Source organism: Candidatus Palauibacter soopunensis, from assembly GCF_947581735.1.
In the GTDB taxonomy this organism is placed as follows: domain Bacteria; phylum Gemmatimonadota; class Gemmatimonadetes; order Palauibacterales; family Palauibacteraceae; genus Palauibacter; species Palauibacter soopunensis.
In genome coordinates, this window is record NZ_CANPVT010000008.1 from 1 (window position 1) to 57,671 (window position 57,671).

Below are 57,671 nucleotides of genomic sequence, written 5' to 3' on the forward strand. Positions count from 1 at the left end.
GACTCGACTGGAAGACACGAGCGTTCTGTGGAATACAGCCCCGCGGGAACGTCGGGAGGCGCTTATTCAGAGCAGCCGGCCGCGGGGGACGGTGGCCGTCAGTTGGCGCACCAGCACGGACGTGTCAATCGCGTAGTACCGGGTCATGGGGCTGGGCGCCGAGCGATTCCAGTACTTCAGCCGGGAGCGTGATTCGGCCTCCTTCTTCGATCTTGAGCAGCATCGTGCCCTCCGTTTGAATGGGTTGCCGAGCATGCTCCCATGGCGAGGGGCTGTGCCGCGCGCGTGCTTGACGACCCTCGCCCTCAACAAAGATCATCCACGGGCCCGAGACAACGCAAACTTCAACCCCCTCGAACGCCTCCCATGTTCACACCGGCCCGGAAAAAGCTGCTGTTGGCCGTGCTGGTGCTCTCCTTCGGAGTCCAGACGGGGCTGGTGTATTCGGACGTGCGCAGCGAGCCGCTGTCGGAGGCGGCGCGCGAGGGGCGTGCGCTCTGGCAGGCGCATGCCTGTCAAACCTGTCACCAGTTCTACGGTCAGGGGGGATTCCTCGGGCCGGATCTGACGAACGCCGCGAGCCGGGTTGATTCGACCCGGCTCGTTTCGTTGTTGACGGTGGGGAGCGGGCAGATGCCGCCGCTCGGGTTCAGCGACGGGGAGTCGGCGGCGATGGCGGCCTTCCTGCGGGAGATGGATCGGCCGGAGATCGGCCGCGGCGAGCTGCGGATGGGGACGCCGGGGGAGGGCGCCGGGGCGCAGGCGGCGTTCGAGCGCGCGGTCGAGGCGGCGCTCGGGGCCGGGACGCCCGGTGGCGCGGGATCGGCCGGCGGGCCGGATCAGGATCTGGCCGCAGTCGCCGCCGGGTTCGAGGCCTACCGCATCCGGCCGTGCAGCGCGTGCCACTTCCCGTTCCGCGACTCGCCCGTCGGGGCGCCCGACCTGTCGCTCGTCGCCGGGTCGCTCGCGCCCGACTCGCTCGACCGGGTGCTCGCGGAGGGCCGTCCCCTGCTGGGCATGCCGCCGCCCGTGCCGCCGCTCGACGACGCCGACCGGGCCGCGCTCACCGCGTTCCTCGAGTTCCTGGCGGCCAACCGCGAGCAACTGGAGGCAGCGACGGAGGCGCTCGCGGCGGGCCGACGCCTCGACTGGGGCGCGCTGCCGTGGTGGGAGTACCCGTGAAGCCCTTCGGGGCCGGCCACCCGGCGCACCAGTTCGCCGTGCTGACGTTCCTCCGCGGCGGGCTCATCGCGATCGCGATCACGCTCGTGGGCGGCATCCTCGCGGCGTTCTACTCGGTGCCGTCGCTCGCCCCGTGGTTCCAGCAGATCGGCCTCGACCTGCGCCAACTGCGGCCGATCCACACGGTCTTCGCCTCCGCGTGGGTCTTCCTCGGCGGCGTCGCCGTCGTGTACCGCTTCCTCCAGGACGAGGGTCCGCCCACGATGGGCGACCGCTGGCGCCTCCGCATCCAGGTCCTGACCTGGGCGGCCGCCGGCCTCGGGATCCTCCTCACGCTCGGCCTCGGGATCGGATCGGGCCGCGAATACGTCGGCTTCCACCCCTTCTTCTCCCTCCTCATCCTCGCGGGCTGGATCTGCTACGCGTGGAACTTCTTCCGCCTCGCCGGGAAGCGGTTCTGGGAGCGGCCCGTCTACGTGACGATGTGGGGCGTGGGGATGCTCTTCTTCATCGTCACCTTCGTGGAACAGCACATGTGGCTGATCCCGGGGATCTTCGGGGATCCGGTGCAGGACATGCGGATCCAGTGGAAGGCGACGGGCACCCTCGTCGGCAGCTTCAACCTCTTCGTCTACGGCTCGGTGATCTACCTGGGCGAGCGGATCTCGGGGGATCCCTCCTACGGGCGCTCGACGACCGCCTACATGCTGTTCGCGGTGGGGCTGCTCAACTCGTTCACGAACTTCGCGCACCACACCTATCATCTGCCGGGGCGGGAGTCGGTGAAGTGGATCGCCTTCGTCGTGAGCATGATGGAGATCATCGTGCTCGCGCGGGCCATGTTCGACCTGTGGCGGGCGCTGCGGACGCCGAGCGACACGGCGTTCTGCGCGGCCCGCGGCTCGTTCGCGGCGGCGAAGTGGTGGACGTGCGGGATCCTGTTCGGCGCGATCCTCATCTCGATTCCGCCGCTGAACGCGGTGATTCACGGGACGTACGTCGTCACGGGACACGCGATGGGGGCGATGATCGGCATCGACACGATGATCCTGCTGGGGGCGGCGATCTGGATCCTCAGCGAGCACTTCCAGGCCCGCGAGGGGGAGGACGCCTGGGACACGCTCCACACGCCGGCCATGCGCTGGAGTCTCATCGGGCTGAACGTCTCGGTGGCGGCGCTCGTGCTCTGGCTGCACGTCGTGGGGACGGCCGTCGGCGTGACGCGGGCGGTGCACGCGCCCGGCGAGACCTACGTGCCGCCGGACTGGGTGTCGGCCTGGAGCGGGATCGGGTTCGCGGTCTTCGGCACGCTGTCGCTGGTCTTCTTCGCGTGGCTCCTCTGGCAGCTCATGCCGACCGCCTTCCGGTACTGGCGGGTGTCGGAGGAACGGGCATGACGGCGTCGCGGGCGAGGAGTCAGCCGGGCGTGACGGGCGCGAGCGGGCCGCTATGGGCGCCGGATCCCGACTTCGCCGCGACGACGAACATGGCGCGCTTCACGCGCTACGCGAACGAGACGTGCGGGGCGGCGACCGACTCTCCGGAGGCGCTGTGGCGCTGGTCGATCCGCGAGCCCGAGGCGTTCTGGAACGCGGTGTGGGACTTCTGCGGCGTCATCGGCGAGCGGGGCGAGCGCGTGGTCGTCGACTTCGACCGCCTGCCGGGGGCGCGCTGGTATCCGGACGCGCGGCTGAACTACGCGGAGAACCTGCTGCGGCGCCGGGACGACGGCCCGGCCCTCCTCTTCCGGGCCGAGGACCGCGTCCGCCGCGACCTCTCCTGGGCTGAGCTGTACGACAAGACGTCGCGCCTCGCCCGGGCCCTGGACGCGCTCGGGATCGAGCCGGGCGACCGCGTGGCCGGCTACGTGCCCAACATGCCGGAGTCCATCGTCTACATGCTCGCCTCGGCGAGCCTCGGGGCCACGATCTCCACCGCCTCGCCCGATTTCGGCGTGCAGGGCGTGCTCGACCGCTTCGGGCAGATCGAACCGCGCGTCCTCCTCGCGGCCGACGGCTACTTCTGGCAAGGGAAGCGGTACTCGAGCCTCGACCGCCTGCCGGAGATCGTGCGGCGCCTCCCCTCCGTGGAGCGCGTCATCATCGTCCCCCACACCGAGCCGGATCCCGACGTCTCGGCGATCCCGGGCGGCGTCCTGTTCGACGACTTCATCGACCCGTGGAGCCCGCGGGAGATCGAGTTCCGGCGGCTCCCGTTCGACCATCCCCTCTACATCCTCTTCTCCTCCGGTACGACCGGCGTCCCGAAGTGCATCGTGCACGGGGCGGGCGGCATCCTCCTCACTCACCTGAAGGAGCACCGGCTGCACGCGGACATCCGGCCGGGCGACCGCGCCTTCTACTACACGACCTGCGGGTGGATGATGTGGAACTGGCTTTCGTCGACGCTCGCGAGCGAGGCGACGGCGGTCCTGTACGACGGCTCGCCCTTCCACCCCGGGCCGCACGTCCTGTTCGACTACGCGGACGAAGTGCGCATGACGCAGCTCGGCGTGTCCGCGAAGTTCATCGACGCGCTCGGGAAGGAGGGGCTCCGGCCGCGGGAGACGCACGATCTCTCCTCGGTGCGGACGATGCTCTCCACGGGTTCTCCCCTCGTCCCGGAGGGGTTCGACTACGTGTACCGGGACGTGAAGCCCGACGTCCACCTCGCCTCGATTTCGGGCGGGACGGACCTGTGCGCGGGGTTCGTGGTCGGGCACCCGCTCCTCCCTGTGTGGAGGGGCGAGATCCAGGCGCCGTCGCTGGGCATGGACGTGGATGTGTGGGATGAGGAGGGGCGGTCGATGCCGGCGGGGAAGGGGGAACTCGTCTGCAAGTCGCCCTTCCCGTCGGTGCCGACGGGGTTCTGGGGAGACGACGACGGGAGCCGCTTCCACGCGGCGTACTTCGACATGTATCCCAACGTCTGGCGGCACGGCGACTGGATGGAGTGGACGGAACACGGCGGCGCGGTGATCTACGGCCGCTCCGACGCGACGCTGAACGCGGGCGGCGTGCGGATCGGGACGGCGGAGATCTACCGGCTGGTGGACCGGATGCCGGAGGTGCTGGAATCCATCGTCATCGGGCAGCCGTGGGAGAACGACACGCGCGTCGTCCTCTTCGTGCGGCTCGCGGAGGGCCGGAGCCTGGACGAGGACCTGGAGTCGCGGATCCGGGGGGAGATCCGGGAGAACGCCTCGCCCCGCCACGTCCCGGCGCGGATACTGCAGGTGGCGGACATCCCGCGCACGAAGAGCGCCAAGATCTCGGAACTCGCCGTGCGCGCCGTCGTACTGGGAGAGTCCGTGAAGAACGTCGAGGCCCTCGCCAACCCCGAGGCCCTCGAAGACTACCGCAACCGCCCCGAACTCCGCGCTTAACGGCTGCGGCCACGGGCTGCCGAAGGGCTGCCTGAAGCTTCACCGCCGCACTCGTCCTCGAACACGACCGGCTTGTATCCGTAGCGAGAAGGCTCAGGCAACTCGACCCCGTACTCGGTCCCGAAGTACCTCTCGAAGACTTCCGAAGGTCTCGTCTCGTCGGCGGGGGTTCCACTCCTCGAAGCAGGTTGTCGACACGAAGAAGTTGGTCCTGGCTGATCATGCTTGCAAGCACTTGTGTTCTGCCCCGCTCCGCCGGCGAGTAGGGAATTACCGGCCGTGGCCGATCCGCCGCCGGGGGGGCGGTGCTACATTGCTCACATGACACTGTCGACTGCGGGTTTCTCGGCTTTTTCTGTTCGGGGGAGGGTCTCGGTTCCGCTACTGCTCGGACTCCTTGTCGTGCCGGGGTGCGGCGAGTCGGGGCTGGGGCCGGATGTGCCGGAGAACAACGTGGTTCTGGCGGGGAGCGGCGACTGGGGGGACGATCATTACGTCGCGAACTCGGCCTCGGTGGACGGACACGGGTTGACCGTCGAAGTCTCGTACGCGGGCGGTTTCCGGAGGCACATCTTCACGGTGGTGATCTCGGAATCGTTCATGGAGTCGGACCCGGTGCAGCTTGCCGCGGAACTCGTCCATGAGGCGAACGGCGATCCGTGCGAGCGCTGGGTGACCGACACTCGCGTCTTCGACCTCGACCTGGTCAGAACGCGCTACCAGCAGTTCTACGGACCCGGACCCGGCACGGTCGTGCTGCGAGTCGAGGGTCTACCCGGGGAGAGCCTCGTGTACGAGTTCGCCGGATAGCATGGCCGTCCGATGGCGGTGCGGATGAGACCGGAGCTTCCGGGGCCGCGCTCTGCGCGGGGCGTCGCGCTCGTGGCGGCCGGCGTGCTGGGCGGGTTTCTCGCGGCGGGAGGGTGTGTGGCGCAGGAGACAGCGGATTCGGCGGGGGGTGGGATCACGGCGATCGAGGGTCTCGCGCTGGGGCACTTCACGCTGGAGGAGCGGCCCACGGGCTGTACGGTCGTCCTCGCCGAGGGCGGCGCCGTGGCGGGCGTCGACGTGCGGGGCGGGGCGCCGGGGACGCGGGAGATCGCCCTCCTCGATCCGGTGAACAGCGTGCAGGAAGCCCACGCCATCGTGCTCTCGGGCGGGAGCGCGTTCGGGCTCGACGCGGCGTCGGGCGTGGTCCGCTATCTCGAGGAGCGCGGGATCGGGTATCGGGCGGGGGACCATGTCGTCCCGATCGTCGCGGCGGCGATCCTGTTCGATCTCGGCATCGGCGGCGGGTCCGTTCGGCCGGGGCCGGAATGCGGTTACGAGGCCGCCCGTGCGGCGAGCGCGGATCCCCCGGCCGAGGGCAGCGTCGGCGCGGGGGCCGGGGCGACGGTAGGGAAGCTCCGCGGCCGGGGCCGCGCGATGAAGGGCGGGATCGGCACCGCCTCGATCACCCTCGAGGACGGTCTCACGGTGGCCGCGGTCGTGGCGGTCAATGCGGTCGGAGACGTGATCGATCCGGCCACGGGCGAGGTCGTGGCCGGCGTCCGCACCGAGGACGGGACGGGTTTCGCGGACGCCCGCGCGCTGATCCGGGAGGGCGAGGCGCGGCCGCCGGGCGACGTGCCGGACGACGCTTCCGTCGAGAACACGACTATCGGCGTCGTGGCGACGAACGCGCGCCTCTCGAAAGCCGAGATCACGAAGGTCGCCCAGATGGCGCACGACGGGCTCGCCCGGGCCATCTACCCGGCGCACACTCCGAGCGACGGCGACACCCTGTTCGGCCTTGCCACCGGCACGCACACGGACGACGCAGGCGTGGCGCGGATCGGCGCGCTCGCCGCCGACATGGTCGCCGAAGCGATCCTGCGCGCCGTCCGCACCGCCACCGGCCTCACCGGCCTCCCCTCCGTGTCCGACCTGACGGACACCGGCAACTGATTGAACGCGGCCTGGTGAGCGCGTCGCCGGCGACCCCGTGACTACCGGCCTCTGGGTCCTTCTCGCGTATGCTGCGGGGCTCGTTGCGCTGGGGGCGTGGATCGGGCGCCGAGTCGCCGCGGCGGGGAGCTTCTTCGTGGCGGACCGCAAGCTCGGGCCGGTGCTGCTCTTCGCCACCGTGCTGGCCGCCAACCTCGGGGCGGGCACGACGGTGGGCGCGGCGGGGCTCGGCTACCGGGACGGGCTGAGCGCGTGGTGGTGGGTCGGCTCGGCCGGCATCGGGACGATCCTGCTCGCCCTCTGGGTCGGGCCGCGTATCTGGAAGGTGGCCGCGCGCCACGGGCTTCTCACGATGGGGGACTACCTGGACCTGCGGTACGGCCGCTCCGTGCGGCTGCTGATCGCCGTCCTGCTCTGGTTCGCCACCCTCACCATCGTGTCCGGGCAGCTCATCGCCATGGCCGAGATCGTCTCGGTCGTCGCCGGAACCCCCCGCTGGATCGGCGCGCTCCTGGGCGGGATCGTCGTCATCGTCTACTTCAGCGCCGGCGGCCTCGTGGCGTCGGCCTGGGTGAACCTGGTCCAGCTCGTCGTGCTGCTCGCCGGGTTCGCGGTCGCGATCCCGTGGGCGCTGTCCGACATCGGCGGCTGGGCCGCGATCGAGGCCACCGCCGCGCGCACGTCGCCGGACTACCTGAATCTGTGGCAGGGCGGGGGGTCCGGCTGGGTCTACATCGCCCTCCTGGCGCCCGCCTTCATCATCTCCCCGGGGCTCGTGCAGAAGGTCTACGGCGCGACGGGTCCCCGGGCGATCCGGATCGGACTCCTCGCCGCCGGCGTCGGGCTCGTGCTGTTCGCCTTCGCGCCGACGGTGCTCGGCATGATCGCCCGCGTCTACGACCCCGCGCTCGCGAGCCGCGAGCAGGCGCTGCCCATGCTCCTCGCCACCGCGCTGCCGCCCGCGCTGGGGCTCCTCGGCCTCGCCGCGGTGTTCTCCGCCGAGGTGAGTTCGGCCGACGCCGGGCTGTTCATGCTCTCGACCTCCCTCTCGAAGGACCTCTACAAGGGATTCCTGAGACCCGAGGCGACGAGCCGGCAGGTGCTGCGGGTGGCGCGGGGCGCCGCCATCGCCGGGGGGACGCTGGGCGTGCTGCTCGCACTCTGGCTCGAAAGCGTGATCGCCTCGCTCACGATCTTCTACTCGATCCTGAGCGTGAGCCTGTTCGTGCCCGTGGCCGCCGGCCTGCACTCGCGGCGCGCCGGCGTGCCCGAAGCGCTGGCCGCCATCGGCGCCGGCCTCGCCGCGCTGGGCGCCGTGCACATCTTCGCCCCCGCCGACGCGCCGGCCCTGCTCGACCGCACCCTCATCGGCCTCATCGTCTCCGCCGCCGCCTTCGCCCTCGTCGCCCTGGTCCGCGCGCGCCGAGGTGACGCCCGTCGCACGCTGGATATCGAGCGAGAGCAGGGCTAACCTCCCGGCCACTTGACGACGGAAGGGGCCGACCATGCCGGAAGGGGCCTTCAACAGAGCCGTACGCCCAGCCCTGATCTGCATCGCAGCGGCCGCCAGCGCCGTGGGTTGCGGGGGCGAGGGGCAGCGGACGCTCTCCATCGCCACGGGCAACACGAACGGCCTCTACTATCCGCTCGGGGGCGGCCTCGCCTCCATCTGGTCGCGGCACGTCGACGGCGTGAACATGAAGGCGGAGACGACCGCCGGTTCCGTGACGAACCTCATCCAGGTCGCCAAGGGGGAGAGCGAGGTCGGCTTCACGCAGGCGGACGCCCTCGCCGCGGCGCTGGCCGGTCGCGGGCGCTTCCCGGAGCCCATGCCGCTCGCCTCTCTCGGAAAGCTCTATCCCAACGTCGTGCACCTCGTGACGATCCGGAGCACGGGGATCGAATCCGTGCAGGACCTCCGCGGGCGCCGCGTGTCCGTCGGCCCGCCGGGCTCGGGGAACGCGGTCACCGCCTGGAACGTGCTCGAGGCGATGGGGATTGGGGAGTCCGACTTCACCGTCCGGCAGCTCAACTACGCGCAGATGTCGAACGGGCTCAAGGACGGGACGCTGGACGCCGGATTCATCGCGGGCGGCCTGGGGATGCCCGCCGTGGTCGAGATCGGCGTCTCCCGGGACATGGTCCTCGTCCCCTTCTCGGAGGATGAGATCGCGACGATCATCCGGTCCGAGCCCGCCTACAGCGGCTTCCGCGTGCCGCCCGGGGTCTACCGGGGCGTCGACCAGCCGGTGCTCACGCCGACGCTCTGGAACCTGATCGTCGTCCATCGCGCGATGGAGGCGGGACTCGCCTACGACCTCACGCGCACGATGCTCGAGCGCCGCGAGGATCTCGAGAACATCTCCGGAGTGGCGAGCTTCATCACGCCGCCCTCGGCGCGCGACGTGGGCGACTTCCCGCTCCACGCCGGCGCCCGGCGCTACTTCGACGAAGTTCTGGAACCCGCGGAGCGTTGACGACCGCGCGGCCGCCGTGGCGGCGCATCCTCTTCGCCCTCGCGGTGGGGCTCTCCCTCTTCCAGCTCTGGCAGAGCACGACCGGCACGCTCTCGGCCACGCTCGGACGGCCGATCCACCTCGCCTGGGTCGTCGTCCTCACCTTCCTCGCCAAGCCCTCGTGGACGGGCGAGGGGCCCGCGCCCCGCTGGAGCCTGTGGCTCGACGCCGCCCTGGCGCTCGTCGCCCTCTACTGCGGGTGGGTCATCGTGGGCTTCGACTATCGCGGGGTCGACCACATCCTGTACGGGCTCACGACGCACGACCTGGTCGCGGGCCTGGTGTTCGTCATCCTCCTCTTCGAGGCGACGCGCCGCGCCGTGGGCTGGGTGATGGTCGCCGTGGGTCTCGTCTTCCTCCTCTACGCGGGGTTCGGGGATCTGCTGCCGGACGTCATCGCGAATCGGGGCTTCACCCTCGAGCGCATCCTCCGCTTCCAGATCTTCACGGGGGCGGGCCTGTTCGGGACGCCGCTCGGGATCGCGGCGGGGACCGTGTTCATCTTCGTCCTCTTCGGCGCGTTCCTCGAGGTGACGGGCGCGGGGCGCTTCTTCATCGATCTCGCCTTCGCCGCCGCGGGCCGGTTCCGGGGCGGGCCGGCCAAGGCGAGCGTCATCGCCTCCGCGGCGATGGGGTCGATCTCCGGCTCGGCGATCGCGAACACGGTGACGACGGGCGCGCTCACGATCCCGATGATGAAGAAGCTCGGCTACCGTCCCGAACAGGCGGGCGGGATCGAGGCGGCCGCCTCCACGGGCGGCCAGATCATGCCGCCGATCATGGGTGCCGGCGCTTTCATCATGGCGGACTTCACGAACACGCCGTACCGGGAGATCGTGGCGCTCTCGATCGCGCCCGCGATCCTCTATTTCGGGTGCACGCTCCTCTTCGTCCACCTCATGGCCCTGAAACTGGGGCTGCGGGGGATGAAGAACCCGCCGCCGGTGCGGCGCACGCTGCGCGAGGGCGTCCACTTCCTGCTTCCGCTCGGGCTCGTGGTCGCGCTCCTCCTCCTCAACTACTCGCCGCCGCTCGTGGGGGCGGTGGGGTGCCTCGCGGTCGTCGTCACGGGGATGGCGCGGAAGCGGACGCGGGTCGGCTGGCGCACGATCCTCCAGGGGCTGCGGACGGGCGCCGTGCTGGCGCTGCCGATCTCGCTCGCCTGCGCGACCGCCGGGATCGTCGTGGGCGTGATCGGCCAGACCGGGATCGGCCTCCAGTTCACCGAGTCCGTCGTACAGGCGGCTGGCGGGCTGCTCTGGCTCGCGCTCATCTTCATCGCCATCGCGGCGCTCGTCCTCGGGATGGGACTGCCGGTGACTGCGGCTTACATCGTGATCTCGGTCATGGCCGCGCCGGCGCTCGAGGGGCTGGGGCTCTCCCTCCTCGTCGCGCACATGATCATCTTCTGGCTCTCGCAGACGTCGAATGTGACGCCGCCCATCGCGCTCGCCGCCTTCGCGGGGGCGGGGGTGGCGGGTTCGGCGCCCATGCGGACGGCGACCCAGGCCGTGAAACTCTCCCTCGGCTTCTTCATCGTGCCCGCGATGATGGCCTACTCGGCGCTGATCCTCGTGGAGGGCACCGCCGTGACGGACTTCGTCTTCGCCATCGTCTGCACGGTGGCGCTGGTGTCGGCCGTCGCATATGCGATCGAGGGTTTCGCGGTGGCCGCGTGTAGCGTCGCCGAACGCGCGCTGTTCGCGCTCGCGGGCGCCCTCATCCTGGTCCCGAACGCCGCGGCCAGGATCTCGGGGGTGCTGCTGGCAGCCGCGGTCCTCGCCCTCCACGCCCGGAACGCCCGGCAGGCACGAGGAACTACGTAGCCGCGGGCGTCAGTCGCCTCTCGCCTCCGCGGCGGCGCGGCGCATCGCCTTCTTGCGCTCGATCGGGTCGAGCCTGCGCTTGCGGAGGCGGATCGCGTCGGGCGTGACCTCGATCAACTCGTCGTCGTTGATGAACTCGAGGGCGAGTTCGAGCGTCAGTTCGCGCGGCGGCTCGAGGCGCACGTTCTCGTCCGCGGCGGCGGCGCGCATGTTCGTGAGCTTCTTGCCCTTCGACACGTTGACCTCGAGATCGCCGGAGCGGACGTGCTCGCCCACGATCATCCCGCTGTAGACCTCGACGCCCGGGCCGATCAGCATCTCGGCGCGCTCCTGCAGGTTGAAGAGGGCGAATGAGACCGACGTTCCCGGACGGTCCGCGACGAGCACCCCGCGGCGCCGGTGTTCGAGGTGTCCGGCCCGGGGGCCGTATTCGAGGAAGCGGTGGTGCAACTGGCCCTCGCCGCGTGTGTCGGTGAGGAACTCGGAGCGGTACCCGAACAGCCCGCGCGACGGGAGTTTGAAGTCGAGGCGCACCGGGCCCTGGTCCGTCGGCCGCATCGAAAGGAGTTCGGCCCGCCGGCTCCCCATCTTCTCCATCACCACGCCGACCATCCCGGACGGGACCTCGATCACGGCCTCCTCGTACGGCTCGAGGATCTCGCCGTCGGGTCCCTCGCGCAGAATGACGCGGGGGCGCGAGACGGAGAACTCGTACCCCTCCCGCCGCATCGTCTCCATGAGGATCGTGAGGTGGAGTTCCCCGCGGCCCGAGACGGAGAAGGTGTCGGGCGACTCCGTCGGCTCCACGCGAAGGGCGACGTTCCGCTCCAGTTCCCGGAAGAGGCGCTGGCGCAGTTGCCGGGTGGTGATGTACTTGCCCGTCCGTCCGGCGAAGGGGGCGTCGTTGACCCGGAAGTCCACCGCGAGCGTGGGCCGTTCGACGGCGATCCCCCGGAGGCGCTCCCGGTGGTCGGGGTCCGTGATCGTCTGGCCGATCTCCACGCCTTCGAGTCCCGCCAGCGCCACGATGTCGCCGGCGCTCGCGCGGGGCGTTTCGACCCGCTTCAGCCCGTCGAAGCCGTAGATCTTGAGCACCCGGGCCGGGAGCGCCTCGTCCGCGGGCACGGCCCCGGGCTCTCCGAGCGGAAGGAGCACGACCCCGTCCCCCTCGGCCACCACGCCCCGCTCGATGCGGCCGATCGCGATCCGCCCCACGTAGCTTGAGTGATCCAGCGTGGAGGCCAGCATCTGGAACGGTCCCTCGGGGTCGCCGGCGGGGGAGAAAACCGCCTCGACGATCGTCTCGAACAACGGCTTCAGGTCTCCGCCGCGCGCCTCGCTGTCCGGCGATGCCCAGCCCTCGCGCGCGCTCGCGTAGAGGAACGGGGCGTCGAGCTGGGCTTCGGTGGCGTCCAACTCCAGAAACAGTTCCAGCACATCGTCGTGCACTTCGGCGGCGCGCTGGTCGGGCCGGTCCACCTTGTTGATCACCACCACGGGCGCGAGCCCCAGCGCGAGGGCCTTCCGCGTGACGAAGCGCGTCTGCGGCATCGGCCCCTCGGCCGCGTCCACGAGGAGGAGCACGCCGTCCACCATCCGGAGGATGCGCTCGACCTCACCGCCGAAGTCCGCGTGGCCGGGCGTGTCGACGATGTTGATCCTCGTCTCGCCCCAGCGCACGGCCGTGTTCTTGGACAGGATCGTGATGCCGCGCTCGCGCTCCAGCGGGTTCGAGTCCATGACGCGTTCCTCGACCCGCTCATGCGACTGGAAGGCGCCCGCCTGCCGCAGCATGTGGTCGACGAGCGTCGTCTTCCCGTGATCGACGTGGGCGATGATCGCAATGTTCCGGATCTTCCCGGGCGGGGACGCCACGCAGGCCTCGACTTCCGCGTACTCGCGGTTGGGGGGAAACGGCGGGGAATCGCGGGGACATTCTACCGTCGCCGGCGCCGGACGACAAAACTGTGCGTGGCGGCAAGGGCGACACTAGGTTGCCGCGGCGATTCTGGCAGGGCCGGAGGTGCGAACTGAGGACAAAACGATGGATGGCGGTGGCCGGACTGTCGGTCGTCTTCGTCTGGGTCTCGATCTGGTTCCGATTCCGGGAGGTCGAGCCGCCGCCTCCTCCTCCCGAGCCTGCCGATCTCCGAATGTGGGATTTTCTCGGTTGCCGGCACCTCCAGTTCGATACCTGGCTCGCGGATGAGGGCGGCGAGCCTCCCGAAGCCGACCCGCCCGTGGTGCGGTCGCTCATGCTGTTCGCCGATTCCGTCGACGCGTACGGGAGGGAAATGACCGCCTACAAGGCCGTCCCTCTCCGGGGCGATGGGGATCTCTCCGGCATGGAGACGCGCTGGTTCACGCGCGCTGACACGCTGTGGGTCGTGTGGTCGAGTGCCGAGGTGCGGGGCGCCGTGGCGCTGCGCCGGGCTCGCGGGGAGATGACCGGACGGGCGGTGGCGCGGCTAAGGGGTCCGGCGGCCGCCGCATCCCTGACGGGGAACGCTCCGATTCAGGCCCGGGCAACGTCGTGGGAGGTGAACTGCCATTCCCTGCGCCCCAACCGGATCGGCCCCGTCAACCGCTAGTCCCGCCGAGCGCCGGCCCGCCGGACGGCCAGGTCGTGGCCGGCGGCTGCCTTTAGAGGAACGAGGGATCGAAGCCGTCGGAGGCGTCCTCGTCCTCCTCGCGGACGAGGGTGAGGATCGCGCCCTGCGGTGCGACGAGGTACTGGGTGCCCTCGAAGGTGATCTCCACCGCGGCCTTCCGGAAGAAGAGGGCGTAGTCCCCCGGTCGCGCCTGCATCGGAAGATAGCGGGCTTCGGTGGCGCCGATCTTCCAGGGTTCGTCCCCGAGTTCGGCGGGCGGACCGACCGGCGTGCCGGGGCCGACGGCCACGACCGTCCCCGCCTGCACGGCCTGCTTGTCGATCGCCGTGGGAGGGACGTAGAGGCCGACGTTCGTGCGGTCCTCGCCCTCCAGCGGCTCGATGAGCACGCGGTCGCCGACGACGATGAGTTTCTTTTCGCTCATGCGGCAGGATAGGGAAGCGGGGTGGCCCCGGACAGGTTCATCGGCCGTCGATCCGGGAACGTTCGCTGGTGATGAAGCTGTCGACGCTCTCGGGGACGAGCAGGTTGTCGGCGATGCGGGCGATCTCCTCCGCCTCGCGCCACCGCGCCTCCAGTTCCTTCAGTTCCCCCTCCAGCGCCTCTCGCTCCGCCTGCTCGTGCGTCGCCATCTCGATCGCGAGCCGCATGTCCACCTTGAGACCCGCGAGCGTTCCGGGAAGCGGCTTCATGAGATTCTCGATCTTCTTCGGGGGAAGATCCGCCTTGCCCGAACCGGAGAAGTCGCTCGTGGCGTTGCGAGCCGCCGCGGGGAGAAACGCCTCCGGGTGTCCGGCCTCCTCGATCCTCCCGACCGCGTCACGAACCGCCTTTCGTGCGCCCCCACGCCGGTTGGCGTGGGCCATGAGCTGTCCGGCCAAGCCGATCGCCTCACTGCCATGCACGATCATCGTATGTCGGCGGTTCTTGCGCTTCGGCGTCCGGTCCCACTTGCCCCAACCCGGGATGTGGTCGACGCGGAGGTCCCATCCCGAGGCATCTGCGCTCGGCACAAGACGGGAGGTGTAGAGGTGTTTTCGCTGGACGCGAATACGGTCGCCGTGCTCATCGCGGAGACGGAGAAGGACGCGATCCCGGTACCAGGCCTGAGCCCCCTGGAAGAGTCCCGGGAAGGCGCCGCCCATCGCGAACCCGGCGAACGTGCCGCCGACGACCACCGCGCCCGCCGCCGCCCCGACGGCCCCGGTCACGAGCATGGCCCGCCTGCGGCGCCGGCCGAACTGGTCGCCGTAGCGCCAGGCGGCGAACTCCTGCCGGACGGGATCGCCGACGCGGACGAGTTCGAGGCCCTCCTTGAGCTTCGCGAGGCCGATGTTGTCGGACGCGACCCGCATGCGGGTGGTCTCGAAGGCGCGCTCGCAGGCTTCGATCGCCTCCCAGCGCGTCTCCAACGGAGAGAGGTTCCAGCGCTCGCAGCGCCGGCATACGACCCACAGCCGTCCCTTGGCGCCGTCGAAGGCGAGACGGCGGCCGACCGGGAACTCCTCGATGGCCTCGTTCCGGGCGAGGTCGCCGTGGCAGAAGATGCAGGTCGTGTACATTCAGGCGTTCTTCGTCGCGTTTGCGGGGTCGAAGCCGGGACGCGCGGGGTCGCCGTCGGGAGGCGCGCGCTCCTCCTCGATGAAGTCTTCGACGCTGTCCGGAACGAAGAGGTTGTCGGCGATGCGGGCGATCTCCTCCGCCTCCCGCCACCGCGCCTCGAGTTCCTTCAGCTCCCCCTCGAGCGCCTCGCGCTCGGTCTCCTCGTGCGTCGCCATCTCGATTGCCAGCCGCAGACCCGGGTTCAGGCCGGCGAGGGAGCCCGGCAGGGGCTTCCGGAGCTTTTCGAGCTCTCTGGCCGCCAAGTCCGCCCTGCGGCCGTCCCCCCAGGAGGGAGACTCGCGGGCAACGGAGCCGGAACGCCGGAGAGCGCGTTGGGCCAGTTCCGCGGCCTCGGGAAGAAACGCCTCCGGATGGCCGGCGCGCTCGATGCGGCGCACGGCCCCGCGGATCTCGTCCTTCTTGCCCCCGCGGCGGTTGGCCTGCGCCATCAGTTGTCCGGCGAGCCCGAGCGCCTCGCGTCCGTGGACGATCATCGTCTTCCGCCTGTCCCCTCCGGCATGGCCGGGAACGTAGTCGACGCGAAGCCCCCAGCCGCGTCCGTCGTCGGCCGGCACGAGATGGGATGTGTACAGGTGCTTCCGCTGGACCCGGACCGGAAGCCCACGCGGATCCCGGGTCCGCAGGATCACGCGATTGCGGTACCACCTCTGCGACATCCTGGTCCCGATCCAGAGTCCGCCCAACGAGACGAAGCCGCCCGCCCACAGGGCCCCGACGGCGGCTGCCCCGGCCCCGGTGACGAGCATGGCCCGCTTGCGGCGCCGTCCGAACTGGTCGCCGTAGCGCCACGCGGCGAACTCCTGGCGGACGGGGTCGCCGACGCGGACGAGTTCGAGCCCCTCCTTGAGCTTCGCGAGGCCGATGTTGTCCGAGGCGACCCGCATCCGGGTGCTCTCGAACGCGCGCTCGCAGGCTTCGATCGCCTCCCAGCGCGTTTCGAGCGGGGAGAGGTTCCAGCGCTCGCAGCGCCGGCATACGACCCAGAGCCGCCCCCGGGCGCCGTCGAAAGCCAGGCGGCGGCCGACCGGAAACTCCTCGATCGCCTCGTTCCGTTTGAGGTCCGAGTGGCAGAAGATGCACGTCGTATACATTCGCCTCCAATGTCGTGGACGAGTCTGCCTGGGGATACCCGCGACCGCCGCCGCTTCATCGCCCCCCGTGACACCCGCCGCCATACCCCGCCCGGAGTCTTCTTCGTATACAGATTTGCGATATAAAGATGATCTTTATATCATGTTCCGACGACACCCGGGCGAGCCGGGCGCCGAGATGAACGTCGAACGGCTGAAACGAGGTGCCGCTTGCAGGCCACTCTCTCGAAGCGAATCAACGAGTTGCTCGTGCTCGCGGTCCTGGAGCGAGGGCCCGCGCACGGCTACCAGATCGCGCTCTCCGTGGAGGAACGGACGGGGGGCGCCTTTTCGTTTCAGCACGGGACGCTCTACCCGATCTTGCACCGGCTGGAGACGGACGGGCACGTGCGCGGCGAATGGGGCGGTGAGGGCCGGCGGCGGAAGACGTACGAACTCACCGACGCCGGCCGGGCCGAACTGACGGCGGGGGCGGCGCAACTGGAGCGGCAGTTTCGGGTGCTGCTGGAACTCTTCGGAGGAACCCATGCGGCCTGAACATCCGCTGGCCGGTGTCGAACGGAATCTGGCGGTGCCGCCGCGCCGCCGCCTCGACCTGCTGGAGGAAGTTGACGCCGACACCGAGGCCCTGCAGGCGGAACTGGAACGCCGCGGCTACGGACCGGCGCAGGCACGCCGCGCCGCCCTCCGCCAGACCGTGCCGGGCACGGAAACGCTCGCGCAACTCGAAGCGCAGCACGCGCCGCCCCTGGGCCGCTGGGCCCGGGCCGCAGGGTGGCTCGACCGCGTGGAACGTCTGGGTGTTGCCGTGGCCGCGATCCTGGCGGGCGGCATCGCGCTCCTCGCCATCCGTTGGCCCGGCACACCGGCGGTGACGGCCGAATTGGCCTGGCCCCAGATCATCGTCATCGCGCTCCTCGCCGCCAACGGGGCGCTGGCAGCCAAGCACCTCTGGATCGATGGCGACCTGCGACCGGAACTGCGGCGACAACTCTGGGAGCGCCAGATCGGCCTCATTGTCGCTGCGGTCGCCCTCGGGGCGCTGGGCGCCGCCTGGGAGAGCTACGGCGCGTATGAAGCCATTGAGGCCGAAGGCTTTGCCATGCCCGCCATCTGGGACGCGGTCCGCCGCATCGTCTCCTGCGCCGCCCTCGGGTTCGGAGCCGCCATCTTCGGGCTCTTCGGCTGGCTCGCGATCACCCCGCGCCTGATCAGCGATGAGACGATCGAGCGCCGCATTTCAGCGTTCTTCACCGGTTCACGGCTCACACCAACCTCATCGACCCGGAGGTAAGGATGTCCTTCTTCGACTCACTCGGACTCATCCAGTATCCGATCTGGCTCGTCCTCGTCCTCATGCTCGTGCAGATCGTGCGGGCGATCATCGACCTGGTTCGCCCCGGAGCCTCGGTGCCGAGCCTGCGCATCCATTCCGTCCTCGTCCTCGGCGCCCTCGCCGCCTGCCTCGGCGTCCTCGGGTCGCTGATCGGCGTGTGGATGGCGGCCGGTCTTATCTCGCAGGTCAGCGAGGTGAGCCCGAGCCTCGTATGGAGCGGGATCCAGGTGACAATGGGCTCGTCCGTCGTCGGCTTCGTGATCCTCGGCCTGGCGTCCGTCGCTTGGCTCGCCCTGCAATACGCGAGCGTACGCCGCGATCCGGCCTGAACGCTGATGCGGCTCTCGACGCTCGTCGCTGCCGGTTTCGTCCTCGCGATCGACGCCTGCGCCCCGGGGCTGGAGGAAGGCTTCGGAGGCCTGTCGCGGCGCGACTCGGCGGGGGTGGCGATTTCCGACAACGAGTCCGACGACGCTCCGTTCGCGGGCGGGGCGGTGCACCTCGCGGACCTCATGACGCCGGACAGCGCGCTCACGGCGCTCCCCTGGGGGGTGGTCGCGGATCCGGGGGCCCAGCGGGTCTACGTGGCGGACGCGACGGGTGCCCGCGTCGCCGTGTTCGACGGCGCGGGGGCCTTCGTGGAGGAGTTGGGACGGGCGGGAGAGGGTCCGGGCGAGTTTCGGGGCGTGTCGGCGCTGGCGCTCGCGCCGGAGGGGACGCTCGTCGCGCTGGATGCGAGGCGAGGCGTGCTGAGCCGCTGGTCTCGGGACGGAGAGTTCGAGGGGGAGGAACGGCTCCCCGCGAGCTACTGGGGCCCCGGGTTCGCGGTCGGCGGGGGCGCGGCGGCGGACTGGTTCGCGACCGTGGGGTCGGCCACGGCGGACATGTCGATGGACCAGACGCTGGCGGTTCACACGCCGCGCGGAGCCGAACCGGTCCACGTCGTGAGGCGGGAGCTGTCGCTCATGGAACTGCCGTGCGTGTCCATGCCCGCCCCGAAGGTGTTCGCGCCGGACGCGGTGTGGGCGAGCCGCGGCGACACGCTCTGGTTCGTGAACGGGGACGGGTTCCGGATCGACGGCTACGCGCGGGGAGCGGTCTTCGCCAGCGTGCGGCGTGCGGCGGCCCCGGCGATCCGGGTCACTCGGGCGATGGCGATGGCGTCGCTCTCGTTCGGCCCGGGCCCGTACGGGAGCCTCATGCGGCAGTGCGGGGTGACGGCCGGGGAAGTGGTCGACGCCACCGGGTACGAGGAGGTGCTGTCTCCCATCGTCGGGTTCACGCACGATCCGGCGGGCGGGCTGTGGGTGTCCAGGCGCACGGACGGCCTTATTCCCGAGGTCATCGACGTATTCGGGGCTGAGGGCGGATACCTGGGGACGCTCGACATCCCCGCCATCCCCGTCGGGTTCGCCTCGCCGTCTCGGCTGGTGGCCGTGCGGCCGGTGCTGGACACGGGGGAGATCCGAGTGTCGCTGTATGAAGTCGGGACGGATGCGTCGGTGGCCGGCGGATCGGGCGCCCGCGATGGCCGCGAGCTCGCCGGGGGAAGCCCGCCCCCTCGGATCGGGTCGGTACTGCGCGGCGGGTCCAGACAATCGTCCTCCGCCGCGGCGGAGGCCCCGCCCCGCCGTCCCCCGGAGCCCAACCCGGCGGGCCTGCGCGAGTTCAGGGACTGCGACCTCTGTCCGGTCGTGGTGGAAATGCCACCGGGAGGGTTCGTGATGGGGCGCGCCGAAGGCGAGGACCGGCGCCTGGGGCTCGACAGGGAGCCGGATCGGCCGGAGTTCAGCCGGGAGCGGGAGCGTCCCCGCGTGCGGATCGAGTTCGGACACCGGTTCGCCATCGGCAAGTACGAGGTGACGTTCGACGAGTGGGACCGCTGCGTGGTCGCGGGAGGCTGCGACTACCGGCCCGAGGACAGGGGGTGGGGGCGGGGAGACCGTCCCGTGATCCACGTCTCCTACCGCGACGCCGAGATGTACCTCGCCTGGCTGGCGGAGGAGACCGGCCGCCCGTACCGGCTGCCGAGTAGCGCCGAGTGGGAATACGCCGCCCGCGCCGGCACGACGACCGCCCGCTGGTGGGGAGACGAGGTCGGGAGCGGACACGCGGTGTGCGACGAGTGCGGGCTCGAGTGGGAGGTGGGATCCACCGCGCCCACGGGATCGCTGCCGCCGAATCCGTGGGGGTTGCACGACATGCTCGGCAACGTGTCCGAACTTGCGGCCGACTGCTGGACGTCCACCTACGACGAGGTGCCCACCGACGGCTCACCCGTCCGCGAAACGTCCCGTCACTGGCGCGAAGGCCGTTGCCTGCGCCCCACCTGGCGGGGCGGAGCCTTCAGCTACTTCCGTTGGACCGTGCGCTCGGCGTGGCGCAGCGGCGGCAGCATTCTGGCCACCGCCGAAGAGCGCCACGCCCACCCCCAGGTCGGCGGCGGGACCGGCTTCCGCGTCGCCCTCACCCTCGACGCGACACCGCCGGACGCTGTCCGCTAACCGCTCCCGCCGACTCCTGCACCCGGCCCTGTTGCCCCGGCCCCGCGGCCCGTTCTAGACTGAATCCCCCCGGCCGACGGGCGGCCGGATGAGTCCCGTTCCGGGAGCTCCGTCGGCGCTCCCGCCGGCACAGGATCAGGAGTGGCCGCATGAAGCGCATCTCCATGACCGTGAACGGGGTTCGGCACGAGGCGGACGTCGAACCCCGCACCCTCCTCGTTCATTTCATCCGCGAACAACTCGAACTGACCGGCACCAACGTGGGCTGCGACACGTCTTCGTGCGGCGCCTGCACGATTCTGATGAACGGTCAGTCGGTGAAGTCGTGTACCGTGCTCGCCGTCCAGGCGGACGGCGCGGACGTGACCACCGTCGAGGGGCTCGCGAGCAACGGCGACTGGCACCCCGTCCAGAAGGCGTTCCACGAGAACCACGGCCTGCAGTGCGGGTTCTGCACGCCGGGGATGATGATGGCCGCGGTGGGATACCTGGATGAGAACCCGTCACCGACGGAAGGCGAAGTCCGGCTCGCGCTGGAGGGCAACCTCTGCCGGTGCACCGGCTACCACAACATCGTCAAGGCGGTGCTCGCGGCCGCCGACGACATGGGCTCTTAGGCGAGGAGAGAGAACATGGCGACGGCTGAGAAATACGTTGGCGGCGGGGTCCCCAGGAAAGAGGATCCCAAGCTTCTCACGGGGCAGGGGACGTTCCTGGAAGGCCTCACGCTGCCCGGCATGCTGCATGCGGCGCTCGTGCGCAGCCCGCACGGTTCGGCGCGCATCAACTCGGTGGACGTTTCCGCCGCTGCGGCCGCGGAGGGCGTGGTGGCCGCGTACAGCGGGGCCGACCTGGCCGATGAATGGGCCGCGGGACTCCCCATGGCGTGGCCCGTGACCGACGACATCAAGATCCCCGATCACTGGCCGGTGGCGCAGGACGTGGCGCGCTACGTGGGCGACGCGGTGGCGGTCGTCGTCGCCACGAGCCGCAACGCGGCGCTCGACGCGGCGGAGTTGGTGGAGGTCGACTACGAGGTGCTGGAGGCGGTCGTGGACGTGGAGGCGGCGCTGGCCGACGACGCGCCGCGCGTGCACGAGTCGTTCGACGACAACAAGAGCTACACGTGGGCGCTGACGAACGGTGACGTGGACGGGGCCTTCGCGAAGGCGGACGTCGTGGTCAGCGAGCGCTACACGCAGCCGCGGCTGATCCCGAACGCAATGGAGCCGCGCGCCGTCGTCGCGCAGTCCGTCCCCTCGACGGGCGATTTCACCGTGTGGTCGACGACGCAGATCCCGCATGTGGCGAAAGTCCTGTTCGCGCTCACCCTCGGCATCCCCGAGGGCCAGATCCGGGTCATTGCGCCCTCCGACGTCGGCGGCGGCTTCGGCTCGAAGCTCAACGTCTATGCGGAGGAAGCGCTCTGCATCGCCCTCGCGCGCCGACTGGGGAAGCCGGTCAAGTGGGTCGCGGGCCGGAGCGAGGGGTACCTCGCCACCATCCACGGCCGCGACCAGGTCCAGAAGATCGAGATCGCCGCGACCTCCGACGGCGACATCCTCGGATACCGCGTCAACATCGCGGCGGCCATGGGCGCCTACCTGCAGCTCGTGGCGCCGGGCGTTCCGCTCCTGGGCGCCTTCCTCTACTGCGGCTGCTACGGCGGAGAGGCGTACCACTTCGAGTGCACGGGCGTGTTCACGAACACGACCCCGACGGATGCCTACCGGGGCGCGGGCCGGCCCGAGGCCACCTACGCCATCGAGCGGGCGATCGACTCGCTCGCGCGGGAGGTCGGCGTGGACGCGGCGGAGATCCGGCGCCGAAACTTCCTTCCGGCCGGCGACATGGTGCAGAGCCCGGGCGGGCTCGCCTTCGACTCGGCCGACTACGAGCCCGCGCTCGACCGGGCGCTGGAACTGCTGGACTACGACGGGTTCCGGAGCGACCAGGCGGAGCGCCGGGAAGGAGGGGGCGGCAAGCAGATCGGAGTCGGGTTCTCCTCCTACGTGGAGATCTGCGGGCTCGCGCCCTCGCAGGTGCTCGCCTCGCTGAAATACGGCGCCGGCGGCTGGGACGCGGCCACGGTGCGCATGCTGCCGACCGGCAAGGCGGAAGTCGTGACGGGCAGCTCGCCGCACGGGCAGGGGCACGTGACCTCCTGGTCCCAGATCGCGGCGGACGCGCTCGGGATTCCGTACGAGGACGTCACCGTCCTCCACGGGGACACGCACGTGGCGCCGCACGGGATGAACACCTACGGAAGCCGCAGCCTCGCGGTGGCGGGGGTCGCCGTGCACAACGCGTGCGACCGGGTCGTCGACAAGGCGCGGGGACTCGCGGCGCACCTGCTCGAGGTGGCGCCCGAGGATCTCGAGTACGAGGCGGGAACCTTCTCGGTGAAGGGCGTGCCCGACCGCACGAAGTCGATGCCGGAACTCGCCTTCGCGGCGTGGACGGCCCACAGCCTGCCGGAGGATTCGGAGCCCGGGCTCGAGGCGAGCTGCGTGTACGACCCGCCGAACTTCACCTTCCCCTTCGGCACGCACGTGGCCGTCGTCGAAGTGGATACGGAGACCGGCGCCGTGGATCTCGTCCGCTACATCGCGGTGGACGACTGCGGGCCCGTGATCAACCCCGTCATCGTGGACGGCCAGGTGCACGGCGGCGTGGCGCAGGGGATCGCGGCCGCGCTGTACGAGGAGGCGACGTACGCGGAGGACGGGACGCTCGAGACCTCGTCGATGGTGAACTATCTCGTGCCCTCCGCGGCGGAATTCCCGTCCTTCGAGACGGATCGAACGGTGACGCCGAGCACCTCGAACCCCATGGGAGTGAAGGGGATCGGCGAGGCGGGGACGATCGGGTCGGCGCCGGCGGTGATCAACGCGATCGTGGATGCGCTCTCGCACCTCGGCGTGACGGACGTCCCGATGCCGGCGAGTCCGGAACGGGTCTGGCGAGCGATTCAGGCGGCCCAGGGAGGTGAGGCATGATTCCCGCGTCTTTCGACTACGAGCGCGCTTCGTCCCTCGATGAGGCGCTGAGCCTGCTCGCCGAGGGCGGCGAGGACGCGCGGCCGCTGGCCGGCGGACACTCGCTGCTCCCGCTCATGCGGCTGCGCCTCGCGCGGCCCTCGCTGCTGGTGGATATCGGCGGCCTGGACGAACTGCGCGGCGTGCACGCGGATGGGGACTCGGTCGTCATCGGCGCCCTGACGACGCATCACGAAGTGGCCGGGGCGTCCGAACTCACGGGGGGCAGCGGCCTCCTCGCGAAGGTGGCGGAGGGGATCGGCGATCCCCAGGTGCGGCACCGCGGCACGCTCGGCGGCTCCGTCGCGCACGCGGATCCGGCCTCCGACCTGCCGGCGGCGCTGCTCGCGCTCGATGCCGAGGTCACCCTCGCGGGGCGCGGCGGCACGCGCTCGGTGGCGGCGGCGGACTTCTTCGTCGGCCCCTTCATGTCGGCCGCCGCGGATGGGGAGATCGTGACCGGCGTCCGGGTGCCGACGCGCGAGGGCTGGGGCAGCGCCTACCGGAAATTCCAGCGCCGCGCGCAGGATTGGGCGATCGTCGGCGTGGCCGCGGTCGTGAACTGGACCGAGTCCGGCATCGCGGGCGCCGCGATCGGGCTCACGAACATGGGCGGCACGCCGCTCCGGGCGCCCGGGGTCGAGGCGGCCCTGGCCGGCACGTCCGAGAAGGCGCAGATCCTCGCGGCGGCGTCGAAGGTATCGGAACTCGAGACGCCCCCGGCGGATGAGAACGCGAGTTCGGAATACCGCGTCCACCTCGCGCAGGTGTTGATCGCGCGCGCGGTGGCCGAGGCCGCCGGCTGCCCGGGGATGCAGCCCGGCTAGCCGCCGACGGCCAGCCAGACGCCGGCTTCCGGCTAGTCTCGGCCTCCGGTCGGCCCGGCGGGGCGGGGCGCCACTGCGGCGCCCTCCCAGTCGGGGTCGGCGGCCCCGATCCAGGTGCGGGTGGCGGCGTCGTACTGCAGGCCGTGGATGCGCCCGAACGCGCCCTGCCGCGGCGTGGGCGTGATCTCGAATCCCATCTCCCGGAATTCCTCCACCGAAGTCCCGGACCAGCCGTCCTCGGGGCCCGCTTCCACGGAGAAGCCCGCGAGGCCGTCCGGGCCCATGTCGGGATGCACGCGCGGCGCCGCGAGCGCGGCGGGCAGCGCCAGGCCGTCATCGATGACCCGGGTCACCGCCTGGACGACCGCCGAGATGATCCGGATGCCGCCGGCCGCGCCGAGAACGAGGAACGGCTCGCCGTCGTCGAGGACCATGAACGGCGTGATGCCGGACCGCGCGCGCTCGCCCGGCTCGCTGATCCCGAGATAGCCGCCCAGCGTCACGGCGTAGAGGAACCCGAGTCCGGGGGTGGCGACCTTCGCGCCCATGCCGGGGCCGATGGTCTGCGTGAGCGCGATGGCCATGCCGTTTCCGTCGGCGGCGGAGAGATGCGTCGTGTGGCCGTCTTCCGGCGGCAGTTCCAGCGCCGGAGCGCCGGCGGCGGACCATGGACCCGCGGCCCCCGACGTGGCCCAGGACTCCGTGCCGGATTCGATGGCGGCCTCCACGGGCACCCGGACCTGGTCCGCGAGCTCTCGGGCGAACGCCTTCGACGTCACGCGCACGGCGGAGGAGTCCGAACTCGGCCGGCGGTATTCCGTCATGGCGATGGCGAGGGACTGGGCGATGACGGAGGCCCACGCCTCGTCGCTCATGCCGTCGGGATCGAAGACTTCGGCGATCTGGAGGGCGAGGATCGCGATCGCGCCGGAGGCCGGGATGTCGGAACCGACGATCTCGAACCCCCGGTAGGATCCGCGCACGATCCTCGAGTCCTCGGCCTCGTAGGCCGCCAGCGCCTCGCGGGTCAGGAAGCCGCCGTTCGCCGCCATGTCGTCGGCGATGCGGCCGGCGATCTCCCCGCGGTAGAAGGCGTCGCCGCCGCCGAGGGCAATCGTCCTCAGGGTCTCGGCCATGTCCGACTGCACGAGCCGGTCTCCGGGGCGGTAGGGCGATCCGTCCGCCTTCAGGTAGTAGCGCCGGGCGCCTTCGGACTCCGCCACCTGGTCGCGCGAGCCCGCCTGGCGGCGCGCCTCCCCGGGCAGCAGCCGGAACCCGTGCGCCGCGTAGTCGATCGCGGGGGCCATGATCGTCGTCAGCGGAAGGGAACCGTATTCCTCGTGCAGGCGCATGAGGCCCGCGACCGAGCCGGGCACGCCGACGGTCGGATAGCCGTACGCGGCGCGGGGCGCCGTGGCCGGGTCGTATCCCAGCGGAACCGAGGTCGTCCCGTCGATGCCCGCGACCCCGCCGTCGGGCGTCCGAATGAGGATCTGGTTGCGCCCTCCGATGCTGTTCATGCTCGGTTCGACCACGGAGATCGCGAACGCGGCGGCGACGGCCGCATCCGCGGCGTTTCCGCCGAGTTCCAGCATCCGCGCGCCCGCGGCCGCGGCCAGCGGCTGCGCCGCGACGACGACCCCGTCCGCCGAGCGCGCGACCTGGGGCGCACTCTGCGCGCCCAGCCCAAGCGGAACCACCGCGAACGCGAGTACCGCGAGAATCGTCGTGCTGTACGCCCGGATGCCTGGCTTCATGGATCCTCCGTTGCTTTTCGCCCCGATCGCGGGACCCCGTTACCCCGGTAGCGGGGCCCGGCTGCGGGAAACTTGCGCCCGGCACGAGCCGTGACTAGGGTTCAGATCTTGTTGACAAGACTGTTAAACGATTTGGATAACGCGAGGATCGCGATGGTTCCGCAAGCTCCGGCCGCGACCCGACCGCCGGATACCGAACAGAGGATCTTCGACGCCGCGCTGACGGTCTTCGCCCGCAAGGGGCGGGACGGCGCCCGATTGCAGGAGATCGCGGATCACGCGGGGATCAATCGCGCGCTGCTGCACTACTATTTCCGCACCAAGGAACAGCTCTACGAGGCCGTGTTCGAGCACGGGTGCCGGCAGTTCATGGCCGGGCTCAGCCAGTCGCTGCGGGCGGAAGAGGGGGTGGAGGACAGCCTGCGCGCGTTCGTGTACGGCTACATCGACTACATCTACGAGCACCAGGACATGGCCCGCCTCATGCTGAACGAATGCCTGTGCGGCGGCGGCGTCCTGGAGCGGCACCTGACGGCCGCGATCGAGGCGCGCGAAGAGGTCCCGGGGCTCCTGCTCGAGGATCGGCTGCGCGCGGCGATCGGCGCGGGCGAGATCCGGGAGATCGACCTCCGGCACACGCTGCTCACGATCGTGTCGGCCTGCCTGTTTCCGTTCGTCGCCCTCCCGACGGTGCGCCTCTTCCACTCCCGGGCCGTGGAGGACTTCGACCGCTTCCTGCAGGAACGGAAGGCGCACATCGTGGATCTCCTGCTGGCGGGTCTGCGGCCGACCGAAGGGGTCCGGGCGGAGGGAGTCGCGTGAGCGCCGGGACGGTGGGTGCCGGGGTCGGGGCGCGCGGTCTGTCGCGAGCCGGCGGCTTGCTTCTGCTCACGGCGATGGGCGCGTGTTCGTTCGCGCCGGGCCCCCGGCTCCCGGCCACGGTGGCCGAACTCCCCGCGGCGTACGATGCGGAAGCTCCCCCGGCCGAGGCGGCGCCCGAGCCCCGCGACTGGTGGCGCGCGTTCGACGACGCGACGCTCGACCGCCTGATCGAGACGGCGCTCGTCGCCAACCTCGACCTGCACGAAGCCGTCGCGCGACTCGAGGAACTGCGGCACCGGTACCGGATCGCGCGGGCGCCGCTCTTCCCGGCGCTGACGCTCGACGCGAACGGCAACCGGTCCAGCACCCCCGCCAACACGGGGCTGGGGTCGCAGTTCGGAGGCGACGATGGCGGCGAGAGCCCGATCCCGGGGCTCAGCTTCAATTTCCCCGACCGGTTCGAGTTCACGACGTACTCGGCCTCGCTCGGCTTCGCCTACGAACTCGATTTCTGGGGCCGGCTGCGCAACGAATCCGGGGCGGCGGTCCGCGACTTCCTGGCCTCCCGGGCGGACGCGGAGACCGTGCGGCTCACGGTCATCGCGTCCACGATCTCGACGTATCTCGAGGTCGTCTCCGCGCGGGCCCAGCTCGTGATCGCCGAGGACAACGTCGATTTGCTCCGGGAGCGCGCCGAACTCACCCGCGAGCGGTATCAGGCCGGCGTCACGAACACCTTCGAACTCTACGCGATCCGGCAGCAGTACCGGACCGCCGAGTCGAACCTGCCGGGCCTGCGCACGGCCGTGGACGATGCGGAAGGGCGCCTCGCCCTCCTCGTGGGACGGTACGCGGGGATGATCGAGGATCTTCTACCGCCGGTACTCGAGCCGGCGATCGATACGACCCCGATTCCCGGCGGGCTGCCGGTGTCGCTGCTCGAGGACCGGCCCGACGTCATGGCCGCGTTCGAGCGCGTCGAGGCGGCGCGCCGCAGGGTGGGGGCGCGCCGGGCGGAACTCCTCCCCACGATCTCCCTGAACGGAGCCGCGGGGCGCCAGGCGGGCGAACCCGCGGATCTGCGATTCATCGACCAGTGGTTCACGAACCTCATCGGCGGCCTCGTCGCGCCGATCTTCCAGGGCGGCCGCCTGCGCGCCAACGTCGGGGCGGCCTGGGCGCAGTACGACCAGGCGCTGATCGCCTACGCACGCACGGTGCTGGACGCCTACCGGGAGGTGCGGACGAGCCTGCGGCAGTTCGAGAACGAGCGGGAGCGGTACGCGCAGGTCATGGAGCAGGTGGCCGACGCCCGCGCCTCGCTGGAAAACCAGTTGGAGCGCTACCAGAGCGGCGTGGGGGACTACGTCGAGTACCTGGACGCGCGGGTCAACCTGAACGGCGCCGAAACCACCCGGGTGCTCGCCGAACGCGGCATCGGAGAGGCGCGGCTCGCCGTGCACCGCGCCCTGGGCGGCGCGTGGGTGGCGGAGGATGTCGAGACGAATGAAGACGCGGGGGGCGCGGCGTCGCTCCCCGATCGGAGATAGGGCGGAGCGATGGAAGACGGAACGCGGCAGATGCCGCACGAACCGGGAGACCACGAGGCGCCCGTCGCCCCGCCCGCGTTCATGAAGCGGCTGGTGCAGGGGGCAATCGTCATCGGCGTGGGCGTGTTCGGCTTCGCGCTGCTGTTCGGCATGCGCGCCGAACCGGCGGAAGTGGAGCCGCCGCGCGTGGTCCCCACGGTGAGCACGGTGCCCGCCCGCGTGACGCAGGGCGCGATCCAGGTGCGGGGCGGCGGCACGGTCCGCCCCAGCGCGGAGGTCACGATCGCATCCCAGGTCGGCGGGCGCGTCATCTGGACCTCGCCCGCGCTCGTAAGCGGCGGGCGCTTCGTCGAGAACGAGCCGCTCCTGCGGGTGGACCCGGCAGATTACGAGAACGCCGTCGAGGCCGCGGAGGCGGACGTCGCCCAGCGCGAGGTCGCTCTGCTGGAAGCCGAGGAGAACGCGCGTCTGGCGCTCGACGAATGGCGGCGGCTCGCCGCCCGCGAAGATCTCGACCCGACGCCGCCCAACGCGCTCGTCACGCGCCAGCCGCAACTCGACGCGGCCGCGGCGGCCCTCAGGAGCGCCCGCGCCAGGCTGGAAGATGCACGGCTGGCGCTGGAGCGGACCTGGATCCGGGCCCCGTTCAACGGGATCGTGCGCGAGGAGACGGTGGATCCCGGGCAGTTCGTCGCGGCCGGCCAGTCCGTCGGCCGCCTGTACGCGACGGACGCGGTGGAGATCGTCGTGCCGCTGAGCGACAACGAGGCGGCGCTGATCGAACGCCTGTGGAGCGCGCGCGCGGGCGATGCGGCAACCCGCATCCCGGTCGAGATCGTGTCCGAGTACGGCGGGGTCGAGTACGCGTGGTCGGGATACGTGGACCGGGCGGAGGCGGCGCTCGACGAGCAGACGCGAACGGTCGACGTCGTCGTCACCGTCCCCGAACCGTTCACGCCCCCCGAGGACGATCCCCGCCGCCCGCCGCTCCTGCTCGGCAGCTACGCGACGGTGGACATCGAAGGCACGAGCTTCGAGGAATACGCCGTCGTGCCGGCCGCCGCCGTCCGCGACGGCGATGTCCTGTGGACGGTGGCGGACGACACCCTGCTCGTCATGACCCCGGTCGAGCCGATCCAGGAAGTGGACGATGAAGCCGTGGTGCTCGGACCGATCCCGGACGGCACCCCGGTCATCGTCTCGATGCTCCTCTTCGTCACCGACGGCATGACGGTGCGCCCGGTCCAGTTGCTCGAGAGCGCCGAGCCGTGGCAATCGGGCGCCAACGGCGGCGAGCGGGAAGGAGACGGCTCATGAGGCGGGCGATCGGATGGATGGCCAAGCACGGAGTCGCCGCCAACCTGCTCATGGTGCTGATCATCCTGGCGGGCTTCGTGAGCCTCATCAGTTTGCCCCAGGAGACGTTCCCGGAGATCTCCCTCGACACGATTCAGGTGCAGGTCCAGTACCCCGGTGCGTCGCCCGACGAGGTCGAGCAGGCGATCGTGCGGCGGGTCGAGGAGCGGATCACCGGCATCCAGGGCGTCGACCGCGTGACGAGCGCCGCCTCGGAGAACGTCGGCATCGTGCTCGCCGAACTGTCGCTGGGCACAGACCAGTCGAAGACGCTGGACGAGGTCAAGTCCGCCATCGACCGGATCACGAGCTTTCCCGTCGATGCGGAGGAGCCGGAGGTGGTCGCGCTGACCGCGGAAGGCCGCGTCATGGAGATCGCGATCTTCGGCGACGTTCCCGAGCGGACCCTCAAGGAGATCGCGAACCGGGTCAAGGACGACCTCACCTCGCTGCCGACGATCTCCCTCGTCCGCGTGTCCGGCGTCCGGCAGTACGAGATCTCGATCGAAGTCTCGAAGGATGCCCTGCGCGCCCACGGCCTGACGCTCGACGAGGTGGCGGCGGCGGTGCGGCGCGGCAGCCTCGACCTTCCCGGCGGGAGCGTCGAGACCGACCGCGAGGAGATCCTCGTTCACATCCGCGGCCAGAACTACACGCGGGCGGACTTCGCGGACGTCGTCGTGCGGGCGAACGTCGACGGGTCGATGCTCCGCCTCTCAGACATCGCGGAGATCGAGGACGGTTTCGAGCACGTCGACCTCATCAACGCCTACAACGGGCAGCCGACGGCCTTCGTCCAGGTCCTGCGGACGGGGGATGAGCGCGTACTGGAGATCTCGGACGAGGTCGAGCGCTACCTGGAGGAGGAGTTGGCCATCTCTCTGCCGCGGGGCGTCGACTACAGCATCTGGCGCAGCGAAGCCTCATACCTGCAGAGCCGCATCGACCTCCTCATCAAGAACGGACGCCTGGGTCTGATCCTGGTGCTCATCGCGCTCGCCCTCTTCCTCGACCTGCGCCTCGCGTTCTGGACCGCCGTCGGGATCTTCCTCTCCTTCGCCGGCGTGTTCGCGGTGATGGCGTGGGTCGGGATCTCCATCAACATGATGACGCTGTTCGGCTTCATCCTCGCGATCGGGATCGTGGTGGACGACGCGATCGTGGTGGGGGAGAACATCTTCGCCGAACGCGAGAAGGGGGCGGCCGCGTTGCGCGCGGCGATCAAGGGCACGAGACGCGTCTCCGTGCCTGTGATCTTCGCCGTGCTCACGACCGTCGCGGCCTTCACCCCGCTCCTCTTCGTGCCGGGAAGCCTCGGGAAGTTCCTCTACGTGATCCCCGCGATCGTCATCTCTGTGCTGCTGCTGTCGCTCGTCGAGGTCCTGTTCATTCTCCCGTACCACCTCTCGCACCTCCCGGCGCCCGGCGCGAGCCGCGGGAAGGGAGGGTGGCTGGGGCCCGTCTACCGCCTGCAGGCGCTCGTCCAGACGAACCTGCAGCGCTTCATCGACGGTCCGCTGGAGCGCTCCGTGCGCTTCGCCGTGCGGCGGCCGGGGCTGACCGTGCTCGGAGCCGTCTCCTCCCTGATGATCGTGGGGGGGCTGGTGGCGGGACGCCATCTCCGATTCAGCCTTCTCCCGGTGATCGAGGGCGAGGAGGTCGTCGCCTATATCGAGATGGCGGACGGAACGACCAGCGAGCGCACCGCGGAAGTCGCCAGCTACGTGGAGGGCCAGGGATACGCGGCGATCGCGGAACTGGAAGCGCAGTTGCCGGAGGACGAGCCGCCCCTGGTCGAAGCGGTCTTCACGAGCGTCGGGCAGCGCCCCTCGCAGGCCGGAGGCCCCGGCATGAGCGCCGAGGCGAGCTTCATCCGGTCGAACATCGCCGAGGTGAGCCTGCGGCTGACCGACCCGGAGATCCGGGACCTGCCCGCCATCGAGGTGGAGCGGGCGTGGCGAGAGCGGGTCGGGCCGGTCGCGGGGGCCCGTGAACTCACGTTCAGCTCCATCCTCATCGATCTGGGGTCGCCGGTACAGGTGGAACTTTCCCATCCGGATACGGCGATGCTGAACGCGGCGGTGCCGGAGTTCACCGACCGCCTGGTGCGCATCGCGGGCGTGACGGAGGTCCGTGACGATCGGGGCCGGGGCAAGCGCGAACTGGAGCTGGAGCTCAAGCCCGCCGCCCGCACCCTGGGGATCACGCTCGACGACCTCGCGCGCCAGGTGCGCGGGGCGTTCTTCGGGAACGAGGTCTACCGCCTCCAGCGCGGCCGCGACGAGGTACGCGTCTACGTCCGGCTCCCGGAGTCGGAGCGGAACACGCTCGCCGACCTCCAGGACTACCGGATCCGCACGCCGACGGGCGGCGAGGCGCCGCTGTCGGAGGTCGCGGACGTGTCGTTCGGTATCGCCTCATCGACGATCAACCGGATCGACGGGCGCCGCATCGTGACGGTCACGGCGGACGTGGACGCCGCCGTGATCACGGGACAGGAAGTCAACACGGAGATCACCTCGGCGATCCTGCCGGAACTGCAGGCCCGATACCCGGGCCTTCGCTACGGGTTCGGCGGAGAACAGCGCCAGCAGACGCTCGCGTTCGAGGGGATCGCCCGCGGTTTCCTGCTCGCCCTGCTCGCGATCTACGCGCTCCTCGCCATCCCCTTCCGCTCGTACCTGCAGCCGCTCGTCGTCATGGCCTCGATCCCGCTGGGGCTCGTCGGCGCCGCGATCGGGCACCTGATCATGGGGCTCGACCTCGGCATGCTCTCCATGTTCGGGCTCGTGGGCCTGTCGGGCGTGGTCGTGAACGACTCGCTCGTGCTCATCGATTTCATCAACGAACGGCACCGAAGCGGGCTCCCCATGTCGGAGGCCATCGTGCAGGGGGCGAAGGTCCGCTTCCGCCCCATCATGCTGACCTCCGTGACCACCTTCCTCGGGGTGTCGCCGATCATCCTCGAGCGCAGCACGCAGGCGCAGTTCCTCTCGCCCATGGCGGTGAGCCTCGGGTTCGGGATCCTGTTCGCCACCTTCATTATCATGCTCGCCGTGCCGGCCCTGGCGATGATGAACTACACGTTCACGGTGCGGGCGAAGCGGACCTTCGTTCGCTGGCGGCGGAAGCCCCGGCTGGGCCTGGCTGCGGGAGGATTCGAGCGCTGAACGATCTCTCGGGCGCCTGGCCGGCGTCGCTGGAGTCCGAAGCCATCGAAATCCTCCGCGAGGGCGTGGCGGCGGCGTCCCGACCCGTGATGCTGTATTCGATCGGGAAGGACTCCTCGGTGCTCCTGCACCTCGCCCGGAAGGCCTTCTGGCCGGCAGCGCCGCCTTTCCCGCTGCTCCATATCGACACGACGTGGAAGTTCCGGGCGATGATCGCGTTCCGGGACCGGACGGCGGCGGAAGCGGGCGTGGAACTCCGGGTTCACACCAACGAGGAGGGGCTGCGCGAAGGCATCGATCCGTTCGACCATGGGTCGGAGCGCTACACCGATGTCATGAAGACGGCTGCCCTGCGGCAGGCGCTCGACGACGGCGGGTACGACATCATCTTCGTCGGCGCCCGGCGGGACGAGGAGAAGTCACGCGCCAAGGAACGCGTGTTCTCGTTGCGCGACGCGGCCCACCGGTGGGACCCGAAGACGCAGCGGCCGGAGCCGTGGAACCTGTACAACACGCGCCTGGGGCCCGGCGAATCCCTGCGCGTTTCTCCGCTCTCCAACTGGACGGAGGCGGACGTCTGGCGATACATCCGCGCGGAAGAGATCCCGGTCGTGCCGCTCTACTACGCTGCCGAACGTCCCGTCGTCGAGCGGGACGGACAATGGATCATGGTCGACGATGACCGCATGCCGCTGCTCCCGGGCGAGGAGCCCCGCAAGCGGCGCGTCCGCTTCCGGACGCTGGGCTGCTACCCGCTGACGGCCGCGGTGGAGAGCGACGCGGACACCCTCGACGCAATCATTGCCGAGACGCTCGCGACGGACGGCTCCGAACGCGAAGGGCGCCTCATCGACCATGACCGCGACGGCTCGATGGAACTCAAGAAGAAGCAGGGCTACTTCTGATGCCGCCGGTGATGCCGCCGACCCTTCGCTTCGTGCTCTGCGGCAGCGTCGACGACGGCAAGAGCACCGTCATCGGCCGGCTCCTGTACGACTGCCGGCGGGTCTTTTCGGACGAACTGAGGCGGACCGAACGGGATTCGGTTCGCTACGGCACGCAGGGGTCGGAAACCGATCTTGCCCTGCTGGTCGACGGACTGCGGGACGAGCGCGAACAGGGCATCACGATCGATGTCGCGTACCGCAGCTTCGAGACGCCGCGCCGCCGGTTCATCGTGGCCGACGCGCCCGGCCACGAGCAGTACACGCGCAACATGGCGACGGGCGCCTCGACGGCCGATCTGGCCGTTGTCCTGGTGGACGCCCGCAAGGGGGTGCTGCCCCAGACGGCGCGGCACGCGCGGATCGCGGCCATGTTCGGCGTCCGCCACGCGGTTCTCGCCGTGAACAAGATGGATCTCGTCGAGTGGGACCGGGACGTCTTCGAATCGATCCGGGCCTCCTTTGGGGGGATCGCCGACGAGATCGGTCTCGCCGCGGTCGAGGCGATTCCGGTCTCGGCGCTGACCGGGGCCAACCTCACCCGAAACGGCACGTCGGCGCCGTGGTACGACGGTCCGACGCTCCTCGCCCATCTCGAGACCGTGGTTGTCGAGGAAGCTCGCGGCGGCCAGCCCTTTCGGATGCCCGTCCAGTACGTGAATCGGCCCCACGCCGACTTTCGGGGATACTGCGGACGCGTGACCGCCGGCGCGGTGGCGGTCGGCGATGCCGTCGGCATCTCCCCCGCCGGGACCGAGAGCCGCGTGGCGTCGATCGTCGTCGGGGACGGAACCCGCGACCGAGCCACCCGGGGCGACTCCGTGACGTTGACCCTGGCTCCCGACGTCGATGTTACGCGGGGCGACGTCGTCGTGAGCGCCGACGAACCCCTCGAGGTGGCGGACCAGTTCCAGGCGCGCCTCGTCTGGATGCACGATGAGCCGCTCGCGGTGGGCCGCCCGTACACGCTGAAGCTCCACTCGCGGGAAGTGGGCGCCGCCGTCACCCGGATCCGGCACCGGCTGGACGTGTCCAACGGCAGCGAGCTGGCCGCCTCCGTTCTGCAGATGAACGACCTCGGCACGGTGAACCTCGCCACGAACCGTCCCGTCCCCTTCGCGCCGTTCGATGAGTCGCGCGCGCTGGGCGGCTTCATCCTGATCGATCGCGCCACGAACGCGACGGCCGCCGCCGGCACGATCGTCTTCCCGCTCATGCGGGCGGCGAACGTGAAGTGGCAGCACATCGACGTATCGAAGGACGTCCGCTCGCGGCTCAAACTCCAGCGCGCCCAGTGCGTGTGGCTGACCGGGATGTCCGCTTCGGGGAAGTCCACCATCGCCAACCTGCTCGACCGGCGTCTGACCACCGAGGGGCGGCATACGTATCTGCTGGACGGCGACAACGTGCGCCACGGCCTGTGCCGGGACCTCGGCTTCACCGAGGCCGACCGGGTGGAGAACATCCGGCGGGTGGCGGAGGTCGCCCGCCTCATGGTCGACGCGGGTCTGATCGTCATCGTCGCCTTCATCAGCCCGTTCCGGTCGGAACGAGACTACGCCCGCAGCCTGTTCGCCCCCGGCGACTTCGTCGAGGTCTTCGTGGACGCGTCGCTGGAGGCGTGCGCGGAGCGCGACCCGAAGGGCCTCTACGCCAAGGCGCTCAGGGGAGAGATCAGGAATTTCACGGGCGTCGACAGTCCCTACGAACCGCCTGAGCACGCCGACCTCCACCTGGACACCGAAAGACTTTCTCCCGAAGAATGTGTGGACCGGCTGACGGAGAAACTCGACCGCGAGTTCCCGGCTCCGCTTTCACCCGTGACGGAGGATCGCTGATGGCGAACGGACCCGGCTCGGACATCGCGAAGCTGCGGTTCGCGGCCGACGAACATCCGCCGCGCGCGGTGAGCCTTGTGATCGGCGCGCAGACAGCCATCCTCGTGTGCGTGCCCCTCGTGGTGGTCACGACGATTGTCGCGCGCGTGGCGGACCAGAGCGCCGACTACCTCCACTGGGCGATCTTCGCGAGCATGGTGATCGGCGGCCTGCTCACGATCGTCCAGGCGAAGCGCGTCGCCGGCATCGGCGGAGGAACGCTGACCGTCATGGGTGCTTCGGGGGCTTCGATCGGGGTCGGCGCGCTCGCGCTCGTCGCGGGCGGCCCGGCGCTGCTGGGGGTGCTGGTCCTCGCCGCGGGGCTGTGTCAACTCGCTCTGGCGGCCCGCCTGGCGCTGCTCCGGCGCATCATCACGCCGGTCGTCTCGGGCACGCTGACGGCGCTCGTGGCGGTGTCGATCATGCCGCTGGCGTTCGCCATGCTCACTCGGGTGCCGGAGAACGCTCCGCCGGCCGCGGCCCCGACCGTCGCCGCGGTCACGATGCTGTGTGTCGTAGGTCTCCTGCTCCGGGGCAAACGGTGGGTGCGCGCGTGGAACGCCGTCATCGGGATCGCCGCGGGCTGCGTAACCGCAGCCCTGTTCGGAATTCTCGACTTCGGACGCGTGGCGGAAGCCCGCTGGATCGGGATCCCCGCTCCCCCGGCATCCGGCCTGGATCTGAGCTTCGACGCGGGCTTCTGGCTGCTCCTGCCCGGGTTCCTCTTCGTGTCCTTCGTGATCACGATCCGGCAGGTGACCGACAACGTCCGCATGCAGCACCTCTCCCGGCGCGAGCCGCGGGCGGTCGATTTCCGCCGGGTCCAGGGATCCGTCGCCGCCTGCGGGGCGGGCACGCTCCTGTCGGGTTTCGCCGGCGTGCTCCCGCCGTGGCCGTATGTCGCCGGGATCGCCCTCGCGAGCGGCATCGGCGTCGCCGCCCGGAGGGTCGGCGTCGTCATCGGGGCCGGTTTCATCGCTCTCGCCTTCGTCCCGAAAATCACGGCCGTCATCCTGTCGATCCCGGCGCCGGTGCTCGGCGCCTACATCACCGTCGTCTTCGGCCTCATCTTCGTACAGGGCATGCGGATCCTCTTCCAGGAAGGGATCGACCGGCAGTACTCGCTGATCGCAGGTCTGGCGTTCTGGATCGGGGCGGGGATCCAGTTCCAGGCGATCTTCCCCGCCTACCTCGCCACGCCCATGGGCCGCATGCTGGCGAACGGCCTCACCGTGGGCGGGCTGTCCATCCTGCTGCTGAACCTGTTCCTGGACGTGACCGGACCCCGCCGCCACAGGAGCGAGCTGGCGCTGCGCCCGGAGAGCCTGCCGGAACTCGACCGGTTTCTCCGAGACTTCGCGGCCAGGTACAAGTGGAGCGGCAAGGCCACGGACCGCCTGCGGGCCGCGGCCGAAGAGGCGCTCCTGAGTCTCCTGCGCCAGGAAGAGGACGAACACGCCCCCGCCCCCGGTGAGCGCCGGCTGCGCGTCGTGGCCCGGAACCTCCGCTTCGGCGCCGGGCTGGAGTTCACCGCGGCGACGCACGAGGGCAACCTCGAGAACCAGATGGCCCTGCTCGGAGATCGCCCCGACCCGACGAGCGAGCGGGATTTGTCGCTGGCGCTGCTGCGGCATCACGCCTCTTCCGTCAAGCATCACCAGTACCACAACGCCGATGTGTTGACGGTGCACGTGAACCGCGCATGGACCGCGGGCAGGGGTGACGTGAGCGAGGTTGACTAAATCCGCCCGCGGCCATTCATTCTGTGGCAAGGAGAACAGCTACCCTCAGCAACCCATTCCACGAGGATCAAGCGGATGAGCGAGCCACGCGAAGCCCCTGCCATGAGGAACGCGGTCGATTTCGCCGTCGTCGGAGACAACATCCTGGACATCGCCGACTTCGCGATCGAGAAGTACGAGTTCACGAGCGGGACGACGCTGTCGGAGGAGGTGCGGGAGGAAGCGGTGGAGCGGGTCCGCGACGCGCTGTGGGAGATGGTGAAGGCGTTCCGGAATCGGCGGAAGGAATGGCGCCGGAAGCTGTTCGACGCCGCCGACTAGGTGGTGCGGGACGCGGTCAAAGACTCCTGATTCGCATGGGATGACCCGCGCATCGCGCGAGCCCGTGGGTTCACATGCCTAATGCGCTGCTGCTCCATCCCAGGCACCCGCCGACATACTGGGGTCACAACTACGCCCTGGAGATCCTGGGCATCCGGGCGGCCTTTCCTCCTCTCGGCCTGCTCACCGTCGCCGCGATGTTCCCGCCGCGGTACAACCTGCGCGTGGTCGACCTCAACGTGACGGCGCTGGAAAACGCCGACCTGGAGTGGGCGGATCTGGCCTTCACATCGAGCATGATCCCGCAACGTCCCTCGCTGGAGCGGGTCGTGGAGCGTTGCAACCGTGCGCAGGTTCCCGTCATCGCCGGCGGGCCGCATCCCACCACGTTTCACGAGGAGATGGAAGGCGTCGACCATTTCGTGCTCGATGAGGTGGAGGAGACGTTTCCGGGCTTCCTTCGCGACCTGGAGAATGGCGCCGCAAAGGCCATCTATCGCGCCCCGAGGAAGCCGGCTGTGACCCTCGCTCCGCTTCCCCGTTTCGACCTCATCGACATGAACGACTATTACTCGATGTGTCTGCAGTTCTCGCGCGGATGCCCCTTCGATTGCGAGTTCTGCGACATCACGAAGCTGTACGGCCGTGTGTCCCGCACGAAATCGCCTGAACAGATGGTGGCCGAGTTCGACCATCTGTATGAACTGGGATGGCGCGGGCCTCTCTTTCTCGTCGACGACAACTTCATCGGCAACAAGCGCGAAGCCCTGAGGCTCCTCCCCGCGATCGCGGAATGGCAAAAGGACCGCAACCACCCCTATTCCCTGTTCACGGAGGCGACGGTCAATCTCGTCCGGATGGACGACTTGATGGATCTCATGATCGAGGCCGGATTCGACGCCGTCTTCCTGGGTATCGAGACGCCCAACCCGAAGGCTCTCAAGAAGATGAAGAAGCCGCAGAACATCGACATGCGCGATGACAACTACCTGTTCAAGGCGGTGCGCAGCATTCAGGGGAAGGGCATGCAGGTGCTGGGCGGCTTCATCCTCGGCCTCGACGAAGATGATGAAAACGCGTTCGATGCCCAGATCGATTTCATTCAGGAAGCCGGGATTCCGATGGCGCTGATCGGGTTGCTGACCGCACTCAAGGGCACAGACCTCTGGGCCCGGCTGGAGCGCGAGAATCGATTGCTGGACAAACCGGTCGAAATCGACGACACCTCCCTGAACTTCAAGCCGCAGATGGATCCCGGGACGCTGGTGGAAGGGTATCTCCGAGTCATCGGGACCATCTACGATTCGACGCTGGAGAACTACTTCGACCGCTGCCTCACTCTGCTGGACCACCTCGGTCCCGTACCGCACCTCCACAAACCGGTGAGCGCGCACGTCCTCTATGCGGGCATCATGGGAATCCGCCGGCGCCTCACGCCGGAACAACTCCCGCCGTTTTCGCGCTACATCGCCAAAGTCTCCAAGGACCACCCTCAGTTTCTGCCGCTGGCCATCAGTCTGGCCGCCACGGGCCATCACTGCGAGAAATTCACGCGTCAGCAGACCGTTCTCCGAGGCTTCAAGGAGTACCTGAAGTCCGAGTTGGCATCGTTCCATGAAGCCGGATCGGACGCCGGTTCGGCCTCGGGCTCGGAGGACGACTACAGACGGGAGGCCCTGCAACGCGCGGAGGCGCGCCGGAATGCCATCCCCCGTGAATTCCGGTTTGCCGGAGACGGCATCCGCGAGGCTCTGGCGGCCTTCGAGCTTGCGTTGAGTTCGGGGCCGCGACCCCCCGCACCGGAGGACGCCGGGCTGCCCGTCCTGGGAGCCACGGGGCGCGCCAGCCGAGCGGAGGCCATGTGACTTCCATCGCAGGGACATCCGGCGATGCCATCGCCATCGTCGGCTATGCCTACCGGATGCCGGGCGGCATCCGCACGGACGACGACTTCTGGCGGCTCCTCAGCGAACGCCGGGTCGTCCAGGAGCCCGTCACCGAGCGCTACGGCCGCGGCTACCAGCCGATCGGCCGGTTCTCGGGCCCGGGTCGTTTCGGCAGTCCGTACGAAGGGCTGCTCCGGGACGAACTGGAGCAGCGGATGGATCCGGGCCTGTTCGGGGTCTCCCACCATGAAATGTCCTACATGGATCCGCAGATCCGGATGCTGCTGGGCTGCGCGTGGGAGAGCTGCGAACACGCCGGCTGGAGCCTGAACGCCCTCCGCAACAGCCGCACGGGCGTCTTCATCGGAGCCCAGGTCGCCTCCACCGCGAACTGGCGAGCCCTGTTCGGGACCAACGAGTTCTCCATTCTGAGCATCGACGCCTCGATGCTGGCGAACCGGATCTCCTACCATCTCAACCTCATGGGGCCGTCGATCGCGACCTCCACCGCCTGCTCGGCGTCGCTGACCGCGCTTCACACGGCGGTGAACGCGATGCGTCAGGGCGATTGCGAGCAGGCTCTGGTGGGCGCCGCCACCTACCTGGGGTCCGCCCGCTGCAGCGCCTCCTTCAACGCGCTCGGCGTCATCAGTCCCGACGGCAGGTGTCATTCCTTCGACGCGGACGCCAACGGCTACATGCGGTCCGAAGGTGCGTTCGTGTTCGCCGTCAAGCCGCTGGAGGCGGCCGAGCGGGACGGAGACCACATCTTCGCGGCGATCGAAGCCACGGCGGTCAACACGGCCGGGACGGCCGATGACGCCGCCGGACTCGCTCAAGGGCGCTACATCACGGCGCCGACGCGCCATTCACAGGTCGAACTGATGCGCGAGGCCTGCGGGCGTGCGGGACTGCGGCCGGAGGACTTCGACTACGTGGAAGCGCACGCGACCGGCACGGTCGTGGGCGACCGCATCGAAGGAAACGCCATTGCCGAGGCGTTCGGCGGCGTCGAGCGCGAGGTCCCGCTCCGGGTGGCCAGCGTGAAGAGCAACGTGGGGCACCTCGAGGCGGCGGCGTTCAGTTGTGCACTGCTGAAGGTCATCCTCATGATGCGGCGGCGGACGTTCGCCCCCATCTCGAAGAACTACCTGGTTCCGAATCCGGAGATCGATTTCGACCGCGGTCCGCTGGAGGTGCAGACCGCCTGCGAGCCGTTCCCCGACCGCCCGGTCGTGGTCGGGATCAACTCCTTCGGGTTCGGCGGTGCGAACGGACACTGCGTCGTGCGGGAGTACCGGCCGGACCCATCCAGGGCGTGGTCGGTGCCGCTTGCGTCCGGCGCCGGCTACATGATCCCTCTCTCGGCGCGGACGCCGAAGGCCCTGGAGGAGAGCGCGCGAAGCCTGCGGGCGTTTCTCGACGGGCGGGAGACCGATCTCTACACCCTGGCCGGAAACCTGAGCCGGCGCCGCTCCCGGTTCCCCGTGCGTACGGCGTTCGTCGTCCGCAACGGCCCGGAGCTGGTCGAGGCACTGGACGCCTTCGCGGAAGACCCTTCCCCGGTCTCCACGGTGGAAGCGGGCGACCTCCGGGTGGCCATGGTGTTCTCGGGGCAGGGCACGCAGTGGGCAGGGTGCGGGCGCGACCTCTACGACGCGGACCCCGTCTTCCGGCGGGTTGTCGACGCCATCGAGGAGGAGTGGCGGAAGCACTCGGACGTGTCGCTGCGCGACGCCTGTTTCTCGGCGAGCCAGGAGGAGCTGAACGAGGTTCAGCTCGCCCAGCCGGCCATCTTCATGATCCAGTGCGCCCTGGTGGAGCTGCTGGCGACATGGGGTGTCCATCCGGACTGCGTCGTCGGACACAGCTCGGGCGAGGTCGCCGCGGCGTACGCGAGCGGGGCGCTTTCCCTCGCCGAGGCGACGCGGCTCGTCTACCACCGCGCCACGCTGCAGCAGCGGGTGGCCGGCTCCGGCAGGATGCTGGCGGTCGGCCTCGACCGGCCGGGCGTGGAGGACCTGCTGGAAAACCACCGGCCCCCCGAGGTGGAGATCGCCTGCGAGAACTCGCCCGCCAACACCGTCATCTGCGGAAAGGAAGCGGCGCTGCGGCCCGTGATGACCGAACTCGACCGGCGCGGCCTGCAGAACCGGCTGATCCCCGGGAACATCGCATTCCATTCCACCGCCATGGATCCGCTGCGGGACGACGCGCTGCAGGCGCTCGCCTTCCTGAACGAATGCGTCTTCGACGGCGACGTGCCCATGGTGTCCTCCGTCACCGGGGAGACCGTGGAGCGCCTGGACAACGCCTACTGGTGGTCCAACATCCGGAACCCCGTCCTCTTCGGCGCCGCGATGGACACCGTGAGGCGGGAATGCCGGCCCGACGTGGTCCTGGAGATCGCCCCGCACGGCGCACTGCAGCCCCTGATCCGGCAGTGCCTGGAAGCGGCCGGCCCGCCCGCCGTCTGTCTCCCCACCCTGATGAAGGATGAGGATGCGTCACTCGGCTTTCAGGAGGCCCTGGGGAACCTCTACCGGGCCGGCGTCACGCTGGATTTCGCCTCGCAGTATCCCCGTCCGGAACCCATCGCTCATCTTCTTCCCGGCCATCCCAGGGAAGAGACCACGACCAGCGATGACCTGGTCGACGACGAGATGTTCGTCCAGCGCGGCGAGTACTCCCACGGCCCGTTCGTCGGACACCGCGTGGCCTGCGACCACATCCTGTTCGAGGCGCGGCTCTCCGAGAAGGATTTCCCCTGGCTGACCGACCACCGCGTCCACCGGGCCCCGATCATTCCGGCCGCCGGATACATCGAGCTCCTGCTGCAGGCGTTCTCCGGGGATCCCATCAATATCGAGGAGATCGAGTTCCTGCAGCACACGCCGGTGAGCCCGACGCCGGTGCGGCTGCAGACGGCCCTGTTCGCCGTGCCCGACGCTCCCGGCCAGTTCACGTTCACCATCTCCACCCGATCCTTCGAGGACGATGAGGCGGGGACGCTGCACTGCCGCGGAAGGGTGCGGCGCGTGGATGAGGACCATGCCGTCGACGCGTTCACGACGCTGGGCGACGTCCTCGCTTCCGATTTCGATCCCTCCCCCCTCGCGACGGGAGAGGAGTTCTACGACCAGATTGAAGCGGTCGTCGGGGACGCGTTCGAGTTCGGCCCCGAGTTCCGCAGCGTCCAGCGGATCGAGATGGATTCGGGTTCGACGGACATGCTGTTCGAAATCGAGGTCGACGAGGAACTGTGGGCGTCCGGCCACGAGGAGGGATATCTCCTCTATCCCCCGCTCACCGACGGCGGACTGCAGATCTTTCTGCGCTATCTGATGCGCCTGCCCGACTTCTTCTCCATGCCGCAGCGGGCGTGCGACATCACGTTCCTGCGCCCCCCGACGGGGCCGCGCATCACCTGTTTTCTCGTCGACACGGGCGACTGGTTCGACGTGGACGAACGGGGCCAGTACAACAAGCCCCTCGGCGAACTGTACATCGGGCGGCTCAGCCTCTACGACACCGATACGGGGCAGTTGCTCGCGCACATCGGAGAGTATCACTCCTTCAACAGCAATCCGCGCTGGAGCGACGTCCCGGACAGCAAGCACCTCATCCGCTGGCAACCGAAGCTCGTGCCTCCGGGGCCCCGGATCGGAGACGCGATCCGGGACGGAGACATCGATCCCGCCGCCCTCATCGCCGCCCTCGAACAGGGCGCGGCAGGCCACCCGTACGCCTGTCACGTCATCGAGATGGCCGGCCGCCGGGAGGCGGAGCGGACCCTGCTCAACCGATGCCTGGAGCATCTCTCGGGCCCCGAGGCGCAGAGCGAGTACTGGCTGCTCGGGGACGACGAAGAGTCCACGCACGCACTCTACGAAGCCTTCAATCACCGCGATGCCGCGATTCGCTTCGCCTCGCTGAACGCCACGGCGGAGGGCGCCTTCGAGACGGAGATGGCGACGGGTCTGCTTCGACCTGCGGCGGCCGAAGTCGTCCTGCTGCACCGCGACCCGGGCGAAGATGGAGCAGCCGGGGATCGCTGGGGCGAAGCGTGGGCGATCCTCGAGCGGCTGGCCGTGCCCGGGGGGCTCGCGCTCGTCTCGCATGACGAGGGCGACATCGTCGAACCCGCGCACGGCTGGAGCACGCTTCACGCCGGCCGCCGCACCACGCTCCTGCAGGCTGCACAGGAGGATCCCGCGCCGACCGGCGCGACCGCGGCTTCGGCCGGCGCCGCCGGTCCGCGCTGGGTGATCGGCGAACCCGGCAGCCCGGCCGCCGAGTGGATCGAACGACTCGAGTCGGATCAAGCGTATCGCGTCCCCTGGAGCGCCCTCGAGAGCGGAGATTTCGCAGCGCTGGAGGAGTGGCCGTGGGGCGCGGACCTCGAGGCGATCGATTTCTTCGTCGGGGCGGACCCCGACGATCCGACGGGCGAACGGGCAGTGTGGGGTCTTGTCGCCTTCCTCCAGGCCCTCGCGCCCTTCCGGCTGGAGAGCGCGACCCGGAGTTGCCGCCTGAACATCGTGACGCAGGGTGCCGTTTGCGGCGTGGAAGAGCCGCGCGGAAGCGCCCTGTGGGGAGCCGTGCGCAGCCTGGCGCTCGAGCTTCTCGCCGAGGACACGAAGATCGACTTCCGTCTCGTGGATCTGGGCGCCGCGGGCGACCTCGAGGCGCTGGCCCGACTCGACGCGTGCGACCCGCGCGAGCGGGAGCTGGCTGTCAGGGACGGACGCCTGTGGGTGCCGCGCGTCGTGAGCGTTCGGGATCGGTGGCCGCTCGTGCCGGCGGACGCGGATCCCCCGTACCGGCTCCGTCTCGACAATCCCGGCCAGGTGAGCGGCCTTCAGACGGCGACCACGGCCTTGCCCCCGCTCGGACCCTCCGACGTCGAGATCGAGATGGCCGCGGCGGCACTGAACTTTCGGGATGTCATGGTGACGCTGGGGCTCCTGCCCGCGCTGGCCTACGAGCGCTCGGCGCTGGGCCGCGAGGTCGGCATCGAGGGGAGCGGTGTCGTACGCCGCGCCGGCCCGGACGTGAAACGTCTGAGCCCCGGGGACGAGGTGGCCGTCACGACGGGCGGCTGCATCGCCAACCGAATCGTCGTGAACGAGCACCTCGCCTTCCTCAAGCCGCCCGGGCTGAGCATGGAGGAGGCTGCCGCATCCCTCTCCGTGACCGTGACCGCGTACTACGCGCTCATCCACCTGGCCCGTCTCGGGGAGGGACAGCGGGTCCTCATCCACTCCGCGATGGGCGGCGTCGGGCAGGCGGCGATCGCGCTGGCCCACCACGTCGGGGCGGAGGTCTATGCGACCGCCGGCAACCCGAGCAAGCGCGAGCAACTGCTCGAGATGGGTGTGCGCGGGGCGTTCGATTCGCACAGCCACGACTGGTACGACGACCTGATGGAGGCGACGGGGGGCGAAGGCGTCGACGTCGTGCTGAATTCGCTCGCGGGCCACCACATTGCCCTCTGCCTCGAGGCCCTGAGGCCCTCCGGGTGGCACTGCGAGATCGGGAAGGTCGACATCTTCACGGACAACTCGCTCGGCATGCGGGTCTTCCGCAAGAATCTCCGCTTCGCCGCGATCGACGTCGACCGGCTGATGCTCGACGATCCGGTGCTGTCGCACATGCTCTCGCAGGCCTGTCTGGACCGGATGAACGAGGGCGCGGTGCCGCCACCCCGACTCACCGCCTACGAGTACGGCGACTACGCCAGCGCGCTCCGCCTGATGACGACGGGCCGGCACGAGGGGAAGCTGGTCCTGAAGGCGCCGTCCGACCCGGCGAAGCGGGGGTTCGCGATCGCGGACACGCGCCCCTTCCTCGACCCGGAGGCCACGTATCTGGTCACGGGCGGTCTGGGCGGTTTCGGGCTGCGCCTGGTGCCCTACCTGGTCGCGGCGGGGGCCCGGCACGTCACGCTGATGGACCGTGACCCGGAGCGTCAACGGAGCGTCGAGTGGCTCCGCAAGACGACCACGCTGTCGAAGATGGCCGGCGACTACGAGATCGAGATCGTTTCGGGCGACGTGCGCGAGGCGGAGGACGTGCGCCGCTGCATCGCCGAGCTGCAGCGGCCGCTCAAGGGCGTTTTCCACCTCGCCGGAACGCTGGAGGACCGTTCGTTCCTCGACACTTCCGCCGATTCCCTGGAAAACGTGTTCGCGCCCAAGGCGCGCGGCGCTTTGAACCCTGCACGATGCCACGACCGACTGCGCCCTCGACTACTTCGTCCTCTTCTCCTCCATCGCTTCGACGTTCGGGAACGTGGGGCAGGTCAACTACAGCAGCGCGAGCGCCTTTCTGGACGGGCTGGCGGCCTGGCGTCGCCGGCAGGGGCTGCCGGGGTTTTCGTACAACCTCGGCCCCGTCACCGAGGTCGGGATGGCGGCGCGCAGCCTCCACGTGATGCGGATGATGCGCGCGGCGGGAATGACCACCGTGAGCGCGAATTTCGCGATCGCCAATCTCGACTACGCCCTGCGCACGATGGCGCCCGGCACGACGGAGCGGGGCACGACCGACCATGACCACCTGGTCACCGCGCTGTTCTCCAACCCGGCGTGGACCGTCGATTCCCCGGACTACATGCGCAACGGACGGTTGCTCAACAATCAGGCGGCGTTCGAGGTGAACGTGGGCGGCGAACTGACCCTGGAGAGCGTCGTCACGCAGATCTCCGCCAAGGTGGCCGAACTCTGCGGCCACGAAGAGGGCGATGTCGCCGAGCCGCTGTCGAGCTTCGGGCTGACGTCGATTTCGGTCGCGGAACTCGGCGCCTTCATCCAGGCGCAGTTCAACCGGCAGGTGAGCGCCCTCGAACTGATGACGACCGCCTCCGCCCAGTCACTGGCGGAGATGATCGTGCACGGAGCCGAGTCGGACGGGGAAGGTGAGACCGTGGCCGAAACCGATGGGTCGGCGGATGTCTCACCACAACCCGTACACCGGGTGCGCACGCGGCGTTCGCCCTTCGCGAACAGGTTGGAGGACCACTTCCCGATCCAGGCATGACCCGGTCCACGGCGACAACGGCGTCCCGCCGCTCGGCCCCGCCACTGGTCGGGAAACTGCCGCCGCATTGTGAGCGCGACCTCAGCGCGCTGCGTCGCTTCGTGCGGACCACCGTGATGGGAGCGGCGCCGGCCGAGGCCGTCTCCCCTTCCGAAGTCCGGCACGTGCTCGTGACCGGCGCGACCGGCTTCATCGGGCGCTTCCTCGTGCGCGACCTGCTGGCGCATGACGCCGGCCTGCACGTGCACTGCCTCGTGCGGGCGGCGAGCGCGGAGGAGGGGTTCGGGCGGCTGCGCGCGAACATGGAACACGCGGAGACCTGGGATGATGACTTCGCTTCGCGCATCCATGTCCGGGCGGGGGACATCGACCAGCCGCGGCTCGGCCTGTCGCGCGCCGACTTCGACGATCTCTGCGCGAACATCGACGCCGTCTATCACCTCGCCGCCACGCTGAGTCTGGCCGCGTCGTACGCCGCCATCCGCCGCGTGAACGCGTCCAGTCTTCGCAACGTGCTGGAGCTGTGCCTGCGCACGCGCTACAAGCACCTGTTCTACGCCGGGACGATGGGGATCTTCCCCCAGTACGTCTGCACCTTCGCGCACGAGTACGAGGGGAGCCGCATCGTCCACGAGGCGCAGCCCGACCTGGCCAGCATGAAGAAGACGTTTCCGCTCGGGCTGCTCGGATACCCCTGGAGCAAGCTCGTCGCCGAGCAGGCGCTGCTGTTCGCGCAGTCGGCTGGTCTCCCGATGGCCGTGTTTCGCCTGGGGCAGACCAGCATGGCATCGACCGGATACAGTCAGCCGAGCAACATCAGCCAGCGGCTCTTCGCGGCGGCCGTAGACGTCGGATCGGTTCCATCCGGATTCACCCTGCAGTCCACCAACGATCCGGCCGATACGCTGAGCCGCACGTGCACCGACATCTCATTGAACCCGGAACGACGGTTCACGCTCTACAACTGCTGCAATCCGACACCCTCCTATCGCACGGTGTCGCTCGAGGAGGTCGGGCTGGACTTGCCGGAGGTGTCGTACCAGGCGTTCAGGCGTGCCTGCCAGGCCCGCGGCGACGCTTCGCCCATGGCCGGATACTGGCCGGTCCTCGATCACTTCGGACGCTACTGGCTGCGGGGGACCGAGGCGGCCACGTCGCTCCCGATCAGCGACCGCGCCATTCGCGAGGACTGTCCCCGGCCGATCGAATGGCCCGGCCCGCTTACCCGCTACGTGCGCTACAACCGGTGGGTCCGGACGCATCGCGAGGACTGGCCCCATCCGCTGCCGCGCCGCAGCCTGGACTTCGACCGGCTGGTGAAGCAGGCGAGGCGCTACGCCGGAGAAAACGGCGTCTCCTTCGAGGACACCTATCCCGGGTGGATGCTCGAAGGGCTGGAGCAACTCGTGGAAGCGCTCAACTCGCCCGAGGCGGGCCTGCCGGACGACCGAATCGGCCACATCGTCTTCGACATGTGCCGGCTCCTGCGGAACAACGCGGAACTCGCCGGCGAACGCCGCCGCCATCCCGTGATCGAGCGGCAGGAGATCGTCCGACCGGTGTTCATCGTGGGCATTAACCGGACGGGCACCACCTACCTGCACCGCCTCATGGCCCGGGACCCCCGGTTCTGGGCGCTACGGGCGTACGAGTACGTCGAGCCCGTCATCGCCGGCGGCGATTACGCCGGCCTGGCCGGCACGCCCGGGGACCCGCGCCGGCCGCTGGCGGCCGACGTGTTCAAGGCGTCCGGCATCATCGATTCCTTCGAGGGGATTCACCATATCGGCATCGACGAGCCGGAAGAGGACATCCCGATCCTCCGGCTCTCGTTCAGAGCCTGGATGTTCGCCACCCGGCATCCCATTCCGACATACGAGCGTTGGCTCGAAGCGAGCGGCTCGCGCGAATCGTACGCGCTGCACCGACGCGTCATGCAGCACTACACCTGGCAGCGCCGGGAGCGGTATCGCGGGGCCGACGGACAGTGGCTGTTCAAGATGCCGACGCATCTCATGGAGCTGGAGGCGCTGACCGAAGCCTATCCCGACGCCTTGTTCATCCAGACGCACCGCGAGCCCGCGCAGTTCATGGGATCGTGGTGCAGCCTGGTAGAGCGGATTCGCTCGACCGTCAGCAGACCGCGTCCGCCGGAGGTGCTGGGCGCCGAGCAGTTGCGCGCGATGAGCCGCCTCCTCGACCGGGCGGTGGCGTTTCGCGAGTCGCGCCCGGAGCTGGACGACCGCTGGATCGATGTCAGCTACTACGATCTCGTCGAGGATCCGATGGCGGTCGTGGCGCAGGTCTACGATCGCCGCGGCTGGCCCCTGAGACCCGAAGCCGTCGCCGCCATGGAAGCGTGGCTCGACGAGCAGATGGAGCGCCGCCGCACCGAGAAGCGCCACACGTACGACATCGCGGACTACGGCCTGACGCGCAAAGCGATCGACGAGGCCTTCGTGCGCTATCTCGACTTCCTGTCGGGCAGTGGCCGCCGGGCTTCGCTGCTGTGACACTCCGCCGGCGGTGGCCGCCGCCCGGTCCGGTTCTCGTCACGGGCGCGAACGGCTACGTCGCATCGTGGCTGGTGAAGAAGCTTCTGGAACTTGGGTTCGACGTCCACGCGACCGTGCGCGATCCCCGGGATCCCGAGAGAACCGGCCACCTGCGGACGATCGCCCGGGACTGTCCCGGGACGCTGACCCTGTTTCGCGCCGACCTCCTCGATCCCGACGGGTTCGACGAGGCGATGGCCGGCTGCCCGCTGGTCTTCCACACCGCGTCCCCACTCATTGTGCGCGACGTCGACGATCCGGTGCGCGATCTCATCGAGCCCGCGACACGCGGTACGCGTCACGTCTTGGAGGCCGCTGGACGGACAGACGCGGTCCAACGCGTCGTGCTGACTTCCAGCATCGTGGCGATCTACGGAGACGCGGCAGACCTCGAGCAGATCGAGGCGGACCGGTTCGACGAGAGCCACTGGAACACCACGAGCCACGAAAGCCACCAGCCCTATTCCTACTCCAAGACGCTGTCGGAGCGGCTGGCCTGGAAAATGGCGGATGAACAGGCCCGGTGGGATCTGGTGGTGGTGAATCCCGGACTGGTTCTCGGACCCGGCCTCGGCCGAAACACCAGCGCCGAGGGGGTTCTGATCATGCGCGATCTGGGAAACGGGGCCCATCGCGTCGGCGCGCCCGAACTGGAGTTCGCCATCGTCGATGTCCGGGATGTTGCGGAGGGTCACCTGCAGGCGGGTCTCATCCCTGAGGCGGAGGGACGCCACATCCTGGTCAGCGAGACGCGCAGCCTGATCGAAATCTCCGGGATCCTGCGGGAGCGCTTCGGCGACGGCTTCCCCTTCCCCCGGCGCACCGTGTCCAATCCGATGGCCATCGGGTACGCGCCCCTGGGGGGGATTCCCCGCGCCGTGGCGAAGCGCAACGTGGGGTATCCCCTGAGGTTCGAGAACGCGCGCGCCAGGACCGTTCTCGGCATGACCTTCCGTCCCGTCGAGGAGACCATTGTCAGTCACTTCCAGCAACTGCTGAACGACGGCCTCGTCTCCACGCCTCGGGGCGGCCGCCGGGACCGAACGCGGGCGTCACGCTGAAGTCAGTCTCCTACCCACACCGTCTTCACGTTCACGAACTCGCGGATCGCATGGGGGCCGAGTTCCCGCCCGTAGCCCGAGCGTTTGACGCCGCCGAAGGGGACGCGGGGATCGGAAGCGGACATCCCGTTGATGAAGACGCCGCCGGCCTCCAGGTCGCGGACGGCGCGGGCCCGTTCCTCGGGATCGTTCGTCCAGATGGCGGAGCAGAGGCCGAACTCGGTTGCGTTCGCCCGTTCGATGGCCTCGTCGATGTCGGCGACCGGGAAGATGCTGGCGACCGGACCGAAGATCTCGTCGTCCGTGGCGGGGGAGCCGTCCGGGACATCGGTGAGCACGGTGGGCTCGTAGAACCATCCGGGCCGGCCGGGCACGCGCCCGCCGGTGGCCACGCGGGCGCCGGCCGCCACGGTGGCCCCCACCTGCTCCGCGACATTGTCCCGCAGGTCGCGGCGGGCCAGCGGTCCGATTTCGACCTCGGGCTCCCTCGGGTCGCCGACCCGGAGCGCCGCCACGCGTTCGACGAGCCGTGCGGTGAACTCGTCGACGATCGAACGCTGGACGAGCATCCGCTTGGCGGCGATGCACGACTGGCCGTTGTTCCACATGCGGGCATCGACGGCGGTCGCGACGGCCCGGTCGAGGTCCGCGCTCTCCATGACGATGAAGGGATCGCTGCCACCGAGTTCGAGCACGGTCGTCTTGATGCGGCGTCCCGCCTCGGCCGCGAGTGCGGAGCCGGCCGCGACGGAGCCCGTGAGGGAGGCGGCCTGCACGGTCGGGTCGTCCAGCACGCGCGGAATGTCCTCGACCTCGACGAAGACGTTCTGGAATACGCCCTCGGGGAAGCCGGCGCGCGAGAACAGTCCCTCGAGCGCGACCGCGCACTGCGGCACGTTGGGCGAGTGCTTGAGCAGGAAGACGTTGCCGGCCAGCACCGTCGGCACCGCGGAGCGCATGGCCTGCCAGAACGGGAAGTTCCACGGCATGATTCCGAGCACCGCGCCCAGGGGATGGTACTCGACCCAGCAGTGCGTGCCGGTGGACTCGAAGCGCTCGGGCGCCAGGTGCGCGGGCCCGTGCTCGGCGTAGTAGCGGCACACCCAGGCGCATTTCTCCGCCTCGGCGACCGCGCTGGCGAGCGGCTTGCCCATCTCGCGCGTCATCAGCAGGCCGTACGCCGCCTTGCCCCGCTCGACGAGTTCCGCGAGCGCGAGGAGACGCTCGGCCCTCTCCGCCACCGGCACGCGCCTCCACACCTCGAACCCCGCACGGGCCCGTGCCAGCGCCTCGTCGATCCCGTCCGCATCGAGGGCCGGGAACGACGCGAGCCGTTCTTCCGTGGTCGGATCTATGCTCTCGAAAGGCATCTCGCTCTCTCTCACGAGACGTTACCATTAGCACGGTCTGCCTAGCGAAATCGTCCGGTTTCTGCGCGCGACCCGCAAGCCCCGGCCGGACCTGCCCTGGAGCCGTGCGTGACCGAAGCCGACGCTGTGGCCCGGACTGCGGCCGATACCGCCGCCGCCAACGCTCGCGAGGCGGATCTCGTGCGGGACCTGCTTTCCGCCCGCGACGAGCGTGAGACGATACAGCCGCCGACGCTGCGGCACGAAGGGTTCAGTCTCGATGATGCATACCGAATCGGGGCCGCGCTCGACCGCCGCCTTCGGGAGCGGGGATACCGGCCGGCGGGCTGCAAGGTCGGGTTCACGAACAAGGCGATCTGGCCGCGGTTCGGGCTGGATGAACCGATCCTCGCCCCCATCTACGCTCGAACGCTGCGCCTGGCGAGACCGGCGGCGGAGGTCTCGCTGGCGACGTTCCGCGCCCCGATGATCGAAGTGGAGGTCGTCTTCGGCATCGAGCCCGGGGGTGACGCGCGCAGGGGTGAGGCGCCCAACGGCGGCCGGCCGAGTTGGATCGCGCTGGGATTCGAGATCGTCGACTGTCACTATCCGGACTGGCACCTCACGCCCGCGGATTCGGTCGCCGACTTCGGGCTCCACGGCGCGCTCATCGTCGGCCGGCCGGTCACCCGGGAGGTGCCGGATTTCGACGAACGGGTGGCCCGCCTCGACCGGCTCGAAGTCCGGCTTCTCCGTAACGAGGCACTCGTGGCGCGCGGGCGGGGAAGCGATGTCCTCGGGCATCCGCGCGAGGCGCTGGAGGTCGTGCCGCGGTTGTGGCCGCGCTTCTCCGGTGCCGGGATCCCGGCACACGGCCTGCTCGTGAGCACGGGGACGATGACCCCGCTCGAGCCGCTGTCCGCCCCCGACGTGTGGCGGGTGGAGGCGAGCGGCGTGGACCTCCCGGGCCTCCGAATCGCGCTGACCGACTGACGGACCGATTCAACGGGCTTGCCCGCTCCCGCGCGACGGTGGAACATAGCAGGCCACGGTCTGCCAGCAGCGCCATGTGACCGGAGACCGCCGGCCCGCGCGAGCGCGAGGTCGCGATCGCACCGACCCTCTCACGGGGAGCAGGCATGCCAGACTCCGCCGCGAACGGCGGCAGCCCGACCGGCCGCTGGGCAAAGGTCATCGATCACACGCGCTGTATCGGCTGCCACGCCTGCACGACGGCCTGCAAGTCGGAGAACGAAGTCCCCCTCGGCGTCACCCGCACCTACGTGAAGTACGCCGACGTGGGGACCTTCCCGGCCGCGCGGCGCGCCTTCCAGGTCACGCGCTGCAACCAGTGCGACGACGCGCCGTGCACGACCGCCTGCCCCACCGAGGCCATGTTCCGCCGTCCCGACGGGATCGTGGACTTCGACAAGTCGATCTGCATCGGCTGCAAGGCGTGCATCGCCGCCTGTCCCTATGACGCGATCTTCATCAACCCGGACGACCATTCGGCGGAGAAGTGCAATTTCTGCGCTCACCGCATCGACATGGGGCTGGAGCCCGCCTGCGTCACGGTGTGTCCGACGGAGGCGATCATCGTCGGCGACCTCGACGACCCCGAGTCGAAGGTCTCGCAGTACGTGGGGCGCGATCCGGTGAGCGTCCGGCGCCCGGAGAAGGAGACGCACCCGAAGCTGTTCTACAAGGGGGCGCACCAGGCCACGCTCGATCCGCTGGCCGCCGTCCGCCCCGGAGGCGGGCTGTACATGTGGAGCGAGCAGCCCGAGGGCCCGCACGAGGTCGGCTCGGGTCAGCCGCATCCGATGGGAACGGACGGGCGGCACGGCCCGAACTCGTCGGCCGCCGCGATTCTCTCCTACGATGTCTCGCACACCGCGCCGTGGGACTGGCGCGTGAGCCTGTACACGCTCACCAAGGGGGTCTCCGCCGGCGTATACCTCGCGGTGCTCCTCCTCTGCCTGCTGGGCGGGCTCGCGTGGCAGGGCGGGACCTGGCTGACGCTCACGCCGCTCCTCGGCCTCGCCGCGCTCGCGCTCACCGGCGGGCTGCTGATCTGGGACCTCGAGCACCCGAAGCGCTTCTTCCTCATCTTCACGAGACCCCACATGAAGAGTTGGCTCGTGCGGGGGGCGTTCGTGATCGCGGGCTACGGCGCGGCCCTGACCGCGCACCTCGCGGCGGCGCTGATCGGCGGCGCCGGGGCCGCGGAGACGACGCGCTGGATGGCGTGGGCGGGGGCGCCCCTGGCCGGCATGACCGCGGTCTACACGGCCTACCTGTTCGCGCAGGCCCGGGCGCGCGACCTGTGGCAGAATCCGCTCCTGCCGCCGCACTTCCTCGTACAGGCGCTGCTGGCCGGCGGCGCGGCCCTGATGCTCTTCCCGTCGCTCGGCGGCTCCGCCGCGCTGGGCCGGCTGGTGGGACTCACGGCCGCCGCGCACCTGCTGCTCGTGCTCGCCGAACTGACGCTCACGCACGCGACGGCCCACGCCGCCCTCGCCGCCCGGAACATGGTCCGCGGCCGCTATGCCCCGTGGTTCTGGAGCGGCATCCTGCTCGTGACGCTGGCGGCCGTCCTCACGGTGAGCCCGGTCGGCGGCGCCTGGGTCGCCCCACTCATCGGCATCTCCGCCCTCGCGGGACTTCTCGCGCACGAGCACGCGTACGTGCAGGCCGGCCAGTCCGTGCCCCTCGCATGAGCGATCCACGCGGCCCGGGCCGCAACGGCTCCGGCCCCGACGGCGTCACGCGACGGCTGCACGAACTCAGCGAGCGCGTGAGCGCGGCGCGCTCGGAGACCGAGGCTCGCGGCGAGACCTTCTATCCTGGTCCCAGCCGCGCCCAACTCGCCGCCTTCCCCCCGCGGGAACGCTGGGACGACTGGGTCGAACTCGACTCGAAGGCCTGGCCGAAGCGGCGCGAACGGCGCTACATGCTCGTGCCCACGACCTGCTTCAACTGCGAGTCCGCGTGCGGACTCCTGGCCTACGTCGACCGCGACACCCTCCAGGTGCGGAAGTTCGAGGGGAACCCCGAACATCCGGGCTCCCGCGGCAGGAACTGCGCCAAGGGCCCGGCCACGCTGAACCAGATCGTCGACCCCGACCGCGTCCTCTACCCCCTCAAGCGCGCCGGCGAGCGCGGGGAGGGGAAGTGGGTGCGCGTCTCGTGGGAGGAGGCGCTCAACGACATCTCGGCGCGGATCCGCACGGCCATCGACGAAGGCCGCCAGCGCGAGGTCATGTACCATGTGGGGCGTCCGGGCGAGGACGGCTTCACGGAGCGGCTGCTCGCGGCGTGGGGCGTAGACGGCCACAACTCGCACACGAACATCTGCTCCTCGAGCGCGCGCGCCGGCTACCAGTTCTGGCTCGGCATGGACCGCCCCAGCCCCGACCACGCCCGCGCGGACGTCATCCTCCTCGTGAGTTCGCACCTCGAGGCCGGCCACTACTTCAACCCCCACGCCCAGCGCATCCTGGACGGGGTCAAGAAGGGGGCGCGGCTCATCGTCTTCGATACGCGCCTCTCGAACACGGCGACGCACGCCGACCACTGGCTCCCCACGCAACCCGGCTCCGAGGCCGCCGTCCTCCTCGCGATCGCGAACCACCTGATCACGACGGGGGCCTGGAACCGCGACTTCGTCAAGCGCTGGTTCAACTGGGAGGAGTACCTCACCGCGGAGAAGCCGGATCTCCCGCGCACCTTCGAATCGTTCGAGGCCGCCCTCCGCGAGCTGTATGAAGCGTGCACCTTCGAGTGGGCGGCGGAGGAATCGGGCGTGGCGGCGGAGCAGATCCGCGAGGTCGCCGAACTCGTGGCCCGGGCGGGTTCGCGCCTCGCCACGCACAACTGGCGCAGCGCCGCATCGGGCAACGAAGGCGGCTGGCAGGTGGCCCGGACCCTCTTCTTCCTCAACGCCCTCACCGGTTCCGTGGCGACGCCCGGCGGCACCTATCCGAGCACGTGGAACAAGTTCATCCCGAAGCCGATCCGGATGCCCCGGCACCCCGAGCACTGGAACGACCTCACCTGGCCCGACGAGTTTCCGCTGGCGATGTACGAGGTCTCCTTCCTCCTCCCGCACCTCCTCAGGGAAGGGCGCGGGAAGCTCGACGTCTATTTCACGCGCGTGTACAACCCGGTGTGGACGAACCCGGACGGGTTCGCGTGGATCGAGGCCCTGACGGACGAGGAGAAGGTGGGCCTCCACGTCGCGCTCACGCCGACCTGGAACGAATCCGCCTACTTCGCCGACTACGTCCTTCCGATGGGACACGGGCCCGAACGGCACGATCTCCACTCCTACGAGACCCACGACGGCCAGTGGATCGGCTTCCGGCAGCCCGTGCTGCGCTCCGCCCGGGAGCGCCTCGGCGAGCGGGTGGCGGACACGCGCCACACGAACCCCGGAGAAGTGTGGGAAGAGAACGAGTTCTGGCTCGAACTCTCCTGGCGCATCGACCCGGACGGCAGCCTCGGGATCCGCGAGTTCGTGGAGTCGAAGGAGAATCCCGGCCAGCGCCTGACGGTGGACGAATACTACGCCTGGATGTTCGAGCACTCCGTGCCCGGCCTGCCGGAGGCGGCCGCGGCGGAGGGACTCTCGCCGCTGGACTACATGCGCCGCTACGGCGCCTTCGAGGTGGCGCGCGACATCGGCCCGCTGCACGAGCGGCCCGTCCCGGCCGAGGAACTCGAGGACGCGCGGGAGGACGAGTTCGGCCGCGTCTACACGCGGGCCCCCGGCGCCGCCGCGGTGAACCTCGCGCCGATGGGCGCGCCCGACCCGGATCCGGAGGGAAGGCGCCCGGTGGGCGTTCGCGTGGACGATACGATCCGGCGCGGATTCCCGACCCCGAGCGGCAAGCTGGAGTTCTATTCCCCGACGCTCGTCCGCTGGGGCTGGCCCGAGTACGCCGTGCCCGCCTACATCCGGAGCCACGTGCATCCGGCCGCGATGGAGCCGGATCAGATGTGCCTCATCTCCACCTTCCGGCTCCCCGTGCAGATCCACACGCGATCGGCGAATTCCAAGTGGCTGGACGAGATTGCCCACACGAATCCGCTCTGGCTCCATCCGTCCGACGCGGCGCGGAAGGGAGTGAGGACGGGAGATCTCGTGCGGGTCGAGACCGAGATCGGCTACTTCGTCCTCAAGGCATGGGTGACGGAGGGCATCAAGCCGGGCGTCGTCGCGTGCAGCCACCACATGGGGCGCTGGAAGCTGGCGGACGCCGCGGGCGCGGGTGCGGACGCGGGGGAACCCGGATCGGCCGGCCGCGGCGAGCGGGAGAACATGGCCGGCCAGCGGCAACTCATGGCCACGGTCTCCCTCGCGGAGAAGGACGGCGACTGGAAGCTGTCACGCAGGCAGGGCGCGACGCCGTACGAGACCGACGATCCGGACACGTCCCGGATCTGGTGGACGGACGTGGGGGTGCATCAGAACCTCACTTTCCCGGTGCACCCCGATCCGGTGTCCGGGATGCACTGCTGGCACCAGGCCGTGCGCGTGGCCAAGGCGTCGCGGCGCGACCGTCACGGGGACATTCACGTCGACACGAAGCGGTCGCACGAGGTGTACCGGCGCTGGCTCGACAAGACGCGCGGAGCCCGGCGGCACTCTCCCGATGGGACGCGCCGGCCGCACTGGCTCATCCGCCCCGTGCGTCCCGTCCGCACGGCATACGATCTCCCGGAGCCGGACGGGTCGGAGGCGTCCCCGCCGGACCCGCGGGGCGCAACTTGACAGCAAATCGAGGCCCCCATCTACTTCGTAATGTGAAAGTGAACAGTGCCGCACGCGCCGCTGGCGCGGGATACTGAGTCGGCCATGGAGTTGTTTCGCGCCCTGGGCGCGCTTCTCGATGGTCCGTGCGGGGAGAATCGGCTCATCGGCCACCTCCTCGAGCTGGGCCCGGTGCCGGACGAGCCCACCCACAACGACCTCTTCCTCTTCCAGCTCTATCCGTACGCCTCGGCCTTCCTGGGCACGGACGGCCGCATGGGCGGGGAGGCGCGCGACCGCGTCGCCGGTTTCTGGCGCGCGCTGGGGACGACGCCCCCGGAGGATCCGGACCACCTTCGGGCCCTGCTGGGGGGCTACGCCTGGCTCGTGGAAGCCCAGCAGCGGGGGAACGGCAAGTCTGCCCAGGCCTGTCGCGATGCGCGGCACGCCTTTCTCTGGGAGCACCTGCTCTCGTGGGTCCTCCCCTTTCTCACCAAGCTGCGGCAGATCGCGCCGCCGTTCTACCGGGAGTGGGCCGACACGCTCGAGGCCCTCCTCTTCAGCGAGTCGGCCCGCCTCGGGCCGCCGACGCGACGTC

At 69.8% G+C, this 57,671-nt stretch carries 39 protein-coding genes (1 of these 39 running past the window's edge); 33 read left to right on the plus strand and 6 right to left on the minus strand.

Annotated elements, in window-relative coordinates; all coding sequences use genetic code 11:
* Nucleotides 1–366: 366 nt before the first annotated feature.
* The 8 genes from RN901_RS04140 (at nt 367) to RN901_RS04175 (ending at nt 10,856) form a co-directional block, all read left to right on the plus strand.
* A complete protein-coding gene (locus tag RN901_RS04140; protein WP_310756248.1) occupies nt 367–1,182 on the plus strand; it encodes a c-type cytochrome in 816 nt (271 codons plus the stop codon).
* Entirely contained in the window at nt 1,179–2,579 is a 1,401-nt protein-coding gene (locus tag RN901_RS04145; RefSeq protein ID WP_310756250.1) for a cbb3-type cytochrome c oxidase subunit I, read from the plus strand. Before RN901_RS04140 ends, RN901_RS04145 begins: the two co-directional genes overlap by 4 nt.
* Nucleotides 2,576–4,567 carry an acetoacetate--CoA ligase gene (locus RN901_RS04150; RefSeq protein WP_310756252.1) on the plus strand — a complete coding sequence of 664 codons (1,992 nt, stop codon included), beginning with the start codon at nt 2,576–2,578 and terminating at the stop codon, nt 4,565–4,567. The genes RN901_RS04145 and RN901_RS04150 overlap by 4 nt, the downstream gene beginning before the upstream one ends.
* A 321-nt stretch (nt 4,568–4,888) precedes the next feature.
* The gene (locus RN901_RS04155) at nt 4,889–5,377 is read left to right on the plus strand and encodes a hypothetical protein (protein ID WP_310756254.1); all 489 of its coding nucleotides are present in this window, start codon (nt 4,889–4,891) and stop codon (nt 5,375–5,377) included.
* 24 nt (nt 5,378–5,401) lie between these two features.
* On the plus strand, nt 5,402–6,514 hold the full coding sequence (locus tag RN901_RS04160) for a P1 family peptidase (RefSeq protein ID WP_310756256.1): 1,113 nt from the start codon (nt 5,402–5,404) through the stop codon (nt 6,512–6,514).
* 37 nt (nt 6,515–6,551) lie between these two features.
* The gene (locus tag RN901_RS04165) at nt 6,552–7,985 is read left to right on the plus strand and encodes a sodium:solute symporter family protein (RefSeq protein WP_310756258.1); all 1,434 of its coding nucleotides are present in this window, start codon (nt 6,552–6,554) and stop codon (nt 7,983–7,985) included.
* Between the two features lie 34 nt (nt 7,986–8,019).
* Nucleotides 8,020–8,991 (plus strand): TAXI family TRAP transporter solute-binding subunit, encoded by a 972-nt coding sequence (locus RN901_RS04170; RefSeq protein ID WP_310756261.1) that lies wholly within the window; start codon nt 8,020–8,022, stop codon nt 8,989–8,991.
* Nucleotides 8,988–10,856 carry a TRAP transporter fused permease subunit gene (locus RN901_RS04175; RefSeq protein ID WP_310756263.1) on the plus strand — a complete coding sequence of 623 codons (1,869 nt, stop codon included), beginning with the start codon at nt 8,988–8,990 and terminating at the stop codon, nt 10,854–10,856. The genes RN901_RS04170 and RN901_RS04175 overlap by 4 nt, the downstream gene beginning before the upstream one ends.
* 9 nt (nt 10,857–10,865) lie before the next feature.
* Here RN901_RS04175 and typA read toward each other — a convergent pair whose 3' ends face one another.
* Entirely contained in the window at nt 10,866–12,731 is a 1,866-nt protein-coding gene (typA, locus tag RN901_RS04180; RefSeq protein WP_310756265.1) for a translational GTPase TypA, read from the minus strand.
* Between the two features lie 173 nt (nt 12,732–12,904).
* On the opposite strand from typA, the gene RN901_RS04185 reads away from it, so the two are divergent.
* On the plus strand, nt 12,905–13,447 hold the full coding sequence (locus RN901_RS04185; protein ID WP_310756267.1) for a hypothetical protein: 543 nt from the start codon (nt 12,905–12,907) through the stop codon (nt 13,445–13,447).
* Between the two features lie 52 nt (nt 13,448–13,499).
* Here the strand turns inward: RN901_RS04185 and RN901_RS04190 are convergent, their stop codons facing one another.
* From RN901_RS04190 to RN901_RS04200, 3 genes are read right to left on the minus strand one after another with little or no spacing between them, the layout of a single operon-like run.
* Nucleotides 13,500–13,892 (minus strand): co-chaperone GroES family protein, encoded by a 393-nt coding sequence (locus tag RN901_RS04190; protein WP_310756269.1) that lies wholly within the window; start codon nt 13,890–13,892, stop codon nt 13,500–13,502.
* Between the two features lie 37 nt (nt 13,893–13,929).
* A complete protein-coding gene (locus tag RN901_RS04195; RefSeq protein WP_310756271.1) occupies nt 13,930–15,030 on the minus strand; it encodes a hypothetical protein in 1,101 nt (366 codons plus the stop codon).
* Complete coding sequence (locus RN901_RS04200; RefSeq protein ID WP_310756273.1) at nt 15,031–16,182, minus strand: hypothetical protein; 1,152 nt, start codon at nt 16,180–16,182, stop codon at nt 15,031–15,033.
* A gap of 210 nt (nt 16,183–16,392) precedes the next feature.
* On the opposite strand from RN901_RS04200, the gene RN901_RS04205 reads away from it, so the two are divergent.
* The 7 genes from RN901_RS04205 to RN901_RS04235 all read left to right on the plus strand — a co-directional run bounded on the left by RN901_RS04205 (nt 16,393) and on the right by RN901_RS04235 (nt 23,887).
* Complete coding sequence (locus tag RN901_RS04205) at nt 16,393–16,719, plus strand: helix-turn-helix transcriptional regulator (protein WP_310756275.1); 327 nt, start codon at nt 16,393–16,395, stop codon at nt 16,717–16,719.
* Nucleotides 16,709–17,476: a hypothetical protein gene (locus RN901_RS04210; protein ID WP_310756277.1), complete on the plus strand. Its 768-nt coding sequence runs from the start codon at nt 16,709–16,711 to the stop codon at nt 17,474–17,476. Before RN901_RS04205 ends, RN901_RS04210 begins: the two co-directional genes overlap by 11 nt.
* A gap of 2 nt (nt 17,477–17,478) precedes the next feature.
* Complete coding sequence (locus tag RN901_RS04215; protein WP_310756279.1) at nt 17,479–17,847, plus strand: hypothetical protein; 369 nt, start codon at nt 17,479–17,481, stop codon at nt 17,845–17,847.
* Nucleotides 17,848–17,853: 6 nt separating this feature from the next.
* Nucleotides 17,854–20,022, plus strand: coding sequence for an SUMF1/EgtB/PvdO family nonheme iron enzyme (locus RN901_RS04220; RefSeq protein WP_310756281.1), 2,169 nt, complete (start codon nt 17,854–17,856; stop codon nt 20,020–20,022).
* A gap of 149 nt (nt 20,023–20,171) precedes the next feature.
* Nucleotides 20,172–20,639, plus strand: a complete 468-nt coding sequence (locus RN901_RS04225; RefSeq protein WP_310756283.1) for a 2Fe-2S iron-sulfur cluster-binding protein — start codon at nt 20,172–20,174, stop codon at nt 20,637–20,639.
* A 15-nt stretch (nt 20,640–20,654) separates the two neighbouring features.
* Nucleotides 20,655–23,021 carry a molybdopterin cofactor-binding domain-containing protein gene (locus RN901_RS04230; protein ID WP_310756285.1) on the plus strand — a complete coding sequence of 789 codons (2,367 nt, stop codon included), beginning with the start codon at nt 20,655–20,657 and terminating at the stop codon, nt 23,019–23,021.
* On the plus strand, nt 23,018–23,887 hold the full coding sequence (locus RN901_RS04235; protein ID WP_310756287.1) for a xanthine dehydrogenase family protein subunit M: 870 nt from the start codon (nt 23,018–23,020) through the stop codon (nt 23,885–23,887). Before RN901_RS04230 ends, RN901_RS04235 begins: the two co-directional genes overlap by 4 nt.
* 32 nt (nt 23,888–23,919) lie before the next feature.
* Here the strand turns inward: RN901_RS04235 and RN901_RS04240 are convergent, their stop codons facing one another.
* On the minus strand, nt 23,920–25,644 hold the full coding sequence (locus RN901_RS04240) for a gamma-glutamyltransferase (RefSeq protein WP_310756288.1): 1,725 nt from the start codon (nt 25,642–25,644) through the stop codon (nt 23,920–23,922).
* Between the two features lie 153 nt (nt 25,645–25,797).
* Between RN901_RS04240 and RN901_RS04245 the strand changes: the two genes are divergently transcribed.
* The 13 genes from RN901_RS04245 to RN901_RS04305 all read left to right on the plus strand — a co-directional run bounded on the left by RN901_RS04245 (nt 25,798) and on the right by RN901_RS04305 (nt 49,969).
* The gene (locus tag RN901_RS04245; RefSeq protein WP_310756290.1) at nt 25,798–26,466 is read left to right on the plus strand and encodes a TetR/AcrR family transcriptional regulator; all 669 of its coding nucleotides are present in this window, start codon (nt 25,798–25,800) and stop codon (nt 26,464–26,466) included.
* Nucleotides 26,463–28,016, plus strand: coding sequence for a TolC family protein (locus RN901_RS04250; RefSeq protein WP_310756292.1), 1,554 nt, complete (start codon nt 26,463–26,465; stop codon nt 28,014–28,016). The genes RN901_RS04245 and RN901_RS04250 overlap by 4 nt, the downstream gene beginning before the upstream one ends.
* 9 nt (nt 28,017–28,025) lie before the next feature.
* Nucleotides 28,026–29,333, plus strand: coding sequence for an efflux RND transporter periplasmic adaptor subunit (locus RN901_RS04255; protein ID WP_310756294.1), 1,308 nt, complete (start codon nt 28,026–28,028; stop codon nt 29,331–29,333).
* Nucleotides 29,330–32,542 carry an efflux RND transporter permease subunit gene (locus tag RN901_RS04260; RefSeq protein ID WP_310756296.1) on the plus strand — a complete coding sequence of 1,071 codons (3,213 nt, stop codon included), beginning with the start codon at nt 29,330–29,332 and terminating at the stop codon, nt 32,540–32,542. Before RN901_RS04255 ends, RN901_RS04260 begins: the two co-directional genes overlap by 4 nt.
* Nucleotides 32,539–33,447 (plus strand): sulfate adenylyltransferase subunit CysD, encoded by a 909-nt coding sequence (cysD, locus tag RN901_RS04265; protein WP_310756909.1) that lies wholly within the window; start codon nt 32,539–32,541, stop codon nt 33,445–33,447. The genes RN901_RS04260 and cysD overlap by 4 nt, the downstream gene beginning before the upstream one ends.
* A gap of 11 nt (nt 33,448–33,458) precedes the next feature.
* Entirely contained in the window at nt 33,459–35,324 is a 1,866-nt protein-coding gene (gene cysC, locus RN901_RS04270) for an adenylyl-sulfate kinase (protein ID WP_310756298.1), read from the plus strand.
* Nucleotides 35,324–37,105 (plus strand): solute carrier family 23 protein, encoded by a 1,782-nt coding sequence (locus tag RN901_RS04275; RefSeq protein ID WP_310756300.1) that lies wholly within the window; start codon nt 35,324–35,326, stop codon nt 37,103–37,105. The genes cysC and RN901_RS04275 overlap by 1 nt, the downstream gene beginning before the upstream one ends.
* Nucleotides 37,106–37,180: 75 nt before the next feature.
* Nucleotides 37,181–37,426: a hypothetical protein gene (locus tag RN901_RS04280; RefSeq protein ID WP_310756302.1), complete on the plus strand. Its 246-nt coding sequence runs from the start codon at nt 37,181–37,183 to the stop codon at nt 37,424–37,426.
* 74 nt (nt 37,427–37,500) lie between these two features.
* A complete protein-coding gene (locus RN901_RS04285) occupies nt 37,501–39,291 on the plus strand; it encodes a B12-binding domain-containing radical SAM protein (protein WP_310756304.1) in 1,791 nt (596 codons plus the stop codon).
* Entirely contained in the window at nt 39,288–45,869 is a 6,582-nt protein-coding gene (locus RN901_RS04290) for a polyketide synthase (RefSeq protein WP_310756307.1), read from the plus strand. Before RN901_RS04285 ends, RN901_RS04290 begins: the two co-directional genes overlap by 4 nt.
* Nucleotides 45,781–46,353, plus strand: coding sequence for an acyl carrier protein (locus RN901_RS04295; RefSeq protein ID WP_310756310.1), 573 nt, complete (start codon nt 45,781–45,783; stop codon nt 46,351–46,353). Before RN901_RS04290 ends, RN901_RS04295 begins: the two co-directional genes overlap by 89 nt.
* Nucleotides 46,354–46,469: 116 nt before the next feature.
* Nucleotides 46,470–48,866 carry an SDR family oxidoreductase gene (locus RN901_RS04300; protein WP_310756312.1) on the plus strand — a complete coding sequence of 799 codons (2,397 nt, stop codon included), beginning with the start codon at nt 46,470–46,472 and terminating at the stop codon, nt 48,864–48,866.
* The gene (locus RN901_RS04305) at nt 48,863–49,969 is read left to right on the plus strand and encodes an NAD-dependent epimerase/dehydratase family protein (protein ID WP_310756314.1); all 1,107 of its coding nucleotides are present in this window, start codon (nt 48,863–48,865) and stop codon (nt 49,967–49,969) included. The genes RN901_RS04300 and RN901_RS04305 overlap by 4 nt, the downstream gene beginning before the upstream one ends.
* A 2-nt stretch (nt 49,970–49,971) precedes the next feature.
* Here RN901_RS04305 and RN901_RS04310 read toward each other — a convergent pair whose 3' ends face one another.
* A complete protein-coding gene (locus tag RN901_RS04310) occupies nt 49,972–51,339 on the minus strand; it encodes an NAD-dependent succinate-semialdehyde dehydrogenase (RefSeq protein ID WP_310756316.1) in 1,368 nt (455 codons plus the stop codon).
* A gap of 108 nt (nt 51,340–51,447) precedes the next feature.
* Here RN901_RS04310 and RN901_RS04315 point away from each other — a divergent pair, with 108 nt between their 5' ends.
* From RN901_RS04315 to RN901_RS04330, 4 genes are all read left to right on the plus strand, one after another.
* Nucleotides 51,448–52,311, plus strand: a complete 864-nt coding sequence (locus tag RN901_RS04315; protein WP_310756318.1) for a hypothetical protein — start codon at nt 51,448–51,450, stop codon at nt 52,309–52,311.
* 146 nt (nt 52,312–52,457) lie between these two features.
* Nucleotides 52,458–54,038 carry a 4Fe-4S dicluster domain-containing protein gene (locus RN901_RS04320; protein ID WP_310756320.1) on the plus strand — a complete coding sequence of 527 codons (1,581 nt, stop codon included), beginning with the start codon at nt 52,458–52,460 and terminating at the stop codon, nt 54,036–54,038.
* Nucleotides 54,035–57,094: a molybdopterin-dependent oxidoreductase gene (locus RN901_RS04325; RefSeq protein ID WP_310756322.1), complete on the plus strand. Its 3,060-nt coding sequence runs from the start codon at nt 54,035–54,037 to the stop codon at nt 57,092–57,094. The genes RN901_RS04320 and RN901_RS04325 overlap by 4 nt, the downstream gene beginning before the upstream one ends.
* 84 nt (nt 57,095–57,178) lie before the next feature.
* Nucleotides 57,179–57,671 carry the 5' portion of a molecular chaperone TorD family protein gene (locus tag RN901_RS04330; RefSeq protein ID WP_310756324.1) on the plus strand. 401 nt of this gene lie beyond the right edge of the window, so only the first 493 of its 894 coding nucleotides appear in the window; its start codon is at nt 57,179–57,181; its stop codon lies off the right edge, out of view.

Bases quoted from the DNA above. Each gene is read 5' to 3' on its own strand.
- RN901_RS04140 (WP_310756248.1), top strand. From the start codon at position 367: ATGTTCACACCGGCCCGGAAAAAGCTGCTGTTGGCCGTGCTGGTGCTC.
- RN901_RS04150 (WP_310756252.1), top strand. From the start codon at position 2,576: ATGACGGCGTCGCGGGCGAGGAGTCAGCCGGGCGTGACGGGCGCGAGC.
- RN901_RS04155 (WP_310756254.1), top strand. From the start codon at position 4,889: ATGACACTGTCGACTGCGGGTTTCTCGGCTTTTTCTGTTCGGGGGAGG.
- RN901_RS04160 (WP_310756256.1), top strand. From the start codon at position 5,402: ATGAGACCGGAGCTTCCGGGGCCGCGCTCTGCGCGGGGCGTCGCGCTC.
- RN901_RS04170 (WP_310756261.1), top strand. From the start codon at position 8,020: ATGCCGGAAGGGGCCTTCAACAGAGCCGTACGCCCAGCCCTGATCTGC.
- RN901_RS04185 (WP_310756267.1), top strand. From the start codon at position 12,905: ATGGCGGTGGCCGGACTGTCGGTCGTCTTCGTCTGGGTCTCGATCTGG.
- RN901_RS04190 (WP_310756269.1), bottom strand. From the start codon at position 13,892: ATGAGCGAAAAGAAACTCATCGTCGTCGGCGACCGCGTGCTCATCGAG.
- RN901_RS04195 (WP_310756271.1), bottom strand. From the start codon at position 15,030: ATGTACACGACCTGCATCTTCTGCCACGGCGACCTCGCCCGGAACGAG.
- RN901_RS04200 (WP_310756273.1), bottom strand. From the start codon at position 16,182: ATGTATACGACGTGCATCTTCTGCCACTCGGACCTCAAACGGAACGAG.
- RN901_RS04210 (WP_310756277.1), top strand. From the start codon at position 16,709: ATGCGGCCTGAACATCCGCTGGCCGGTGTCGAACGGAATCTGGCGGTG.
- RN901_RS04215 (WP_310756279.1), top strand. From the start codon at position 17,479: ATGTCCTTCTTCGACTCACTCGGACTCATCCAGTATCCGATCTGGCTC.
- RN901_RS04220 (WP_310756281.1), top strand. From the start codon at position 17,854: ATGCGGCTCTCGACGCTCGTCGCTGCCGGTTTCGTCCTCGCGATCGAC.
- RN901_RS04225 (WP_310756283.1), top strand. From the start codon at position 20,172: ATGAAGCGCATCTCCATGACCGTGAACGGGGTTCGGCACGAGGCGGAC.
- RN901_RS04230 (WP_310756285.1), top strand. From the start codon at position 20,655: ATGGCGACGGCTGAGAAATACGTTGGCGGCGGGGTCCCCAGGAAAGAG.
- RN901_RS04235 (WP_310756287.1), top strand. From the start codon at position 23,018: ATGATTCCCGCGTCTTTCGACTACGAGCGCGCTTCGTCCCTCGATGAG.
- RN901_RS04240 (WP_310756288.1), bottom strand. From the start codon at position 25,644: ATGAAGCCAGGCATCCGGGCGTACAGCACGACGATTCTCGCGGTACTC.
- RN901_RS04245 (WP_310756290.1), top strand. From the start codon at position 25,798: ATGGTTCCGCAAGCTCCGGCCGCGACCCGACCGCCGGATACCGAACAG.
- RN901_RS04255 (WP_310756294.1), top strand. From the start codon at position 28,026: ATGGAAGACGGAACGCGGCAGATGCCGCACGAACCGGGAGACCACGAG.
- RN901_RS04260 (WP_310756296.1), top strand. From the start codon at position 29,330: ATGAGGCGGGCGATCGGATGGATGGCCAAGCACGGAGTCGCCGCCAAC.
- cysC (WP_310756298.1), top strand. From the start codon at position 33,459: ATGCCGCCGACCCTTCGCTTCGTGCTCTGCGGCAGCGTCGACGACGGC.
- RN901_RS04275 (WP_310756300.1), top strand. From the start codon at position 35,324: ATGGCGAACGGACCCGGCTCGGACATCGCGAAGCTGCGGTTCGCGGCC.
- RN901_RS04280 (WP_310756302.1), top strand. From the start codon at position 37,181: ATGAGCGAGCCACGCGAAGCCCCTGCCATGAGGAACGCGGTCGATTTC.
- RN901_RS04285 (WP_310756304.1), top strand. From the start codon at position 37,501: ATGCCTAATGCGCTGCTGCTCCATCCCAGGCACCCGCCGACATACTGG.
- RN901_RS04300 (WP_310756312.1), top strand. From the start codon at position 46,470: ATGGGAGCGGCGCCGGCCGAGGCCGTCTCCCCTTCCGAAGTCCGGCAC.
- RN901_RS04310 (WP_310756316.1), bottom strand. From the start codon at position 51,339: ATGCCTTTCGAGAGCATAGATCCGACCACGGAAGAACGGCTCGCGTCG.
- RN901_RS04320 (WP_310756320.1), top strand. From the start codon at position 52,458: ATGCCAGACTCCGCCGCGAACGGCGGCAGCCCGACCGGCCGCTGGGCA.
- RN901_RS04325 (WP_310756322.1), top strand. From the start codon at position 54,035: ATGAGCGATCCACGCGGCCCGGGCCGCAACGGCTCCGGCCCCGACGGC.